At 66.6% G+C, this 57,671-nt stretch carries 44 protein-coding genes (1 of these 44 cut by a window edge); 33 read left to right on the top strand and 11 right to left on the bottom strand.

The window, feature by feature from the left end; genetic code table 11:
* Positions 1 to 1,975: 1,975 nt before the first annotated feature.
* From KHZ24_06205 to KHZ24_06195, 3 genes are all read left to right on the top strand, one after another.
* Entirely contained in the window at positions 1,976 to 4,219 is a 2,244-nt protein-coding gene (locus KHZ24_06205; protein MBS5450791.1) for a hypothetical protein, read from the top strand.
* A 166-nt stretch (positions 4,220 to 4,385) separates the two neighbouring features.
* Positions 4,386 to 5,078 (top strand): TetR/AcrR family transcriptional regulator, encoded by a 693-nt coding sequence (locus KHZ24_06200; GenBank protein ID MBS5450790.1) that lies wholly within the window; start codon positions 4,386 to 4,388, stop codon positions 5,076 to 5,078.
* A 53-nt stretch (positions 5,079 to 5,131) separates the two neighbouring features.
* Complete coding sequence (locus KHZ24_06195; protein MBS5450789.1) at positions 5,132 to 9,781, top strand: 2-hydroxyacyl-CoA dehydratase; 4,650 nt, start codon at positions 5,132 to 5,134, stop codon at positions 9,779 to 9,781.
* A gap of 142 nt (positions 9,782 to 9,923) precedes the next feature.
* Here KHZ24_06195 and KHZ24_06190 read toward each other — a convergent pair whose 3' ends face one another.
* Entirely contained in the window at positions 9,924 to 12,236 is a 2,313-nt protein-coding gene (locus KHZ24_06190; protein MBS5450788.1) for an LPXTG cell wall anchor domain-containing protein, read from the bottom strand.
* Positions 12,237 to 12,728: 492 nt separating this feature from the next.
* On the opposite strand from KHZ24_06190, the gene pckA reads away from it, so the two are divergent.
* Positions 12,729 to 14,522, top strand: a complete 1,794-nt coding sequence (gene pckA, locus KHZ24_06185; protein ID MBS5450787.1) for a phosphoenolpyruvate carboxykinase (ATP) — start codon at positions 12,729 to 12,731, stop codon at positions 14,520 to 14,522.
* A 204-nt stretch (positions 14,523 to 14,726) separates the two neighbouring features.
* Here the strand turns inward: pckA and KHZ24_06180 are convergent, their stop codons facing one another.
* The 3 genes from KHZ24_06180 to KHZ24_06170 all read right to left on the bottom strand — a co-directional run bounded on the left by KHZ24_06180 (position 14,727) and on the right by KHZ24_06170 (position 18,821).
* Positions 14,727 to 16,544, bottom strand: coding sequence for a hypothetical protein (locus KHZ24_06180; GenBank protein MBS5450786.1), 1,818 nt, complete (start codon positions 16,542 to 16,544; stop codon positions 14,727 to 14,729).
* Positions 16,545 to 16,611: 67 nt separating this feature from the next.
* Entirely contained in the window at positions 16,612 to 18,018 is a 1,407-nt protein-coding gene (locus KHZ24_06175) for a protein phosphatase 2C domain-containing protein (protein MBS5450785.1), read from the bottom strand.
* A 77-nt stretch (positions 18,019 to 18,095) separates the two neighbouring features.
* Entirely contained in the window at positions 18,096 to 18,821 is a 726-nt protein-coding gene (locus tag KHZ24_06170) for a VWA domain-containing protein (protein MBS5450784.1), read from the bottom strand.
* A gap of 424 nt (positions 18,822 to 19,245) precedes the next feature.
* Here KHZ24_06170 and KHZ24_06165 point away from each other — a divergent pair, with 424 nt between their 5' ends.
* The 6 genes from KHZ24_06165 (at position 19,246) to KHZ24_06140 (ending at position 25,392) form a co-directional block, all read left to right on the top strand.
* Positions 19,246 to 20,391 carry an iron ABC transporter permease gene (locus tag KHZ24_06165; GenBank protein ID MBS5450783.1) on the top strand — a complete coding sequence of 382 codons (1,146 nt, stop codon included), beginning with the start codon at positions 19,246 to 19,248 and terminating at the stop codon, positions 20,389 to 20,391.
* Positions 20,388 to 21,218: an ABC transporter ATP-binding protein gene (locus KHZ24_06160; protein ID MBS5450782.1), complete on the top strand. Its 831-nt coding sequence runs from the start codon at positions 20,388 to 20,390 to the stop codon at positions 21,216 to 21,218. Before KHZ24_06165 ends, KHZ24_06160 begins: the two co-directional genes overlap by 4 nt.
* On the top strand, positions 21,218 to 22,141 hold the full coding sequence (locus KHZ24_06155) for a hypothetical protein (protein MBS5450781.1): 924 nt from the start codon (positions 21,218 to 21,220) through the stop codon (positions 22,139 to 22,141). Before KHZ24_06160 ends, KHZ24_06155 begins: the two co-directional genes overlap by 1 nt.
* A gap of 185 nt (positions 22,142 to 22,326) precedes the next feature.
* Positions 22,327 to 23,421, top strand: a complete 1,095-nt coding sequence (locus KHZ24_06150; protein MBS5450780.1) for an ABC transporter substrate-binding protein — start codon at positions 22,327 to 22,329, stop codon at positions 23,419 to 23,421.
* Positions 23,422 to 23,498: 77 nt separating this feature from the next.
* Positions 23,499 to 24,632: an ABC transporter substrate-binding protein gene (locus KHZ24_06145; protein MBS5450779.1), complete on the top strand. Its 1,134-nt coding sequence runs from the start codon at positions 23,499 to 23,501 to the stop codon at positions 24,630 to 24,632.
* Between the two features lie 61 nt (positions 24,633 to 24,693).
* Entirely contained in the window at positions 24,694 to 25,392 is a 699-nt protein-coding gene (locus KHZ24_06140; protein MBS5450778.1) for a Crp/Fnr family transcriptional regulator, read from the top strand.
* A 4-nt stretch (positions 25,393 to 25,396) separates the two neighbouring features.
* Here the strand turns inward: KHZ24_06140 and KHZ24_06135 are convergent, their stop codons facing one another.
* The 3 genes from KHZ24_06135 to KHZ24_06125 are packed head-to-tail and all read right to left on the bottom strand — an operon-like array spanning position 25,397 to position 27,596.
* Positions 25,397 to 26,578, bottom strand: a complete 1,182-nt coding sequence (locus KHZ24_06135) for an AAA family ATPase (protein ID MBS5450777.1) — start codon at positions 26,576 to 26,578, stop codon at positions 25,397 to 25,399.
* Between the two features lie 9 nt (positions 26,579 to 26,587).
* Complete coding sequence (locus tag KHZ24_06130) at positions 26,588 to 27,046, bottom strand: hypothetical protein (protein ID MBS5450776.1); 459 nt, start codon at positions 27,044 to 27,046, stop codon at positions 26,588 to 26,590.
* Between the two features lie 46 nt (positions 27,047 to 27,092).
* Positions 27,093 to 27,596, bottom strand: coding sequence for a hypothetical protein (locus KHZ24_06125; protein MBS5450775.1), 504 nt, complete (start codon positions 27,594 to 27,596; stop codon positions 27,093 to 27,095).
* Positions 27,597 to 27,805: 209 nt separating this feature from the next.
* Here KHZ24_06125 and KHZ24_06120 point away from each other — a divergent pair, with 209 nt between their 5' ends.
* The 4 genes from KHZ24_06120 (at position 27,806) to KHZ24_06105 (ending at position 32,660) form a co-directional block, all read left to right on the top strand.
* Complete coding sequence (locus KHZ24_06120) at positions 27,806 to 28,942, top strand: hypothetical protein (protein ID MBS5450774.1); 1,137 nt, start codon at positions 27,806 to 27,808, stop codon at positions 28,940 to 28,942.
* Between the two features lie 65 nt (positions 28,943 to 29,007).
* Positions 29,008 to 30,021, top strand: a complete 1,014-nt coding sequence (locus tag KHZ24_06115) for a hypothetical protein (protein ID MBS5450773.1) — start codon at positions 29,008 to 29,010, stop codon at positions 30,019 to 30,021.
* A 282-nt stretch (positions 30,022 to 30,303) separates the two neighbouring features.
* Positions 30,304 to 31,944, top strand: a complete 1,641-nt coding sequence (locus KHZ24_06110; GenBank protein ID MBS5450772.1) for an FAD-binding protein — start codon at positions 30,304 to 30,306, stop codon at positions 31,942 to 31,944.
* 41 nt (positions 31,945 to 31,985) lie between these two features.
* On the top strand, positions 31,986 to 32,660 hold the full coding sequence (locus KHZ24_06105; protein MBS5450771.1) for an FMN-binding protein: 675 nt from the start codon (positions 31,986 to 31,988) through the stop codon (positions 32,658 to 32,660).
* Positions 32,661 to 32,726: 66 nt separating this feature from the next.
* Here the strand turns inward: KHZ24_06105 and KHZ24_06100 are convergent, their stop codons facing one another.
* Complete coding sequence (locus tag KHZ24_06100; GenBank protein ID MBS5450770.1) at positions 32,727 to 34,361, bottom strand: hypothetical protein; 1,635 nt, start codon at positions 34,359 to 34,361, stop codon at positions 32,727 to 32,729.
* 77 nt (positions 34,362 to 34,438) lie between these two features.
* Positions 34,439 to 35,572 (bottom strand): serine hydrolase, encoded by a 1,134-nt coding sequence (locus KHZ24_06095; protein ID MBS5450769.1) that lies wholly within the window; start codon positions 35,570 to 35,572, stop codon positions 34,439 to 34,441.
* Positions 35,573 to 35,864: 292 nt separating this feature from the next.
* Here KHZ24_06095 and KHZ24_06090 point away from each other — a divergent pair, with 292 nt between their 5' ends.
* Positions 35,865 to 36,767, top strand: coding sequence for a LysR family transcriptional regulator (locus tag KHZ24_06090; protein ID MBS5450768.1), 903 nt, complete (start codon positions 35,865 to 35,867; stop codon positions 36,765 to 36,767).
* Positions 36,768 to 36,993: 226 nt separating this feature from the next.
* The gene (locus tag KHZ24_06085; GenBank protein ID MBS5450767.1) at positions 36,994 to 38,727 is read left to right on the top strand and encodes an ABC transporter substrate-binding protein; all 1,734 of its coding nucleotides are present in this window, start codon (positions 36,994 to 36,996) and stop codon (positions 38,725 to 38,727) included.
* Positions 38,728 to 38,868: 141 nt separating this feature from the next.
* On the opposite strand, the gene KHZ24_06080 is transcribed toward KHZ24_06085, so the two are convergent.
* Positions 38,869 to 39,513: a hypothetical protein gene (locus KHZ24_06080; GenBank protein MBS5450766.1), complete on the bottom strand. Its 645-nt coding sequence runs from the start codon at positions 39,511 to 39,513 to the stop codon at positions 38,869 to 38,871.
* 44 nt (positions 39,514 to 39,557) lie between these two features.
* Entirely contained in the window at positions 39,558 to 39,806 is a 249-nt protein-coding gene (locus KHZ24_06075) for a hypothetical protein (protein ID MBS5450765.1), read from the bottom strand.
* Positions 39,807 to 40,055: 249 nt separating this feature from the next.
* Here KHZ24_06075 and KHZ24_06070 point away from each other — a divergent pair, with 249 nt between their 5' ends.
* From KHZ24_06070 to KHZ24_05990, 17 genes are all read left to right on the top strand, one after another.
* Positions 40,056 to 41,381, top strand: coding sequence for an aminotransferase (locus KHZ24_06070; protein ID MBS5450764.1), 1,326 nt, complete (start codon positions 40,056 to 40,058; stop codon positions 41,379 to 41,381).
* 4 nt (positions 41,382 to 41,385) lie between these two features.
* Positions 41,386 to 42,135, top strand: a complete 750-nt coding sequence (locus KHZ24_06065; protein ID MBS5450763.1) for a ubiquinone/menaquinone biosynthesis methyltransferase — start codon at positions 41,386 to 41,388, stop codon at positions 42,133 to 42,135.
* Positions 42,136 to 42,193: 58 nt separating this feature from the next.
* The gene (locus KHZ24_06060; GenBank protein ID MBS5450762.1) at positions 42,194 to 43,594 is read left to right on the top strand and encodes an amidohydrolase family protein; all 1,401 of its coding nucleotides are present in this window, start codon (positions 42,194 to 42,196) and stop codon (positions 43,592 to 43,594) included.
* Between the two features lie 76 nt (positions 43,595 to 43,670).
* Entirely contained in the window at positions 43,671 to 44,147 is a 477-nt protein-coding gene (locus KHZ24_06055) for a hypothetical protein (GenBank protein MBS5450761.1), read from the top strand.
* Positions 44,148 to 44,308: 161 nt separating this feature from the next.
* Entirely contained in the window at positions 44,309 to 45,142 is an 834-nt protein-coding gene (locus KHZ24_06050; GenBank protein ID MBS5450760.1) for a tetratricopeptide repeat protein, read from the top strand.
* A gap of 54 nt (positions 45,143 to 45,196) precedes the next feature.
* Complete coding sequence (locus tag KHZ24_06045; protein ID MBS5450759.1) at positions 45,197 to 45,502, top strand: STAS domain-containing protein; 306 nt, start codon at positions 45,197 to 45,199, stop codon at positions 45,500 to 45,502.
* 195 nt (positions 45,503 to 45,697) lie between these two features.
* Positions 45,698 to 46,360 (top strand): twin-arginine translocase TatA/TatE family subunit, encoded by a 663-nt coding sequence (locus tag KHZ24_06040; GenBank protein MBS5450758.1) that lies wholly within the window; start codon positions 45,698 to 45,700, stop codon positions 46,358 to 46,360.
* A gap of 34 nt (positions 46,361 to 46,394) precedes the next feature.
* Positions 46,395 to 47,240 (top strand): twin-arginine translocase subunit TatC, encoded by an 846-nt coding sequence (gene tatC, locus KHZ24_06035; protein MBS5450757.1) that lies wholly within the window; start codon positions 46,395 to 46,397, stop codon positions 47,238 to 47,240.
* 37 nt (positions 47,241 to 47,277) lie between these two features.
* Complete coding sequence (locus tag KHZ24_06030; GenBank protein MBS5450756.1) at positions 47,278 to 47,691, top strand: hydrogenase maturation nickel metallochaperone HypA; 414 nt, start codon at positions 47,278 to 47,280, stop codon at positions 47,689 to 47,691.
* A gap of 68 nt (positions 47,692 to 47,759) precedes the next feature.
* Positions 47,760 to 48,437 carry a hydrogenase nickel incorporation protein HypB gene (gene hypB, locus KHZ24_06025; GenBank protein MBS5450755.1) on the top strand — a complete coding sequence of 226 codons (678 nt, stop codon included), beginning with the start codon at positions 47,760 to 47,762 and terminating at the stop codon, positions 48,435 to 48,437.
* A gap of 3 nt (positions 48,438 to 48,440) precedes the next feature.
* Positions 48,441 to 51,059 carry a DNA topoisomerase I gene (locus KHZ24_06020; protein ID MBS5450754.1) on the top strand — a complete coding sequence of 873 codons (2,619 nt, stop codon included), beginning with the start codon at positions 48,441 to 48,443 and terminating at the stop codon, positions 51,057 to 51,059.
* 373 nt (positions 51,060 to 51,432) lie between these two features.
* Complete coding sequence (locus KHZ24_06015) at positions 51,433 to 52,827, top strand: hypothetical protein (protein ID MBS5450753.1); 1,395 nt, start codon at positions 51,433 to 51,435, stop codon at positions 52,825 to 52,827.
* Between the two features lie 53 nt (positions 52,828 to 52,880).
* Complete coding sequence (locus KHZ24_06010) at positions 52,881 to 53,843, top strand: ABC transporter permease (protein MBS5450752.1); 963 nt, start codon at positions 52,881 to 52,883, stop codon at positions 53,841 to 53,843.
* Positions 53,840 to 54,673, top strand: a complete 834-nt coding sequence (locus tag KHZ24_06005; GenBank protein MBS5450751.1) for an ABC transporter permease — start codon at positions 53,840 to 53,842, stop codon at positions 54,671 to 54,673. The genes KHZ24_06010 and KHZ24_06005 overlap by 4 nt, the downstream gene beginning before the upstream one ends.
* On the top strand, positions 54,670 to 56,316 hold the full coding sequence (locus KHZ24_06000; protein MBS5450750.1) for an ABC transporter ATP-binding protein: 1,647 nt from the start codon (positions 54,670 to 54,672) through the stop codon (positions 56,314 to 56,316). The genes KHZ24_06005 and KHZ24_06000 overlap by 4 nt, the downstream gene beginning before the upstream one ends.
* Positions 56,313 to 57,137, top strand: coding sequence for an MBL fold metallo-hydrolase (locus KHZ24_05995; protein ID MBS5450749.1), 825 nt, complete (start codon positions 56,313 to 56,315; stop codon positions 57,135 to 57,137). Before KHZ24_06000 ends, KHZ24_05995 begins: the two co-directional genes overlap by 4 nt.
* Before the next feature lie 6 nt (positions 57,138 to 57,143).
* On the top strand, positions 57,144 to 57,671 hold the 5' portion of the coding sequence (locus tag KHZ24_05990) for a histidine phosphatase family protein (protein ID MBS5450748.1). Its footprint extends 261 nt past the window's final position; 528 of the gene's 789 nt are visible here — the first part of the coding sequence; it begins with the start codon at positions 57,144 to 57,146; the stop codon falls past the right edge of the window.

The raw sequence follows: 57,671 nt of genomic DNA, 5'->3' as shown, positions 1-57,671 counted from the left end.
TTCCTATCTAGGCAGCTTTCTACTCGGAACGTACATGGTGACGGTGCTTGACGCTTCTCCTGATCCGTCGGGGGGGGCGTTTCTCCTCGTTGCGCCCCAAACGGGCGCCTTATCCATTCTGCTGTGGCATGTATTTTGGCGAGAGGTATTTGGGACACCACATCAACTGACCTTCTGCACTAGCTTTCTTTTGCTCTCGCATGCCCACCAGTGGAAGGCAATCTTTCCCTCCACCGGCTTTCTCGCTAATCGTTCTCGGATGGGTGCTGGAATTTGTGGCCTATTCTGGGCTCTGGTAAGCCATATGCCGCTCTTTGGCTGCCGTGTGCGATGTTGTACCGCGTCGCTTTTGTCTGCCGTTTCTCGCCATCATGCGCGGTGCCGTGTGTTTTTCGTTGCAACGTAGCTCCCTTTTCCTGTCGCCTATGTGTCATTTGTGAGCAACTTGTGGGACAGGCTCCCTGTGGCATGCACTTTTGTTCTCAGTAATGAGCCTTGAATCGTCCCTCACCCATTTTCGGTCTTTCCCGAGGTGTCGCAGGTCACCTGTGTCTTGTGCGCGGTCGGCCGAGCTTTGTCGTGGTTTCTGTAGCGCTCGCGAGAGAATTTATCCAGTTTGGCGTGCTCTCTCAATACTGAGAGCCTTCTCTTGCCTCATATCGACAGACACACCGCGGCGTTCCTATGCTCCCGACATGTGTCGCGGGCTGGCAGGGGGCCAGCCTTTTGCGCATCGGTGACACATTCTGACCAAGGGGGTAGCGAAATGGATGTCGCTTCAAAAAATAGGCGTGCGCTTGGGCATAGCCACGTAGAACGTACGTCTCTCTTAATGCAAATGAGCGAAGCGGTAACTCGCCAGGGCATGGTGCTGCTTTCGGGGCCGTATGGATACGGTAAAAGCTCTCTTCTTGCTGACTTTGGGGCATTTTGGCACTCGGAGCATTCTTCGAAGCCGTCTTGTCCCGTTCTCGAGCTTTCTCACGGGGCATTCCAGAAGTTCGCACTGACATATCGTGAGGCCCGCCGGGCTAATCATCCAGTGCTTGAGGCGCTGCGGCGTGCATGCAGGTCATACGATGCCTCTCGCTGGGCGGGAGGTTCCAGGGGGCGGCGTGTCCTTTCTACGGTTCGCTTGTTTGAGCAATTGCCTGACGCTTGGGGTGCTCTTCCTCGTGTTATCCGCCCCGACGACGCAACTACGCTGTATCTGTTTATTCACATGGCGCACCTGATTGGCTTGGAACGTATTTCCCAGACCGGCGAAAGTGCTGGCGAGCAAATCGCTTTGTCTGACTCTCTGCTTTTAATGGATGACGTTCCTCTGCTCGAAGCTGGGTGCGGTTGTCCTGCTTTGTATGAGGCGTTGCGCTGGTGGATGGAGCATGGTGTGCGGTGCGCATGCACAGCCTCGGGCAACGCGCGCTCGTTCATGGCGGCATTCCCTGATGCGATATGTATCCCAGCGCGTGACCTCCTCGTTTCTGAAGGTGAATACGATCTCTGGGTCCACGATCTCTGTCTGCACCGGAGTGGCTCTTCGCTGCAGACCGCGCACGGCGTGCCCTTGCTTCTCGATGCTGCCCGTCTCGTCCGAGGGGATGAGGCGCTTGAGGATACCGAGGTCTTTCAGACGCGCGCATCGCGCATTCTCATGCAATGCCTTTCCGATGCTTTGCCTCGGGAAGAGCGTTCGGTGCGTGACGCGCTCGTGTTGTTTGGCTCGGGGACGCTCGAGGATATAGAGAGCGTTTGCGGGGAGAGCGGTGAGCGCGCTGTCCTACGTCTAGCGGATGCGTATCCACATCTCGGCATTTCTGCAGCCGGGTCAACATTTCGCTGCGTTGCTGTGAAGATGAGAGGTGCACAGGGACTTTTTTATCGCATAGTAGAGGAAGGCCGGGGTTTGGCAGCGCGCGTGGTTCGCCGCCTGCTCGAGACAGGCCGTTCGGAACGTGCCGGTGAAATAGCTCGCATGCTTCCTGCGACGGAGCTTGTTGCGGTGATGGCCGATTACCCGCTCGTCTTTGCGGATCTGGGCCTGGGGGAGCTGATGGCGCGAGGTCTGCGATCCGTCGTGCGCCGAGACGAAGGCGGGGCCGTCGCCTCTTCCAAGCTGGAGCGTCTTGACAAGGCGCGCGTGGCTATCTTCGGAGGAGACCGCCTTTTGCCTCGGGCTTGTCGTACTGGTGGGGAAGCGAAGGCCGAGGAAGATTGCATCCTAGATGACTTTGACGTTTGCAGAATGGTGCGGCGCGTGTGGGATCGCGTTGGAGGCGGGGAGGGTGCGGGAGGGGCCCGTCCCTCGCGTGGACGCGGCGAGATGGGCCGCGCCAGAAGGAAGGCTCTGGCGTTAGAGGACTCGTGCGAGCTCCTGGCCCGCGGTGCCGTGCACGGGGACATGCCGTCGCGCCTGCGGGTGCGCGGTGCCATCCTGGAGGGCGCGCACGCGCTCGGCGGACTCGCTGAGCGGGCGCTTCTCCACCACATAGCACTCTGCGACATGTTGTTGGGAGAGTTCGGAGATGCCATCGTCGTGCTGACACCTCATGTCTGCGGCGCGCGTGAAGGGGCGGGGCCAGGCGGCATAAGCGACGACATTCTCACGGCGGATCGCGCACTTGCGCAGATCTTGGCGGAGCGCCCTGAGGCTCTGCTTGGACAGGGCGCTTCCAATGCCGGAGACGCACGTGAGGCCCTCTCTGGCGCGCGAGCTCGCATGGAGCAGCGATCCGCCGCGGCTTTCATTCCCCTTGCGCTGTTGGTGGAGGCGATCGCCCTTGTCGCAGACGGGAGGGAAGGGCAGGCGTGGGGCGCTCTCGAGCGGTGCTTGGCGATGTTCGGGACGCGTGGGAGCGCGCTGGGCCAGATGGGCAGCGCCATCTGCCTCGCGCTGTGCTGTCTGGTGCAGGGAAGATGCGGCCAGGCGCAGGCGTTCGTCTCTCTCGCACGCCAGCTTGCCCGCCGCCTAGAGGCTCGACGTATGCGGGAGCTTTGCGACCTTCTGGGGACGCTTGCCGGGCTCGCCGAAGATTCTCCGCGCGATCAGGACGCGCGCCTTCTCACGGTGACGCTGCTCGAGAATGCGCTGCGACCGCGCGTGTCTGCGCCTCTTATGGTGGAGCATGCCGTGCTGGAGGCGATCTGCGGGGACGCGCAGGAAGCGCGGGATATCTTTGAGGGCATAGCACGGACATCGCGACCGCACGTCATGAGGCTGGCGTGGCTTGCCGCCCGCTGCGCCGGTGCGAAGCGCGAGGCCATTGCGAGCCTTCTGCCAGCCGGGCTTTCCCGGGGGCTCGCCACGGGCAGCCCCGCCGTTGCCGAGACGGCGACGGTGGGCGGTGCGGGCGTGTCGTTCGCGTCGCATGGGGACGGCGCCCCGCTTGTCGTGAGGCTCTTTGGCGGCATGCGCGTGATGCGCAACGGCCATTGCATCGGAGACGAGGAGTGGGGGCGCCAGAAGGCGCGCTGGCTGCTTGCGCACCTGGCGCTCTTTCCCGAGCGGGCACTGACGCGCGAGCGCATCGCGCGCATGCTGTGGCCAGGCATGGGATACGAGACGTCGCGACAGGGCCTCTATGCTGCTCTTACGACGCTGCGCGGCGCGTTGGGCCAAAAGCACGGCGGTCCTGCCTTCATCTTGACTGTCGGAGATGCCGTGCGCCTGAACCTTGAGCTCATCGATGTGGACGTGCTCGCATTTGAGCGGGCGGCGCGCAGCGTGCTCGCGCGGCGTGACGCGATGCCTGCCCATGACGCTCTTGAGGCGTGTTCGCATATCGAGGAGCTCTACGGTGCGGGACTTGACCTTACGGTGGACTGCCTCGGAGAGGAGGGGCGCCTGCGATCCAGTGCACTCGCGCAACTGTACGTCGACTGCATGGCGTACGCGTCCGGCGTCGCGTACAAGGCGGGCAACGCCCAGCTGGCTCTGTGGTTTGCTCGGGCGGGCAAGCGTGCCGATCCTTATCGGGAGGATGTTGGCCTGGCGACGATGCGGGCGCTTGAGGCGCTGTCGTGTCGAGGAGCGGCTGCGGACGAGTACCTGAGGCTGGCAGAGCATCTGCGGGGCGAGCAGGGCATCGAGCCGTCGGAAGAGCTAAACAGCGCCTATCGGCGGATCGTCGGGAAGAACGGTCGCGAGGTCTTTGCTTCGCATGACAAGGATGAGGTTGCTGCGGTGGAGCCTTCGGACGCGCTGGTGCCGTGGGCATGAGCGGTTATTGCGCGCTGCGAGCAAAACTTCTCATTGTGTATAGAAATGTGGGTCGAAGCGGGTAACATATCGCCGACATCAGGTTCGACATATCGGGCGAAGGGAACGGTTGGTGATACAGAACAACACGGTGTGCGCTGTCTCGGGCGCTCGCGCGCAGCATGGGATGGCGCCACGCGAAGACCGTCGCACGGCCCGCACGAGGCGTGCGCTGCGCGACGCGCTTGCTGCGGAGATCCGGGCGTGCGGCGGCCTGGATCGCGTCGCTGTGACGGCCATCGCTGAGCGCGCTGATGTGACGCGGCGCACGTTTTACTCGCACTATCGCGACATAGCTGATCTCGTTGAGCGCAGCGAGGCGGAGCTGTTGGAAGGTTTGGCCGACCACATATTTCGCATCGCGCAGGCAAACTTGGACGATCTGCGTGACAGCCTGTCCCGCCTGGGCCCGTGTCCGGGCTCCGTTGAGCTGCTGGAGTTTGTGCGCGACAACGGTGACTACATGGGTGCCATGCTCGGTCCGGGCGGCGACCCCGCGCTTGTCGAGAAGATAAAGGACATCGCGCGGGAAACGGTGACGGATCGCGCGCTTGACGGCCTGGACGCGCGGGCGCTCGGCCCGTTCTTCGACTACTACCTAACGTTTGTCGTATCGGCCGAGGTCGGCGTCGTGCAACGCTGGCTCGAGGGCGGCATGCGGGAGGGCGTCGACGTCATGGCGCGCATGATGACTGTGCTGGCGTTTGTGCGCCCCGGCGATTTGTATGGGCGCTCCATGGACGTCGATCTGCCGATGTATGGCCAGCTGTTGATGGGGATGCGTCTGAGCGGCGCAGGCGAGAGGGAGAGCAAGCGATGAGCGCTGAGTCCAACGATAAGCAGGCACGCGCCAAGGTCGTGGCGGGCGGCGCCATGGGTGACGCCGAGCGCGCGAGCATTCTCGATGCCTTCGCCGACGCCGTGGTGGGCGCTGGCTGCGGCACGAGCGGTGCGTCTGCCTGCGCGACCGACCCGGAGCTTGCCAGCATGCGCGATCAGGCCCAGAGCGAAAGCGACGCCGAGGCGCAGGCCCAGGCGCGCACGTCCGTCGAGGTGACGCCTGGCGTGGGGCTCGACTGGAGCGGCAAGCACCTGCGCCTGGGCATCGACGTGGGCTCGACGACGGTGAAGCTCGCCGTGCTCGATGACGACGACGCGCTCGTCTACGCCAGTTACCAGCGCCACCACACCGACGTACGTGCGACGGCCAAGGCGCTGTTCCGCGAGGCGCAGCGCGTGTTCGGCGACGCGCCCCTCACGGTGGCCATCACGGGTTCGGGCGGCCTGCTGCTCTCGACGTGGCTCGGCCTGGAGTTCGTCCAGGAGGTCATCGCCTCCAAGACGGCCGTCAAGAAGTTCGCGCCGCAGACGGACGTCGCCATCGAGCTCGGCGGCGAGGACGCGAAGATCATCTACTTCGACAACGGCATCGAGCAGCGCATGAACGGTACGTGCGCCGGCGGCACGGGCGCGTTCATCGACCAGATGGCGAGCCTGCTGCACACGGACGCCTCCGGCCTCAACGACCTCGCGCGCAAGGCGACGACGATCTACCCCATCGCGAGCCGCTGCGGCGTGTTCGCCAAGACCGACGTCCAGCCGCTGCTCAACGAGGGCGCCCAACCCGCTGACGTTGCGGCTTCCATCTTCCAGTCCGTCGTGACGCAGACGATCTCCGGCCTGGCGTGCGGCCGTCCCATCCGCGGCTACGTCGCCTTCCTCGGTGGCCCGCTGCAGTACCTCTCCGAGCTGCGCAAGCGCTTCCGCATCACGCTCGAGCTCGACGACGAGCACATGATCTGCCCCACGAACGCCCACCTCTTCGTGGCGAGCGGCGCCGCCATGGCGTCGGTCAGCGGCAAGCAGGTGACGTTCGCGCAGGTCATCGACGAGCTCGAGAACCTGGGTGACATCCAGGGCTCCGAGGTGCAGCGCCTTGCTCCGCTGTTCCCGACGCCGGCCGACCGCGCCGAGTTCGACGAGCGCCACGACGCGCAGGTCGTGCCTCGCGGCGACCTGGCCCATTACCGCGGCCGCGTGTTCATCGGCATCGACGCCGGCTCCACGACGATGAAGGGCGCCGTCATCGGCGAGGACGGCGAGCTGCTGCGCACGTGGTACGGCAATAACCGCGGCGACGTGCTCGGCTGTGCCCGCTCCCTCATGGACGACTTCTACCACGCCATTCCCGAGGGCTGCACCATCGGCCACGTCACGTGCACGGGTTACGGCGAGGGCCTGCTCATCGAGGCTCTGCACGCCGACTCCGGCGAGATCGAGACCGTCGCTCACCTGCGCAGCGCCAACGAGGTACTGCCGGGCGTGGAGTTCATTCTCGACGTCGGCGGCCAGGACATGAAGTGCCTGCGCGTCAAGGACGGCGTCATCGAGCACATCATGCTCAACGAGGCTTGCTCGTCGGGCTGCGGCTCGTTCATCTCGAGCTTCGCAGACTCCATGGGCATGACGGTACAGGAGTTCGCCGGGGCAGCGCTCACGGCGAAGCATCCCGTCGACCTGGGCAGCCGCTGCACGGTGTTCATGAACTCGCGCGTGAAGCAGGCGCAGAAGGAGGGCGCGACCGTCGGCGACATCTCGGCCGGTCTGAGCTACTCCGTCATGAAGAACGCCCTGTTCAAGGTCATCAAGATCCGCGACCCCAAGGAGATCGGCGACAAGGTCATCGTCCAAGGCGGCACGTTCCTGAACGACGCCGTGCTGCGTGCATTCGAGAACCTCACGGGCAAGCATGCCTACCGTCCGGACATCGCCGGCTGCATGGGCTGCTACGGCGCGGCCCTGCTCGCGCGCGACAGGGCGGGCGCCGAGGGGACCTCGACGGTGCTCTCGCGCGAGGAGATCGACAACCTGCAGGTCAAGCAGCACAGCGCGCGCTGCGGCATCTGCTCGAACAACTGCCTGCTCACGATCAGCGACTTCGGCGGCGGGCGGCGCTTCGTGACGGGCAACCGCTGCGAGCGCGGCGCGGGCAAGCGCAAGGCCGGCGCCACCGAGGCTCCCAACCTGTTCAAGTACAAGAACGAGCGTTTGTTTGGCTACGAGCCGCTGGCTGCCGACAAGGCGACGCGCGGCACGGTGGGCATCCCGCGCGCGCTCAACATGTACGAGGACTACCCGTTCTGGTTCACGCTCTTCACGAAGCTCGGCTTCCGTGTGGAGCTGTCGGCCCCTTCGACGAAGAAGACGTACGAGGCCGGTATCGAGTCTATGCCCTCCGAGAGCGTGTGCTACCCGGCGAAGCTGAGCCACGGCCACGTCATGGACCTCATCGAGCGCGACGTCGACTTCATCTGGATGCCGAGCGTGCGCTGGGAGCGCAAGGAGGACCCGTCGGCTGGCAACGCCTACAACTGTCCTATCGTCATGAGCTACCCGACGGCGCTCAAGCTCAACATCGACGAGCTCGCGCAAAAGCACATCGAGTTCATGAACCCGTTCGTGCCCTACCACGACGCCAAGGAGCTCAAGCGCCGTATGTTTGAGCTGCTCGACCGTGATCGCTTTGCCGATGCGGCGAAGGGTATTGGCCGCTTCACGGGTCCGCGCCTGACGCAGGCCGAGATTGACGCCGCTGTCGACGCCGCCTGGGCCGAGTCCGAGGCGTTCCGGGCCGATATGCAGCGTGCCGGTGAAGAGGCCTTGGCGTGGATCGAGCAGAACCACGCTCACGGCATCGTGCTGGCGGGCCGTCCGTACCACAACGACCGCGAGATCAATCACGCCATTCCTGAGCTCGTGAACTCGTTCGGCTTTGCGGTGCTCACCGAGGACAGCGTGAGCCACCTCATGCGTCCCGAGCGCCCCATCCGCGTTGTCGACCAGTGGATGTACCACTCGCGACTCTACGCGGCGGCGCGCTACGTCACGACGCGCAACGACCTCGACCTCATCCAGCTCAACTCGTTCGGCTGCGGCCTGGACGCGCTGACGACGGACCAGGTGCAGGAGATTCTCGAGGCGAGCGGCAAGATTTACACGGTGCTTAAGATCGACGAGGTGTCGAACCTCGGAGCGGCGCGCATCCGCATCCGCTCGCTTATCGCGGCGCTCAAGGATAAGCGGGCTGAGCTCGAGCGTCAGGCGCGTGCGGAGGCCGAGGCGGCGGGGAAGGATCCCGCGACGGCTGTCGTGCCCGTGCGCCGTGCGTCCGTGTCGGCGGCGTTCCCCAAGGTGGAGTTCACCAAGGAGATGTTCGACGCCGGCTATACGATCCTCTGCCCGCAGATGGCGCCCATCCACTTTGACCTCGTGGCGCCGGTGCTGCGCGCGGCCGGTTACAACCTCGTGCTGCTGCCGAGCGTTGACCACGGCGCCGTTGAGGCGGGCCTCAAGTACGTCAACAACGACATCTGCTACCCGTCCATTCTCGTGACCGGTCAGATCATGGAGGCGGTTGAGTCAGGCAAGTACGACCTGTCCAAGACGGCCGTCATCATCACGCAGACGGGTGGCGGTTGCCGTGCGACGAACTACATCGCGCTCATCCGCAAGGCGCTGCGCGACGCCGGGCACCCCGAGATCCCCGTCATCAGCCTGGCCGTCGCCAAGCTCGACGAGAGCAACTCCGGCTTCAACATCGCGCCGAAGACGCTGCTGAGCGCGTTCTATGCCCTGATTTTCGGCGATGCCATCATGCAGATGCTCTATCGCACGCGCCCCTATGAGGCCAAGCCGGGCTCAGCTAACGCGCTGTTCGAGAAGTGGATGGCGAAGGCGCGCGTCGAGGCGCCGAGCTTCACGCGTGGCTCCATGACGAGACTGGCAAAGCAGTGCGTGCGCGAGTTTGACGAGCTGCCGCTCAAAAACGACCGCTCCAAGCCGCGCGTCGGCGTCGTGGGCGAAATCCTCGTTAAGTTCCACCCGACGGCGAACAACCAGGTCGTCAATGTCATCGAGAACGAAGGCTGCGAGGCCGTCGTCCCGGGGCTCGTCGACTTCTTCCAGTTCGGCTTTGCAGGCAAGCACCTACAGCGCGAGGAACTCGGCGCCCCGCTGTCCAAGGTGCTCGGCCACGACGCGGGCATCAAGCTCATCGACTGGATGCGCGCGCCCATCGACCGGCTGTTCGCGAAATCGAAGCGCTTCACGCCGTCGACGCCGATCTTCGAGCTGGCCGAGAAAGCGAGCACCATCCTGTCGCTGTGCAACAACATGGGTGAGGGCTGGTTGCTCACGGCTGAGATGGTCGAGCTCATCGAGGCCGGCGCACCCAACATCGTGTGCGCTCAGCCGTTCGCGTGCCTGCCGAACCACGTCGTGGGCAAGGCGACGATCAAGGAACTGCGTCGCCAGCACCCAGGCAGCAACATCGTGGCCGTGGACTACGACCCGGGTGCCTCTGAGGTTAACCAGCTCAACCGCATCAAGCTGATGATCAGCGTCGCCAAAGAGAACTTCGCCCGCGAGCACCCCGAGTGGGCGGCGCTCAACGGCGTGAACATCGAGCGCCTGCGCGCGGAGGACGCGGCGAGCCAGCGCACCGCCATCGGCGCCACGGCGTAGCGAGCCGGAGCAGACACAGGGCGGCCCCGACCGGCGTGGATGCCGATCGGGGCCGCTTTGCATTCTCGTACGTGCGCCCGTATGGCGTGGGGTGTCGTCGGACTCGGGAACGCGCTCCCGGGCCCTGGACGGCCGATAGACTTTAGGCCTCGCTGTCCTTTCTGCGGGAGCGCGCGATGAGAGCGGCGCCGGCGCCGGCGAGGGCCACGCCGCCTGCGGCGATGCCGATCGCGACAGCGGGACTTAGCGACTCGTCGCCGGTCTTGGGGAGCTGCTCCTTCTTGGGCTCATCCTTCTTGTTATCGCCCGGTGTGGGCCTGTCGGGCTGGGGTTCCTTGTCGCCCTCGTCGGGTTTGGCTGGCTGCTCCGGGGCGGCCTTGACCGCTGCCGTCACCGTGGCGTCGCCGCCTGCTGCGTAGTTAGTCGCGCCGTCAAGGACGCGGGCCGTCGCCGTCAGCGTTGCGCCCGCTGCGTCGTTGCCGGCTGTGAACGTGGCGACGTACGTGTGGCCTTCCTTTGTGATAACGCCGTCGCCCGTGGCGCCGTCAACCGCGATGGACATCTGCTCGGGGGTGGGCAGGCCCATGCCGTCGGGGTCGCTTGCGGGCGCGCCCATCGTGACACCGACCTGGAACGCTTCCCCTGCCGTGACCTGCGAGGGCATGCTGATGGAGAGCCTGGGCTCGGCCTTCTCGATCGTAAAGCTCACGTCGCTTGCGCGAATGAGCCCATCCTCGTCGGTGATGGCGTCGAGCTCTTCCCACAGCTGGTCGGCATTGTCTCCGGAGACGGCCAGCTCGGAGCGCGGGATGACGACTTCGGCGTACGTGCCGGCGTCGGCCGAGCTGACCTGTGCGACGCCGGAGATGCGCCCGGCGTCCCCGAGCGTGGTGCCGGGGATGCCTGCGAGCACGACGTCGGAGAACGTCGCCGTGCCGTCGTAGACCTTTGCCTGCGGCGCGATGATGACGCCCGTGTCGAACACCAGGCTGTTCATTGCGCTGTGGAGATCCTTGACGATGAGGTCGATTTTCGGCTGGAATGCGCCGCTGAGCCTGGCGAGCCCTGCGTTGATGGCGTCGACGTCCTCGGGCGCTTCGGGCATGACGAAAAGCCCCTCGCTAAGCCCGGACAGCATGTCCAGATTCGTGAGATACACATCCCTCAGGGCTTCGCGCGACTCGGCGGTGAAATCTGTGCCGTCCTGGCCGTAGATGAGCTCGACGGCTTGCGCGACGGCCTCCTGCAGCGCAGAGACGTCCGCTACGGCGACAGGCACAGAGGCGGTGACGATGCCGTCTGAGGTGTGGGCGTCGCCGAGCATGGTGGCCTCGATCTCGATCGCCGAGCCTAAGGGCGCGTCGTCGGGCACGTTGAACGATACGAGGTAGCCGACCTCGCCGGTATTGGGGTCGGCGATACGAATCGGACCGTCGGAGTCGTCCGCGTAGGGCAGGGGATTTTCTTCGTCGATGGCGGCGAGGATGACGATATTGTCCTTGGCGAGAGGTAGCTCCTCGTCGTCACCGAGGCCCCTCACCTTGACGTAGACGTCGAGGACGCCACCGGGGGCGACGCCGCCCGGCCGCGTCACGATGTCCAACGTGACGTGGGTTTTCGGCACGAGCTCGTCGATGAGGTGCTGGAGCGTCCAGGTGTAGAGGTCGACGATGTCCTGGTCCTCGGCGGGAAGATTGAGGAACATCTCGTCGCCGTCGAGGCCGGCAATGTACTCGAGCAGCTCGTCGGCGCCGGGCGACTGGTAGTCAAGCAGGAGCTGATCCTCGTCGATGGAGTTACGCACCTCGAAGTAGGCCGTGTAGTCCGCCAGCTGGGCCCGGTGCAGTGTCGTGATGTCGAGTGCGGTGCTCTCGGCGTGGGTGTCCGTCTCACTGATGAGGACGGAAATTTCGAGGTATGAGCCGACGGGGACACCGTCCGTCACGAGGAACTCGCGGGAGAACGTGGCGCCGTCCTGTGCTACGGGGCCGATCGGTTCGAGGCCGGCGCTTCCGGGTAGGGAGACGTCGGCGAGGCCGGGCAGCTCGTCGGGGTTGTCGGCGTCGAGCGTCACGCTGACGGTGACGGTCTGCCCTGCGAACACGGCGCCGCCCTCCTCGGTGGGACTGGCGGTTATGTGCAGATTCTCACCCTGCAGCCAGGCCGGCTTCTCGGCTGTGTCCGCAGTGGGCGCGGCGGGTTCGCTGTTCACCTCCGGGCTGGAGGTTTCAGGCGCAATTGGGGCGTCGTCGGCCGCGTGCTCGACCGCGGGCTGTCCCGGCACCACGGTCTGGGTGGCGGTGGCTGGGGCGGCCAAATCCCCGGTGACGGGTTCGCTGGCTAGCGCAGGCGTGAGCGCGACCGTCAACGCCAGCGCGCCGCCCAGCGCGGCCCCGCACACCAGCCGGCGGTGTAGCTGCCCGAGGCCGTCGTACGTGCTCTTCGTGCGAGTCATGAGGACCCTCCTTTGTCGGTGCACGCACATGCGAGATGCCCAGGTGCGGCCGAGAGAGGAGGCACCGGGGCCTGAATCTCAACTTCAATTGTATAGAGATTCGATGAAACTAAGCATATCGGACTATCAAATACGCCTGAAATTGTTCTTCAGAGGAACGAATGCCTTTCCCTGCGGAACGCACGCCGCGACCCGTTGGGCGCCTGGGCGCCATGCCATGCCTTTTGGCCTCTTCGTTTTGTCCTCCGAATGAGAGCGAACCTTCGTGTGACGATGGCGCGGCGAGGGTGGCGGAACGTGCCGCTCACCTGGAAATCGCGGGCGGATACGAAACTTTCTGGAAACGTAGGACCTTCGCTTCGATGGCGCTGCGGTAAGCTGGGCTCGATCGATTCCGAGAGGGGCGCTGCCGCGTGGCTTTGGCGAGCGTGGCCCTCCTCCTTGACTCTGCTTGCGATCGGCCGCTGGCATGCGGCCAGGAAAGGTGTGGCGATGTCCGACGCGAAGTGCGGCACGTGCTCGACGACGACCGCGTGCGAAGCGGCTACCTGCGGCGACTCCACAAATGACGGCGCTTCGACCTCTTCCCAGCCCGGGGCGGTCGCCTTCATCGAGGCCTGCGGCGTTGTATGCGCTCCGGAACGGGCCCACCTTGACCTCTCGTCGGCCCGTCTCGTCGAGGCATCCGTCGAGTGCCACGACGGCACGCTGACGTCCACCGGCTCGCTTGCCGTTACGACGGGCACGTACACCGGTCGCGCTCCGCAGAACCGCTTCATCGTCGATACGCCCACCGTTCACGAGCGCATCGCCTGGGGCAAGGTCAACGCCCCCATCTCGTCCGAGCATTACGAGCGCATCCTCGCAGGCGTGCGTTCCTACCTGGGCGAGCGCGACGTCTACGCCGTGCGTGCCATGGCTGGTGCCGATCGCGCCCACGCGCGCCGTTTCGCCGTGCTGGCCGAGATGCCCCACCAAGCCCTGTTCGCACGCCAGATGCTCGTGCGCCCCACTGCCGAGGAGCTTGAGACCTACGAGCCGGACTTCGTTGTCTACGCCGTGCCAGGCTATGCGTGCGACCCCACGACGGATGGCACGAACACGGCGTCGGCCGTCGTCATCAACCTGGAAGAGCACGTCATCATCGTGGCCGGCACCGGCTATTCCGGCGAGATTAAGAAGTCCATCTTCTCTACGATGAACTACCTGCTGCCCGTCGAGGACAACGTGCTGTCCATGCACTGCTCGGCCAATATGGATCCCGAGACCGGCGACACGGCCGTGTTCTTTGGCCTGTCGGGCACGGGCAAGACGACGCTGTCGGCCGATCCTACGCGCCGACTCATCGGTGACGACGAGCATGGCTGGTCCGACGAGGGCGTCTTCAACATCGAGGGCGGCTGCTACGCCAAGTGCATCAACCTCTCGGCCGAGCGCGAGCCCGACATCTTCCGAGCCATCCGCTTCGGCAGCGTGACGGAGAACGTCATCCTCGACGCCGAGTCGCGCGTGGCCGACTACGACGACACGCGCATTACGGAGAACACGCGCGTCGCCTACCCCATCGAGCACATCGACAACTGCGTGCCGGCCGGCACGGGCGGCCTGCCGCGCGTCGTTGTCTTCCTGACGGCCGACGCGTTCGGCGTGCTGCCTCCCATCTCGCGCCTGTCCGAGACGGCGGCCATGTATCACTTCATGACGGGATTCACCTCGAAGGTCGCCGGCACGGAGCAGGGCATCGTCGAGCCGGTTCCGACGTTCTCCGCCCTGTTCGGAGAGCCGTTCATGCCGCTTGATCCGCTGACGTACGCCGAGATGCTCAAGGAGCGCATCGCGCGCGACGACGCCCGCGTCTACCTCGTGAACACGGGCTGGACAGGCGGCGGCTACGGCGTTGGGCACCGCATGGCGCTGTCTGCGACCCGCGCCATGGTGCGTGCGGCGCTTTCTGGCGAGCTCGAGCAGGCGCAGTTTGTGCGCGACGAGCGCTTCGGCGTCGACGTGCCGACGAGCTGCCCGGGTGTCGACGCCTCCGTGCTCGACGCGCGCGGCACGTGGGCGTCGGCGAGGGCCTATGACGAAGCCGCCGACAAGCTGGCCCGCATGTTCGAGGGCAACTTTGCACGCCGCTACCCGCATGCGCCTGTTGAGGTCGCCGCGGCTGGCCCGCACCCGCTCGCCGGCGAGCCCGAGCAGGGCGACGCAGTGACAAGTGCGAGCGTCGAGCCGATGTGTGACGTCCACTCCGAGGCTGGCGCACGCCCGAAGAGCCCGGCCATCTAGCGGGATGAGGCTCCCGGGTCGCCTGGGCGCGTGCACATCCGCGTCGAATGCGGGCTGACGGAGGCCTCCTCGCGACAGGTTGAAGGCTTTGGCCTGCAAACCCCCAGGTTACTTGAGGGTTTGCAGGCCTTCTTTTTGCGGAGACATCCGAGTCGGCCCACACTCGACGCAGTGGGGGCCGGAAGCTCGTCCGCTCGCGGTGCCTCACGGCCGGTTGCGCCGAGAGAGCTGGACGCTCCCGACGAGGCCGTAGATGAGGGCCGTCAGGGCGTAGAGGGGTAGGTTGACTATCGTCGCGATGCGCGTTGCCGTCTTGGCGAACTCGATCCACGATGCGGGACCGCTGCCGCTTGCGAGGTACGTGTCGACAAACAGGACAACGCCGATGCAGGCCAAGCCCCACAGATACGCCTTGACCGTGCCCGCGAAGAACCTCTGTCCGTCGTGGCCGTCGCCCTGCGGAGACTGAACGTTTGCGAGCAGCGTTCCTGTGCAGATGGCAAGCGTGACCCAGGGGCGCCAGTCGGAGTTGAGGGCGTCCCTCGTTCCCGTGATGTACTCGGGCGGCATGTACGGGATGCTCCAGACGAGAACGGCGAGAACTAGAAGACCGAGCAGGGCGGTGAGGTTGCACCCGCGTGCCGGCTTGGCCATCCAGTTGTGGACGACGTGGGCGACTGGGCGGAACTTTCGTCTCGCGGCGACTTGCACTTGCCGCGCCGCTGAGCGCGCTCCGGCGATCTGCTGCGCAAAGGGGCCGGCGGCGGAGCCTCTTGCGGCCTGCCTCCTCGTCCGACAGGTGCTTGCGGAGGGGGCCGAGGATGAGCCGAGCCTGCCCTGGGGTGTCATTCTGGGCGCAGTGGGGTTAGGGATGGCGAACTGGCTTCCCGTGTGCCCGCTCGCGTTCGAGCCCGTTGGCCTGATCTTTCCCATGCCCTGCGCGACGTCGCACCGGGGGCACATGCAGCCGATTGGGTGCTCGGCGCCGCAAGCGGGGCACGGCTCGAGCGTCTGGAGCGCCGTGCGTAGCTCGGCTGCCCAGGCGCGGGCGGACGGGCGCTCGCTGGGGTGGGCATGGCCGCGTACGAACGCCCGCTTGAACAGGGCGCGGATCGCGGGCGGCAGGCAGGCGACGTCCGGCGCATACACGGGCGTCGTGAGTCCCGAGCGGCGCGAGAAGAATGGGCTGAAGCCGCTCTTGATGTTGTCGACGGGTTGGGGACAGCTGCGCGCTGCCGAGCTCCCGAACATGCTGTTCGCTGCGGCACAAGCGAATGGGTGACAGCCGTTCTCGAGCAGGGCGAACACGTGCACGGCCAGCGCAAACAGGTCAGTTTGCTGGCTGTAGGGCGAGGGATTCAGCGTCTCGAGCGACGCGCCTGCCGGGGCGTGCGCCAGGGCGGCGTGCACTTCGGGCGCCAGGTAGTCGGGCTTTCCGACGCCACAGCGATAAACGGTGCCCGACGTGTCCGTGATGTGGAACGAGTCGCAGTCGATGAGCGTGACCGTCCACGTCTTCTCGTCCACGAGGGCGTTATCGGGATTGAAGTCGCCGATGACCTGGCCGAGGTCGTGCACGCAGGCGACGGCCGCGGCCAGGTTGTATGCGAGCGTCAGCTGTCGGGCGTACGTCGCCGAGGCGCCGCCGGGCCCGCCGATGCCCGTCGGACTGGCGACGTAGTACTCGTTGAGGTGGTGCGAGGCCACGACCTGGGGCATGACGTATCCGGTGAAGTGCCCGTCGCGCTGGGCGATGTCGAGGGGCCAGGCGAGCTGGGCGCGTGCCGCCGCCGGAGGCCGGCGTGCGACCATGGCGCTGAGCTTGGCACGGCGCTGGGCGTCGGCACGCCCTGCGGCGAACTCCTTGACGACGAGGCGCGTGTCTCCGGGGCGTGGGCGGTTGAGCGTCGCTGAGCCGGCGCGCATGACGCCCTCCACCGCGTAGACGCTGCCTTCGCCGCCGCGTCCGAGCGGCTTGTCCTGCGTCTGGTACGTGATGCCGCTCACGCCGGTGAACTTCATGGACGCGCCTCCTCGACGGTGTCGCTCGTGGGATCTGATAGCGGGCGGGCATCCCACCCTGTGCGGACTACGGCCGGGGGAGATGCGAAAGTGGGGTCTTCTGTGATGGGGCCGAGGGCCGGGCGCCGGGCGTGGCGTGCGTCTCTCTTTGAGCGGCTCCAAGCGAGGGGTAGAGTGCCGTCTGCCAGGCAACGGTCAGCGCGTCCCAGTCTGGCTCGCGATAGGGGTGCGCCGAGGTGGCGAGCGGCACGTCGGGGTTGGCGATGACGGCGATCGTGCGGTCGTCGCGCACGGCGCGCACGAAGCGCTCGCCGACGCCGGCAGCGCGCATGCGGGCGAGCTCGCGGGCGGTGTCGGCGTCGCCTTCGGTGCCGAGGAGGGCCGAGACTCGGTCGTAGTAGACGTCGACGGGCGACCCCGTCTCGCCGGCAACGAAGCGCGCGAACGCCTCGAAGGCTGCGGGGTCGACGCCGTACGACGTGAGCGTGCTGTCGTCCTCGGGTTCGGATGCCCCACTCGGGACGTCTGGAGTCGCGGGGGCCTCTGAGAAGGCGGCTGCGTCGCCGGCCTGTGCCGCATCGAGGGGAGCTTGCGTGGCTTCGCGCGCTGGCATCGCGGGGGTGGCCGCGTCGCCCGGGCGCGTTTCCTCGACGGATGTTTGCGGGGCGCAGGGGCTCGCCTCGACGAGGGCATGCCCTGCATCGGCGCGCGCCTCGAGCCCTCGCGGGTCGGCGAAGAAGCGCACGAGCGGCGTATAGATGGTCGGGTCGTCGACGTCTTCGCCCGCGTGCGTGCCGCCTCCCGGCTGCAGCCTTCCTGCGAGCGCGCCGAGCCCTGCGCTCACCTTGGCGCCCACTCCCGCCCTGGCGTGCACCTGGCGCTGGGAGCCGGCAAACGCTAGCAGGCTCGGCTTGAGCGCTGCGCGCATGCCGTCGGTCGCGAACAGCAGGGCGGCGACGTCGTGTGGGTACGTCCCTATCTCCCAGCCCGTGTAGCCACCGCTCAGCGGGATGACCGTTTCGCCGTCGGGGCCGTGCTGGGGCGTCGTGACCTCGACGATGCCCCCATCGCAGCGCAGCGCGAACAGGCCACCATCGCCGGCGTGCCCGTAGATGACGCGCGCCCCGTCGTAGATGGCCAGCGTCAACGTCGTGTCGTAGCGCTCCGCGGGCTCATCGTCGGCGAGGGCGCGGCGCAGCACCTGCTTGAGGGCGTAGTTCATGGCGGTGCGCACCATGGAGTACGTGCTCGTGAGATCGCGATCGGGCGGCAGGCAGCGCGCGCAGAACAGCGCGGCCTCGCGAGCGGCGATGTGTGCGCCGATCTCGGCGTGGGCGGCGCTTCCCACGCCGTCGGCGCCGGCGAGGATCCACGTGCCCTCCTCCTGGGCAGGCAGGATGTAGTGACTGTCCTGACAGGGCAGGCCGCGCTCGATGTGGGAGCGCCCCGCCTGGGAGATGCCGTATGCGATCATGAGAGGTCCTTTCTCGGAACAGGGACACGGGGTGTGGAGGGCGCCGAACCAGCTGGGGGCTGGTGCCCAGGAAGGACCTACCAGCTGCTCGGAGGCAGCGTCGCGTTCGCGGGCAGGGCGGGGAGCTGCGGGTTTGCGCCAGGCATGCTCGACGACATCACGGACATGGACTCAGAGAGCCAGTGGAAGATGCCGGTGAAGTCGGTGTTGGACAGCTGCATGTAGCGCTTCTCGACCTTCGTGAGCCGGCGCAGCGTCGCCTCGTCGTGGCCGGGCGTGCCCAACGCGAAGAACTTGAGGTGCGTGTGCAAACCGCGGCCCTCTTCTTCGGCGATGCGCCGCTCGGCGTCCGCGATGTCGTCGGTGGGGCAGCCGTCGGTCATCATCATGATCCAGGGGCGGTGGCTGGGCGTGCCGAGGCTGCGATAGAGCTCCGTGCGCTGCTCGACGAGGTCGATGGCGCGGTTGATGCCGGCGCCCATCGCGGTGAGGCCGCTCGCCTGCAGAGTCGGCGGCTGGAAGTGAGGCAGCGGGACGAAGTCTTGCACGACGTCGACGTCCGAGCCGAATGTGACGACGGCCACGTCGACGCTGCGCTGTGCCTGCGCGTCGCTGGCGAGGTCCTTCTTGAAGCGAACGAGGGCGCGGTTCAGGTTGTCGAGCGGATCGCCTGCCATGCTGCCGGACACGTCGAGAAGCAGCACGAGGGCGAGGTGCGCCTCGTTGATGGCTTCGGGCATGCGGTCGCGCTGGATCTGCTCGAGCGGCGTCGTCTCGTAGATGGCGTCTTCATATGCGCTCATGGGGGAACTCCCTTCGCTGGTGGACGTTGTGGCCACTATCGGGTCTTTCCCGTCCGCCGGCGAGTGCGCAGGGGATGCGCCTCTGGTGCATCGAGGGTGCGCGCGAGGTTCAACATCATGTCTGAGCTGCGGAATCGATAGTGTCGCTCTTTGGGGAGGACCTCGTTGCGAGCCCCGTCGCCCACGTCACGGCAGGGCTTGAGTGGGACTTAGATTGCCTGCGTGTATACAAGTGCCGCCCGTCTGTCCGTTGCAAATGCAACGGACAGACGAATCGGGGAGCCATAGAGTGGGCTATGTAACAGACTAGAAACAAGCTGACTTTTTTCCTAGGTAATAGTGTCCACAGGGACACGGTGCTCGCGTGCAGGGGGCGTTGCGGGCCACACCGGAGTCAGCGGGAGGCGTGGGGGAGACATCGCGCATGGCAGAAACTATACAGCCCGAGGTGGAAACACCTCCAGACTCCGAGGCGCCTTCGCCCTCGAGGCACAGTTCCGTGCCGCGCCGGGGACATGCCCAGCCGGGGCTGCCGGGATCGGACCGCGCGCCTTCTCCGGCTAAGCTGCACGCCGCCATTGGCATCGCGGCCGTCCTCCTCGTCGTGCTGTTCTTCGGCTCGTTCATGATCGGCCAGTATCCGATCGAGCCCGCCGGCGTGCTCAATATCATCGGCTCGCGCATATTCGGCTTCGAGTGCTCCGAGCCCGCCATGGCGCAGACGATCATGTGGAAGGTGCGCCTGCCGCGCATTTGCGCCGCCATCGGCATCGGCGCGGCGCTCGCGGTGGCTGGCGCCGTCTACCAGGGGCTCTTCCGCAACCCGATGGTGTCTCCCGACATCCTGGGCGCAAGCTCGGGCGCGGGCTTTGGCGCGGCGCTCGCGCTGCTGTTCTCGCTGCCCTACGCCATGGTGCAGCTCAACGCCTTCGTGTTCGGCATCCTGGCCGTTGCCGTGGCCTACCTCATCTGCCAGCGCGTGAGTCGCGGCAAGGACGCCGTGCTCATGCTCATCCTGGCGGGCATGGTCGTCTCGACGCTGTTCTCGTCGTTCATCACGCTCATCAAGTACGTGGCCGACCCGGAGTCCAAGCTGCCCGAGATCACGTACTGGCTCATGGGCAGCCTGGCCAACGTCAACAAGAACGACGTCCTGTTCCTCATCGTGCCGCTGCTCATCGGCGTCGTCCCCACGTTCCTGCTGCGCTGGCGCCTCAACGTCATGGTGTTCGGCGACGAGGAGGCCCAGTCGCTCGGGCTGAACGTCAAGCGCATCCGCGGCGGCCTCATCCTGTGCGCGACGCTGCTGACGGCGACGTCGGTGGCCGTGGCGGGCATGATCGGCTGGATCGGCCTCATCATCCCGCACATGTGCCGCTTCATCGTGGGGCCCAACTACAAGAACCTCGTGCCGATGTCCCTGCTCGTGGGCGGCATCTTCCTGCTCGTCGTCGACTGCCTGGCGCGCACGCTGTTCACGGCCGAGATCCCGCTGGGCATTCTCACGTCGCTCATCGGCGCTCCCTTCTTCGTCTACCTGCTGTTCAAGCGCAAGAAGGAGTCGGCATGATCATCGAGGCAAAGGGCGTCTGCGCGGGTTACGGCGGCGCCGACATCGTGCATGACGTCAGTTTCGAGCTCGAGAGCGGCGGGGTGCTCTGTCTGCTCGGCCCCAACGGCGTGGGCAAGACGACGCTGTTCAAGGCCCTGCTCGGCTTCATCCCGTTCACGGGGGGCGGCCTGTACGTCGACGGCCAGCGCGTGAACCACAACGATCGCAAGCAGGTGGCGTCGCTCATCGGCTACGTGCCGCAGGTCCACGAGCCGCCGTTCCCGTTCAGCGTGCTTGACGTTGTCGTCATGGGTTCCGTCGTGCGCGAGAACCTGTTTACCGGCCCCTCGAAGCGGGCCTATCGCGACGCCGAGGCCGTGCTCGAGCGCCTTGGCGTGTCGTACCTGCGCGACAAGGTGTACACGGAGGTGTCGGGCGGCGAGCGGCAGATGGTGCTCATCGCTCGCGCTCTCATGCAGCACCCGGCGTTCCTCATGATGGACGAGCCGACGTCGAGCCTGGACTACGGCAACCAGATGCGCGTGCTCGGGCAGGTGAGGAGTCTGTCTCAGGAGGGCGTCGGCGTCATCATGACGTCGCACTTCCCCGACCACGCCTACCTGGCCTGCACGAAGGCTGTCGTCATGTCGCGCACGAAGCCGTTCACGGTGGGGCCCGTTGAGGAGATCGTGACGGAAAAGACGCTCAACGAGGCGTATGGCATCAAGGTCAAGGTGACGAACCTGCACTTCGACGACGTGCCGGGTGGCGAGCTCACGGCGTGTATTCCCGTGCTGCCCGACCCGCGCGAGACCGAGGCACACGGACGAGGGGAGGACGCGTGATGGCCGAGGGAAACGGGTGGGCCGCAGCGCCGGCTCTGGCTCCTGAGCGGTTGGCGCTGGGCCTGCCCGGCCTGTGGGAGCGTGCGGCTCAGGCGGATCCCGCGACGGCGGCGCTGCCGATTCGAGACATCGCGTTCGGCGGCATGTGGCTCGTCGTGCGCCTCGAGGGGAACCACGTCGGTCGCGCCTTCATGTTCACGGGCGCGCACGAGGTGTACGGCCCGTTTGACTTCGGAGCGCTCGAGCGCATGCAGCCACTCATTGGCCAGCCGGTGAGCGCTGCGTTTGCCTGGGCGACGAGCCCGGATGCCGGGACGGAACTCGGGGCCATCGTCGCCGACGGTTTGGCGCTGGCCTGCCTCAACGCTGCCAGCGCCCCCGGCAACGAGCCCGCAGCGCTCGAGACTTCCGGCCTTGAGCTGCTCGACGACTGCGTGGGGAGCCTCGTGCGCCCGAGTGACCGCGTTGCCGTTGTGGGCGCCGGCATGTTCATGCGCGAGCTGCGGCAGAGCGGGGCGACCGTCGACGTCATCGACATGCGACCGGCCTGCGATCTCATGTGCGCGCACGTCACGGCTGCGGGCGTCGAGACGGCCCCGCAGGGCCTGCGCTTCCACGGCGTCGAGGACACGGAGGCGCTCTTCGCGCAGGCTGACGTGCTGTTCCTCACGGGCTGCACGCTCGTGAACGGGACGTTCTTCGAGCTCATGGCGCTGCCGAGACGCGCCCGTGACGTCGTGATGTTCGGCCCGTCCTCCGGGGCGCCCTTCGAGGCGCTTGCGGAGCTCGGTGTGACGTGCGTGGCGAGCAGCGCCGTCGTGGACGCCGACGGGCTTATTGACGCGACGCTGCGTGGTGCGGCGGCGCGCCAGGTGCCGCAGGAGATCACGCGGCCCTATGTGGTGACATTCCCCCGCTCGTAGAGGGTGTGCATACAGGTTGCCCGTCTCGTGCCGAGTGGTCGGGGCGGGCGGCAGATGGAAGCGAGGGCGGCCGGTACCGCGCAGGCGGGCATGTTGCCGAGGACGGCGACGTGCCCGGGGGTGTGCGGCGAGGCCACCGGAGACAGGGTGCGAGACATCGCGCCGACGAAAGGGGATCTGGGACTATGGAGAAAGACATGCTTTCCCGCCGCGGCTTCGTGCGGGCGACGGCTGGCCTGGGCGCGGCGCTTGCCGCCTGCGGCCTGGCTGGTACGGCGCTTGCCTCCGACAAGGCTGCCGACGCGAAGGCGAGCGGTGCTGCTGACAAGGCCGCCTCTGCCGCCAAAGACGGCGTCGTCATCGACTACAAGGGCCGCGAGGTCGCCATTCCCGAGAAGATCGAGCGCATCGCCGTCACGTGCATGGGTGGCGCGACGCAGACCGTGTGCGTATTCGGCGGCGCCGACCGCCTTGTCGTGAGCCCGTCGATGGCTAAGAGCTCTCCGCTCGTGCTGAAGCTGTTCCCGCAGATCGAGGACGCCGTGGACGCCGGCACGTTCGACGACGTCAACATCGAGACGATCGCCGCCGCCGAGCCTGACTTCGCGTTCGTGTCGAGCACGTCTGACAAGGGCAACGCCGCCATTGAGGAGCTGGGCATCCCCACGTACACGCTCGGCACGGCCAACTCCACGATTGAGTCCATGCGCAACGACTATATGAACGCCGGCAAGCTGCTCGGCACGACCGACACGGCCGACGAGCTCATGAAGTTCTGGGATGACGTGCTGGGTTACGTCTCCGATACGCTGGCGACCATCCCCGAGGAGGATCGCCTGACGGTTTACCGCTGCGGCGCAGAGCTCACGGCCGCGAGCCACACCCCGTGGGCGACGTCGTGGATCAAGGGCGCGGGCGGCATCCCTGCTGTCGAGAAGGACGGCATGACGAGCGACGTCAGCATCGAGCAGGTTGCCGAGTGGGATCCCGACGTCATCAGCACGTCGGGCGACGTGAACGCCATCCTGACGAACGAGGCGTATGCCGACCTGAAGGCCGTGAAGAACGGCGCGGTCTACAAGACGCCGAAGGGCACGATGAGCTGGGACGTTCCCTCGCCTGAGGTGCCGCTCGGCTTCGCGTGGCTCGCTAAGACGCTCTATCCCGAGGCGTTTGCCGACTTCGACGTCGAGGCGAAGTGCAAGGAGTTCTACGCCCAGTTCTTCAACTATGACCTGACGGACGAGGACCTCGACGGCATTTTCCTGCGTACGAAGTAGAGCGCGCTTTTCTGACAAAAACGTCCGGGCTGCCAGTGCGGCCCGGACCTACGTTTTCTGACACGAAAAGGAGCACCATGGAACGCGTGAACACCCCTCTTTCCCGCCGCAGCTTCGTGGCGGCCGCTGCCGCCCTGGGTGCTGCGACAGTCCTGACGGGCACAGCGTACGCAGCTGACGGCGCCTCTGCTGGGAAGGATGCCGGAAAGGGCTCGGGCAAGGGTGGCGGCAAGGGCAAGCAGGTCGCGATCGCCGCTTCCGACGACCCGTCCATCGTCATTGACGCCCAGGGCAACGAGGTTGCCGTGCCCGAGAAGATCGAGCGCGTCGCCATCACGTGCAACGGCGGCGCGACGCACGAGGCCGTCATTTTCGGCGGTCCCGACAAGATCGTTGCCGAGCCCTCCATGGAGGCGTTCCCCCAGCTGCTCAAGATGTTTCCGGTGCTCAACGACGTCGTGAACGGTGGCTCGTTCGACGACGTGAACGTCGAGACGATTGCGGCCCAGGCGCCTGACATCGTGCTGTGCGGCGTGAGCTCGGAGAAGGGCAACGCCCAGATCCGCGAGGTCGGCATGAGCACGTACGTCATGCTCATCGGCTGGGCGGCCGTCGACACGCTCAAGCAGGAGTTCCTCAACGTCGGTCACCTCTTCGGTAACGATGAGCGCGCCGAGGAGCTCGTGGCGTACTGGGACGACATGATGAGCAAGATCGCCGAGCGCGTGGCGAAGCTCACGGACGAGCAGCGCGCCCGCAAGGTGTACTACCTGGGCTCGCCTGTCATCACGAAGGCGAACACCGGCGACTGGGGTCGCGTGTGGGTCGACACGATCGGTGCAACGTTCGCCGTGCCCGACGAGGACCTCAACGGCGACGTCACGATCGAGAAGGCGCTGGGCTGGAACCCCGACGTCATCGTCGTCCAGGGCGGCAAGGACCTCACCGAGCTCACGAGCGACCCTGCCGTGCAGGACATCGCCGCCATCCAGAACGGTGAGGTCTACTCCTGCCCCATCGGCGCGTTCTGGTGGGATCGTCCCTCGCCCGAGGCGCCGCTTGGCTTCCTGTGGCTGGCCCAGACGGTGTTTCCCGGCGTGTTCGATGACATTGACCTGCACCAGGAGACCGTCGACTTCTTCAAGCGTTTCTACAACTACGACCTGCCGCAGGACGAGTACGACGCGTTCTTCGGCGGCGCGGCGAAGTAAGTAATGCTACCCTGGGGCGGTATCGATGGGTACCGCCCCAGGGGAGGGCACGTTGCATCGCATGCTTTCGCGGGACGAGATCCCGCGTGACTTGCCGCTCTTCGATGGCGTGAAGGCCTCGAAGATCGACCATCTGCTCGAGTGCTATAACGCACGCCTCGCCGAGCTTGACGCGGGCGAGGTCATTGCGACGGCGGACGGCACGCCGGGGTTTGTTGCGTACCTGATGACGGGCCGTGCTCTGGCCTGCACCTACGATGAGCAGGGCAACCGTACAATCATGCACGAGCTTATGCCGGGGCAGGCCCTTTTCTGTCGGGAGTCGAGCCGTATGGCGCTGCTGCGCGAGATCGTCGTCACGACGTGCGAGCAGAGCCGGGTGCTCTACTTCAGCGTGCCCGACGCCGAGCTACGTGGCGACAATTGCGTCCTGTGCGCGAAGATGGTGCTTGGCAACCTCGCCCTGTCGCTGGGCTCGCTCAACGCGGAGCTTATGGCGGCCATGGACATCCGACGCCGGCGCACGACGCGCGGCAAGCTCATCGCCTACTTGCAATACGAGGCGCACCGGCATGGGGCGAGCGCGTTCGACGTGACGCTCAATCGTCAGGAGTTGGCAGACTTTCTGTGCATCGACCGCGCCGCCCTGTCGCGCGAGCTGTCGGGGCTGCGCGACGAGGGTCAGATCGAGTACGACCGCAGCCACTTCGAGCTGCACCTGCGCCCGCCCGTGCGCCGTGGCGTCCAAGCGGGGGTATAGGCCGCTACGCCGTGAAGCCGATGCGGGCGGATCGGGCGTCGCCCCCCAGATCGGGCTCAGCGTAGGCCGCCTCGACGTCCGGCGCGCAGATGAGCGCCTCGTCGCGGGCCTGGGCGGCTTCGAGCAGACAGCGCTCCATGAGGCGGCGCGCCGTGCGGGCGTTGGCAAAGCCTCTCGTGCCCCGGAGCTGCCCGAGCAGACGCTTCGCCGCCTTGAGTGCGCCATCGTCGACCGAGAATCCCCGCGCCTGTGCCAGCAGGCGGAATATCTGGGCGAGCTCGGCGGGTGTGTAGTCGTCGAACGCCACGCGGAAGGCGAAGCGGTCGCGCAGGCCCGGGTTGCGCGCGAAGAGCTGCTCCATCTCGTCGGGATAGCCGGCAAAGACGCAGACGAGCTCGTCTCGCCTATCCTCCAGGCCGTCGACGAGCGTGTCGATGGCCTCCTGGCCGTAGCTGCTCGAGTCCATGAGCGCATACGCCTCGTCGACGAACAGCAGTCCACCGCGGGCCCGGTCAAGCGCTGAGCGGGTGCGCGCCGCGCTCGTGCCGACGTAGCGCCCCACGAGGTCGGCGGCACTCACCTTGACGAACGAGCCGCCGCCCGTGACGCCGAGCGCCTCGTAGTAGGAGAGCAGGCGCCGTGCCAGCTCCGTCTTGCCGGTGCCCGGGGCGCCGAGGAACGCCATGTGCAGGCATCCCACGGCTTCGCGCCCGTGTTTGGCGGCCAGCGTGCCCACTTTGCGTAGGACGGCCTGCTGGCGGTCGAGCCCCACGAGGCCTTCGAAGACGCGCTCGAGGTCTCGGCAAGGCTCGGGGCGAGGTCGCAGGTCGGCTGGGCGCACGTTTCCCTCCCGGTCGGAGGACTCACGCTCGAGGCGCACGAGGGCGTCCAGCGTGTCGGCGCCCGCCTTGCGCGGGTCGACGTTGGCGTAGGCGTCGAGGTGCCAGCGAGACAGACGCTCGATGTCGCCGCGCGGGTCGCGCAGCTCGTTGTCGAGCGGGGAGGGCACCGTCCGCCCCTTTGCGAGAAACGGCAGCTTCGTCGTCCCGTCGCGCACGACCGCTGGCAGGGGCTCCACCGGCACGCCACTGGCACGCATCAGGTCGATGGTGCGGGCGACCTGCTCGTAGTCGGGTTGCTCGCCCAGGTTGAGTACCCCGGCGAAGTACCGGGCAGTTGCTGCCATAGTCACTCCTTACTCGAAGGCGAGGGGCCACTCGTCGTCGGTGCCCTTGCGCGGGCGCTTCCTGTGGGCTCGCGCGATGACCGAGCGCAGGGCGGGGTAGGCCACGTCGTCAAGGAACTCCAGACAGCCGGACAGCTCTCGCTCCGCCGTCTCGAGGGTGCGGTCGGCCAGCGTACGGCGCATGACGATCTCTCCGTCATCCTTGTCGATCGTCACGTCGCCGAAACGGTCGTCTTCGTGGGTGTACAGGAGCTTCTTCGTGTCTTCGCGAGCGAATTCGGGAATCTGGATGGCCGGGAGCATGCGCAGGTAGGGGGGATGGCTGTCGCCGATCTCATACGAGACGCAGACCGTGATGTTGGAGCAGGGGTAGCAGGCAAAGAGCGAGGAGTCGTCGTTGGGGACGAGGGTTTGCCCGCACAGCTGGGAGCCCTTGTGAGGGAGGCAGGAGCTCGTGACGATGCTCATGAGACGTCCTTTCGGAGAATGTGGTGCGTCCGGATTGCGGGAGGGGCTAGTCGAGCTTCCACGCGGGAATGCCCGCGTCGATGGCGGTGAAGCGCCAAGCGTTTTCGTGGATGGTCGACAGGCCGCGGTTGATGGCTAGCGCGATGTCCCCGCCCCCTCGTATGTCTATAGGCTCGTCGGGGATGAAGTGCACGGTGCCGTCTCCGATCGAAAGACCGGTCTGGATGAGCGCGCTGTTGATCGAACGCATCATCCTCTTGACGGGACGGACGTTCTCGGGGCTGACGCGCAAGTGCGTGTCAATGTTGAACATGCACGTGCCGGACTCTTCGTCGACGAGGGCCTCCACAGTCGCAAAGCCGCAGCCCCGACGCTCTCCGTTGGTCGTGAAGAGCCCGTTCGGGTGCTCGACAACGGGGAGGCGGGCCTCCTCGAACTGGTGGCGCACCGTTTCGAGCGTCGTCAGGGCGGGGACGGTGGCGCCGCCGTCCTCCTCGGGCGAATCGGGGTCGTCGCTGAACAGTGCTTTCAAGTCGTCTAGGTAGCTCACGGGTGCTCCTTTCGATGGCGCGTCGTGACCCGTCGCACTCGGGTTTCGGTGTGGCCATAACAATGCGGGCGGACGGCCGGTCTGGCGAGTGCGCATGAGGGCCGTGTGCGGTGCGCGAACGGTTCGCGTGAGGATGAAACGCCTGGTGCGGGCCGTCGCGATGCGGTACTGTGCTTGCCAGCGGGCCGTCTGTGACGAGGGGAGCGGCGATGGCGGAGTGCGAGATGACATGCCGTGCGGGTATGCGCGTGCTGTACGAGCTGGCTGGGGCGAGCCGGAAGCGCTGGTCGGGTCTCGACGAGGACCTGAGGGCGACTCCGGGCACCGCCAAGCGCGTGTTTGCGCGCAACGACAACTGGCCCCAGCAGTTTGGGGCCGTTAACTACAAGGACCTCGTCACGCGCTACGCCCTGGACGAATATTCGACGCTGTATGGCGCGCTCGTGACGATCAAGGAGACGCTGCGCTCGTTTGACGCCTACACGCCGGAGGTCGACGCCATCGTGTCGGGCATCGACGCCGACACGGACGAGGCGACCATCGAGGCGTGCATCGAGCGCCTGAGCGACGTCATCTATGCCACGGCTCGCCCCGCCTCCCGCGCCGCGGGCGTGCGCGACGCTGCCGAAAACGTCCGGGCCGACGCCAAGCCCGGTCTGGACGACAGGCTGAACGTGCGCCTCGAGAAGAAGGCGGAACCCGACGCGGATGCCGATCGCGCGGAGGCGCCGGCGTATGGGATGCCGGCTGCTATGGCGGGTGTGGGGGAGGCGGGGCACGGTTCGGACTCCGCGTCGTCCGTCGCCGATGCTTCGCGGGAGCTATCTTTTGCCGACGTGCGGGAGCTGCTGTGCGGCGGGCCTCGACGTGTGCTGCTGCGGACGTATGTGGACGATGAAGCGCTCCTTGCCGAGCTGCTGCCGCCTGACGTCATGACGGACGTACGGGGTGCGCACCCCGGCGAGTCGGCGGAAACCCTGCCGCAGGCCGTGCGCGACGAGCTCGCGCTGCGCCTGTGTACCGACGGTGGCATGGCCTGCCGCGAGCTGCTGCGCCGTTGCGAGCGCCTGATGCGCGCGGCCGATCGCGACGCGTTTGTGACGGGTGTCGCCGCGCTCGAGGAGCGCCGTGGCCTGCGTGCCGATATCGGCGGGGCTCGCGCGACCGGTGTCACAGAGCCGGACTATCTCGCTGAGCCGTTCGGCTATCTCGCGACGCGCTTCTCCGCCGACCCGCCGCGCCGCCTGTTCGTGCTGGCGTTGCTCGCCCTGCTCGGGCGCGACGGCACGGCTACCGTCCTGCGCCGCTTGCATGATGAGCCTGGCTTGCTGGCAGGCAACCTGTAAGGGGAGGACGTCGCCGCCCTATACTGGATGCTCGGCCCTCTGACTGCGGAAAGGATTTTCTCCTCATGAATATGAGCGACTATCTCGATGCGCTCCCGAACGGCCCGCGCTCTGAGGAGCTGTGCTTCATGTCCGTGGACGAGGCCAACTCCGCCCTGCGCGGCCCGCGCGGCGAGCTGGGCGGCGGCGCCTACTATCGCCGCGTCGCCGCCGCGGTGCTTGGCTCGGCCGGCGAGGTCGTCGGGTCTGCGCCGGACTTCTTCAACTTCGCGATGGCGTATGACGACGCGGGCGACTACGTGACGGAACTCGCGGTGTGCAAGCGCGCGCTCGAGCTGTATCCCGGCGACGTTGACCTGCTCGCTCGCGCCATCGACGCCGCGGGCGAGTGCGGTCGCTTTGACGAGGGTCTGCGGCTCATCGAGCGCCTCGAGCAGACGCCGAAGCGCTACTGGAACCACCACTACCCGTTCTTCGACACGACGCGCTTCTACCAGGCCTATGTCACGGCCTGTCCGCGCGACCAGATCGACGATATCGTGGGCAAGGCCATGGACATGGCGCTGGCGTACCAGAAGTACCTGCCCATCGACGAGCGCGGCTACAACCTCGAGGCCGAGCTGCACCTGTACGCCGGGCGTGTAACGGAGGCGCGCCGCGTGCTACAGCGCGCCATCTTCGAGGACGTGCAGGGGCCAGACGGGACGTATGGCAGCCTTGTCGCAGCTCAGTGCTGTCTGACGATGCTCATGCAGATCCTGGGCGACAGCACGGACTATGACCTCATCATCAAGGTGGCGCAGCGTGGCATCCGCAACACGGCGCGCAGCCAGCCTGCGGCGAGCGTGGGGTACTTCGTCTACCGGCAGGCGCTGGCGCTCGACGCCATCATCTGTGACGCCCGCGAGCGCGACGGGTACGGTAACCCCGAGAAGGTGCGCGAGGCCCTCATGACGTACCGTTGCGCCTACGGACGCGTTACGAACGAGAAGTACCGCTCGAACATCCGAGACCGCTACTCCATCCTGTGTCACAAGAGCGGCATCCTCGATCTGCCGCTCGAGGAGAAGGAGGACTAGGCACACTTCTCGAGGCCGTACGCCTGTGTCTCCGTTTTGTGCGCACGGGGCGCCACTCCGGAGCCGCACGTTGCCAGAGAATCTTATATCCGCAGGTAAATGGCCTCATCAACGCCGCCTCATTACAAATAATGAGGCGGCGTTTTCGTGCCGAGTGAGCCGGCATCATCACTTCTGAGGACGCGCTTTTTGACGCTGCCGGGTAGTGTGCGGAGCTGTCGTTCGAAAACGGCGCGTCCCGCTTGGATGCGAGACGCGCCCTACCCGAAAGGAAGCGCGTCCATGGAGTCAGAGATCAGCAGGAGGAACTTCGTCGCCGGTGCCGCTGCTGCGGCCAGCGTTGCCGCCGTTGCCGGCGCTGCCATGGCCAAGGCCGACGAGGCCGCCCAGAGCGCCTGGTGGCTGCCCGAGGCCTGGGACGAGGAGACGGACGTCGTCATCGTCGGCTACGGCGCCGCTGGCGTCTCGGCTGCCCTCACAGCTGCCGAGCAGGGCGTCCCCGCTATCACGCTCGAGAAGAGCCCCATCGAGGACGGCGGCAACTTCGGCTCGGCCTCCGGCATGCTGCACGATGCCTTCAAGGTGAAGGACGACGACTGGGAGGCGTTCAAGAACAAGATCAAGACGCTCTCGTTCAACTGCCTGCCTGATCCCTCCATCGTTGACGACCTCGTTGACAACGAGTCACACATGCTCGACTGGATGACGAACGACCTGGGCCTCTCGTTCTTTGAGTTCGAGAAGAACAACGCCACGACGTACATCTACAAGGACGAGAACGGCAAGCCCGGCTCGGGCCAGATCCTGTTCCGCGCCATGTCGAAGATGGCGAAGGAGAAGGGCGCCGACATCCGTCTGAACTCCCGACTGACCGACCTCATCCAGGATCCCCAGACGAAGGAGATCCTCGGCGTCGAGTACACCGCCACGGACGGCGACGGCTCCGAGAAGCACTACATCAAGGCCAACAAGGCCGTCATCCTGTGCATGGGTGGCTATGAGGGCAACGCCTACCTGCAGGCCACGTACAACCACCCCGGCATCTGGGTGCGCCCGAACGGCACGCCGTACAACACGGGCGACGGCATCACCATCTGCCAGAAGCACGGCGCTGCCATGTGGCACTTCCCCGGCTTCGAGTGGTCGACGCCCGACCTGCGCCTGCTGTCCGACGCGTACGGCGTCGGCGCGCCGCTGCCCTGCTACCCCGATGACACGCACGGCGAGTACATCTGGGTCAACGAGGCGGGCAAGCGCTTCATCTCCGAGGAGCACCAGGTCACGCACGATATGAGCAACAAGGTGTGGCTCGAGTGGGACCGCAAGGCTTCCAAGTACACGAACATGCCTTACTGGATCGTCTTCGACCAGACGTTCTTTGACAACGTGAGCCTGTTCCAGGGCTCCGTGCTCCACGGCTTCTTCGAGAGCTACGCCGAGACGCAGAGCGCCATCCCCCACTTCACGAACCAGGAGCTGCTCGACCAGGGCTTCATGTTCAAGGGCGACACGATCGAGGACCTTGCTGCCGTTGCTGCGGGCACGAGGACCGATGGCACGGCGGTCACGATTGACCCGGCTGGCCTTGCGGCGACGGTCAAGGCGTGGAACGCCTACTGCGACGGGGACAAGGACCAGTTCGACTCCAGCTTCAACCGCTCCTTTAGCCTCGGCAAGATCGAGACGGCGCCGTTCTACGCCATCGAGCTGACGCCCGGCGCGCTCAACACGCAGGGCGGCCCGCAGCACGATGGTTGGGGCCGCACGGTTGACGTTGACGGCAACGTCATCCCGCGCCTCTACAACTGCGGCGAGTTCGGCTCCATCAGCGACACGATTTACATCCAGGGCAATATCTGCGAGGCCCTGACGACCGGCCGCTACGCTGTCATCGACGCTGCCAAGCTCGACCCGCAAGCCTAGCCGCGAACGCCGACAAGAGATAACAGTGAGGAGGTAGCGACATGGCGAACTATATTGACGGTCTGTATATCGGGCGCGGCCGCGGCATCGGCCCCTACGTCCAGGCGCAGGCGACGATCGACGGCGGGCAGCTGAGCGACTTCAAGGTCACCTGGTCGGCGGAGACGACGTGCATCGGCGGCGACGCCAACACGATACTCGCGCAGCAGATTCTCAAGTCGGGCGGTGACATCGAGGGCGTGAGCACCATCTCCGGCGCCACGTACTCCACCCAGGCTCTGCTCGATGCGAGCGCGCAGATTTTCGCCGAGGCTCAGGCGGGCTACAACGACGGGACCTACTTTGGCGTGGGCCGCGGCATCGGCCCGTATGTCAAGGTGAAGGTGACGATTGCCAACGGACTTCCCGTGGACGGCAAGGTTGTCTGGTCTGCAGAGACCGGCGGCATTGGTGCCGTGGCTGGACCTGCGATGATGCAGAGCCTGCTTGATCGTGGAACGCTTGATGGCGACGTCGACGTCATCTCTGGCGCGACGGTGACGAGCAACGCGTTCAACGAGGCGATCAACGACATCCGCACGCAGGCGTCGGGTGCGACGGCTCTGGTCAAGTACGAGGCCGAGCAGGAGGCCAAGGCCAAGGCGAAGGCCGAGAAGGAAGCTTCTGCCAAGGCTGCGAGCGCGGGCGCCGCGAGCAGCGCGAAGGATAAGAAGTAAGTAAGGCGGTGCGGGGCGGGGGCCGAAGCGCAATGGTCCCCGCCCCACCGTTGTTTCCCGGCGACCCTATTGCCGAACGGCGCGTGAGAGCTCCTTGTAGGAGTGGACGTCGAACTTGGCGTAGATGTGCTGGGTGTGCGTGTTGACCGTCGTGCGCGAGATGCCGAGCTTTGTCGCTATGCCCTGTGCGTCGAGGCCTTCCATCAGCAGCGAGAACACCTCGGACTCGCGCGCCGTCAGGCCGTGCGTCGCGATAGCGTCGGCCCAGGAGGGCGCGCTGCTCGAGGGCGTCTCTGGGCTCACCGGATCGCTCGTACCGCTCTCGAGAACCTGCGAGCTTGTCGTCCTTGGGGTACCTGCGACGTCGCTGAGGCTCGCCCGTATGGGCACACCCGCCGAGAGGTCGAGATCGTCAAGGGTCGCCTGTTGGGCGAGATACCCGGGTCGCGAGAAGCAGAACGTCACGACGCACAGGGCGATGGCAAGCAGACCGATGCCGATCTTGAGCTTGACGTAGAGGTCGAAGTTCATCCCGTACACGATGTCGGCTGCCAGCAGCGCCCCGCATAGCGTAACGCGTTGCAGCACGAACAGCCGCTCCGACGCCAGGCCAGCCCCGCGCATACGGGCCAAGTCGACGCACCAGGCGGTCATGTCGCTCAGAAGCAGCGCGGCAAGCGCGAGGGCGGAGGCAAGTGTCTCGAAGTAACGCGTGGGGCCGGCGCCGCTCGGCAGGTAGATCAGCAACGTGCACAGTCCGAGCACCGGCAGCGAGATGCGGCAGAGCAGCGCGTAGCTCACGGCATGGCGACGGCCCAGGGTGAGCCAGCAGCCGATCGCGAACGCTGTCAGCGCCAGCGGGGCAAAGACGGGCACCATCAGATAGCCGTTGTCGCCGGCCTTGTGAGAGCCAGAGAACTCAAGCGCCCACAGGCCGAGCAGGAAGAGCGTGCCGAACAGGGCGCAGTAGCGCAGGGTGTCGGCACGTGTGGGGATGCCGGAGCGGACGTGCGGCGTTGCTCCCGCGATGGTCGAGAGGTCGCTGTAGGGCACGTTGGCGTCTGCGGCGCGCAGCAGGACATAGGCAAGCGCGGGCACGAAGGCGTAGAGAACCGGTGAGACAGGGCCCGTTGTGTGGGCGCTGATGGTTGTGAGCACGGCAAGCACGGTAAACGACCCCACGCAGGCAATTGTGGCGCGCTCGGGCTCGAGTCGGCGCAGCAGGCGGTAGGAGCTCAACAGCGCGCAGGCGGCGACAAAGGCCGACAGCGCCGCCCCGGCCCAGCGCAGGGGGTCGACCCAGTCGGGTACGATGAGCTGCCCCGCAGGCTGGCCTGCTGCGACCCATGTGTCGTGGATGGTGTTGAGCACGATGCGCCCTGCGACGAGCAGGGCACAGCCGAGCGTGCCGACGAGCGCCTGTACCGGCCCGAACGTGAGCGCGCGGGGTACGCGGCCTCGATGGATGCCGAACAGATAAACTCCCATCGTGAGCGCGTAGGCCACGAAGTACGCAAACGTGACATAGTGCTGGGGGAACAGGTTGTTGGCCAAGCCGGCTCTCAGGGGCGCCAGGAATAGCGGCACGGCTGTGAGCAACATGGCGAGCCCCACGCCGCCCGAGAACAGCCATATCCAGCGCCGCAGGCCGTACTCGCGTATGATGCCTGTGGCCTGCGCGTTCTCTTGGTCGCTGCACATATCGGCATCTCTCCCTGATGTCGTGCGTGCCTTTGCTCGTTGAGAAATACCCTATGGGCACTAGTATTGCAGAAAACCTATGCCATATCCTCGACGGCAGCGTACACGGTACTCGATACGTGCTCGATGAGGCTGGTTGCCTCGGCGTAGTCCAGCCCCTGCGTCATGATGGAGAGCACGTACGTTTGCCCGGACGCGTACACGATGCCTCCGTCATGGATGGCACCTTCGATCGTGCCGGTCTTGTGCGCGACGACCACGCCGTCAGGCACGCCGGCGTCCAGCCCCATGTCGACGGTCTGCGCTTCGAGAAAGTCCTGGGCGAGCGCGCTGCTGTCGGCGTTGACGAGCAGGCCGGTTGCGACCATGGCGAGTATGCGGGCTACGTCATCGGCTGACGTGCAGTTGTTCTCGGGATCCGTGCCGGTCGTGTCCATCATCGTGTGGTGCAGCTCTGTATGCGAGAGCCCGAGGCGGGCGGCCTCGGCGTTGATAGCGTCCTTGCCGAGCACGCCGATGATCATGTTCGTCGCCACGTTGTCGCTCTCGGCGATCATGCGGTAGGCGAGCTCTTCGAGCGTATACGTCGTGCCGGGCTCCGCATGCTGTAGCGTGCCGCTTCCCCCGACGACGTCATCGGGCGTGAGCTCGAGCGTCGTGTCCAGGTCGACGTGCCCCTGCGCCGACTCGTCGAGTAGGCACGCGAGGATCGCGAGCTTGATCATGCTCGCTGAAGGGATCGCCACGTCACCGTTGAGGCTGACGGAGCCGGTGGGCAGCGCCTCGTTGCCGTCGACGAGCCCGGAGGCCGTGTCGGCGTTCAGCGCGACAAAGCTCACGCTCAGCTGGTCGCCCCACTGCTGAGCGAGCGGCTCGAGGGCGTCACGCACGGCGTAGGAGAGCCGCAGCGACGAGACGCCCGACAGGTCGAGCACCGACGTGTCTGAGCCGCCCTCGCGCACGACGGTGCCGGCGGCGTCGCCCCAGGCCGAGGCGCCCTGCGAGGCGTCTCCCCGCAGGCTTGCCGACAGCGGGTCGCCTATGCCGCAGCTTGCGAGCGCCGTTACGCCGCCGAACAGCGTGAGCGAGCCTGCGGTCGCGGCGCAGAGCAGCGGCGCGACGACGTGCGTGAGCCAGCGCGGGACGGCTCGGTGTCTCTGCGGGGAGGCGGACGCGTCGACGTTGTGTGAGGGGGGCGGCGTGTCGCTCACGGAAGACCTCGTTGACGGTGGTTGGCGGACGGATGCGCGATGTTGCACCAGGGTGCGCATTCTCTCGCAGCGCTGTGAAGATATGGCGCATGGTGTGCGGCCCGTGCGTTGCTCTCCTTGGCGGAGGCCGTGGCCTGTCCGTGATGTCAGCTCAACCCCGGGTTGACCTTGTCTGATTTACGTCGCGCATGCGAATCATTCCGTACAATCCAAGACATATGCATGCTCGGCCACTGTGTTGACATGCTGGGAGGTACGTGGTGGCCGGGGATGTGGGAGGCGGCGGGCGCTTATGAATATTGGGCAGATCAGGTTCTTCGTGAGCGCCGTCGAGCTGGGAAGCTTCTCTCGCGTTGCCAAGCAGCAGAGCGTGACGGTGCAGGCCGTCTCCAAGGCCATCATCGGTCTGGAAACGCAGCTGGGCAACGAGCTGTTCTCGCGCGGCGCCCGCGGCGGCGTCACCCCGACGGAGTTTGGCCTTGCCTTCTACGAGCAGGCGGTCGAGGCACTGGGGCGCTTCGACGGGCTCGAGAACTTCTCGCGCAGCTACACGGCGTCCCATCGCGGACCTAGCCTGCGCCTCGGTCTGCTCACGCCGCTGTTTCGCGACTACGGCAAGATCTGTGCCGGCATCGCCGCGGGGCTGGGGAGCCGCCTCGGTATGAAGACGGAGCTCATCCCCTCTATCGACGCTGATGTCATGCGCATGCTGGGCACGGGCGAGATCGACGGTGTTATCTCGCTGGGCAAGCGCGACCAGCCCGTGCTTGATTGCCTGCAGGTTGGCTCTGTGCCCGTCGGCGTTGTCATGTCGACCGACCACGAACTCGCTGGCTCTCACTCTGTCGCACTTGCGGATGCTGCCCGCTTTCCTCTGGCCTACGCGCGGGACCTTGACGCCTTCACCAAAGAGGTACTCGCCAGCTTCGCAGGCCAGGGCTTGTGTCCCGAAGCCATACCCATCGAGGGCTTTGATCACTATGTCGACCTCGTTACTCGGCGCCAGGCTCTTGTGCTGTGCGTCGCGGCGAAAAGCGTCGTCGACACGACTTCCGAGCCGCGGATCTGCCTGCGTTCCCTTGTGACGCCCGACGGCCCCATGACGGTGCCTCTCTATGTCGACACGCTCTCGTCGTTTAAGTCCCCGCAGTTCCTCCAGTACGTCTCTCACTTGCGAGGCCTGCGTATCTTCTAATTGCTGGCGATGCCACGTGGGATCTGAAGCCTGACTTTGTTTCCATTCCCTTTCCGCTCGGTGAGGGAATCGTGCCGCCGACGGACTTTATTTCGCTAAAGTACGCTCGGAATCACGTTGGAAACAATCCGCCCATATCGTCGTGCCACGGTGCGTTTGCCGAGAGGGAACGCCCACGTGGGCATCCCCGTGCGCGCCGCTGAGCCGATGAGAAGGGACCCACACTATGGAGAACGTGACGAATAGGGCGATGAGCCGTCGTTCCTTCGTTGGCGGTGCACTGGCCACCGGTGCGATGCTCGCTATGGCTGCCAACAGCCGTGCTGCTTTTGCCTCTGAGAGCGCTGCGGGCGACGCCGAGGACATTCCCGAGGTTGACGAGCCGAACCTGGCCAATGGTGTCCAGGGTGGCACGATGACGTACTACCTGACGAACCCCGTTGGCATCGAGCCGTTCACGACGGAGGAGGACCAGGGCGTCGAGGTTGCCTCCAACCTGTTTGATACACTCGTGACGTGGGACTGGGGCAACCAGAAGGTCGCCCCCCTTGCCGCCGAGAGCTGGGAAGTGAACGACGACGCGACCGTCTACACGTTCCACCTGCGCAAGGACGCCAAGTTCCACAACGGCCAGCCCGTGACCGCCCAGGACTTCAAGTATTCGTGGGAGCGCATCTGCCGCGTTGACTACAAGCCGGCTCCCTCCTCGCAGGGCACGAAGATCGGCCAGGTCAAGGGCGCTGACGAGATGATGGCCGGCGAGGCCACCGAGATGGAAGGCGTCGAGTGCCCTGACGACTACACGCTCGTCGTGACGCTGAAGGCCCCCTACGGTGACTTCCTGCTCGACGTCACCGACATCTCGACGGCTCCTATCCCCAACGGCATGGCCGCAACTGAGGCGGACTACCAGACGTTCCGCCTGGCGCCTATCGGCAACGGCCCGTTCATGATGGACGGCGAGTGGGTCGACGGCCAGAACATCGCCATCAAGCGCTTCGATGACTACTGGGGAGAGAAGCCGTTCATCGACGGCTGCGTCTTCCAGATCTACGCCAACGACCAGACGGCGTGGACGGAGTTCCAGGCCGGCAACCTCGACTTCACGTCGGTGCCTTCCGGCCAGTTTACGCTCGCCCGCGACACGTACGGCGAGGCTGACGGCGACGGCTTCCTGGCCAACCCCGGCCACCAGTACTACACCGGCGACGAGCTGTCGATCTTCTACCTCCTCATCAACAACGAGGACGACGTCATGAGCAACGTCGACGTGCGCCGCGCCATCTCGTGCGCCGTTGACCGCCAGGCCATCTGCGACACGGTCTTCCAGGGCACGCGCTCGCCTGCGGACAACATCCTCATGCCGGGCATCGTGGCCTACGAGTCCGGCGCGTGGGCTGACTGCCCCGCCACGAAGGACGCTGCAAAGGCGGGCGAGTACCTCGACAAGGCTGGCTACCCGGCCGGTGCCGACGGCAAGCGCGGCCTGTCCATCACGCTGTCCACGAACTCCAGCTCCACGAACGAGACCGTCATGACGATGGTTCAGGCCGACCTGGCCGCCGTGGGCATCGACGCCACGATCGACGTTCAGGAGTGGGCTGCCTACCTGGACAACTGCCAGAACGGCAACTTCCAGATGGGTCGCATGGGCTGGGTCCTCACGGCCCCGAACGCCTTCAGCGTCCTGAGCGACCTGTTCGAGACCGGCTTCCCGAACAACTACTCGCGCTATGCGAGCGCGGAGTTCGACGAGGCCATCGAGTCCGCTTGCCAGATCGCTGACGATGACGAGCGCAACGAGGCGTACAAGAAGGCCAACGCCATCGTGGCCGAGGGCTTCCCCGTCATCCCGCTCATGTACTACACGCACTACTATGTGGCCTCTGCCCGCATGAACAACCTGTTCCTCAACCCGGGCACCGTGTCGCGTCTCAACCGCTGCTGGCTCTCCGCGTAAGGCTGCGAACCGAGCAACACGCCGCGTGACGCGCTGACGAAAGGGGCCCGGTGGGCAGGGAGCGATCCCAGCCCGCCGGGCCCTTGCTTTGTGTCGCGGGGCAACAGGGTATGACCGCCTCGCCCCGATAGGCCCGCGATGCTAGAGCTTGACCTTGAGGACGTTGCCCGCCATGGGCTTGACGCTCTTGGCCGGTGCCATGCGCAGGATGCCCTGGGCGTCGACGTGCCAGACGGCGTGGGCCGGCAGACCGAACGACGAGGCACGCATGTGGTCGATGAGCTGCGCGAGCGCCTGGAGGCCGGGCAGCTCCGTCGGGTCGCGGTCCTCGCCGTCGGCCGTGCGCTCCGTCAGGTAGCTGCGCGCCGCCTGGGCCGTCGTCGTGCCGACGACGACGCGGATGGGCTCGTCGAGCGCGACGGGCTCGTAGGGGAGCGCCGGCTTCTCATCGGCTCCACTCTCGGGCGCGTCGTCCTCTTGCGCGGGGGCGTCGCCGTCTTCCGAGTCCTCCTCGCTCGCTTGCGCCTCCGCCTGAGCGCGGGCCTTTTCGAGCGCGCCTTCCAGGTCGAAGTCCTGCGGCACGACGGATGTCACGTCGAGGTAGACGCTCACCTCGGCGTTTGCCTTCTTGGCGCCGGCGAGCTCGTCCTCGTCAACGGCGAGGCGCCCGGCGTCGAAGCGCTGCTGCTGGATGGCGTCGCAGAGCTCGTCGAGCGTGGGGCGGGCGGTGAAGAACAGCCAGGCAGCCTGGTGCGGGTCGGCGCCCTTGTTCATAAGGACGGGCATGGGGCAGTTCCTTTCTCGCTGATGTGGAGGACGTGGCCTCTGGCCTAGGAGACGGTGCCGTACGTCGATCCCCAGCCGTGGGCCGTGATGATGGAGTTGAGCTGGTCGGCCATTTGCGTGCGGGTGTAGGAGCCCGGCGGCAGCAGGTTTACGACCTCGAGCACGCCGGCGTCGACATCACAGATCTCGGCCTGCGTGATGAGCTGTAGGCTGTCGGCCCTGGTGGCGTGTGCGAACAGGGCGTCGACGAGCCCCTGGAGCTCGCCGTAGCCCGTTTCGCTCGGTACGTTGATGGCGCCCGTAAAGCGCGCGATTGCGTCGTCGTAGCTGGACAAGGAGGCTCCCGTCTCGCGTGGTGTGCGGCCAACTTTATCGCATGCGGCGCGCGGGTATGTGTGCGACCCGCGCCGAAACGTCCGCTTGCCCGGCGCGTGGGGGCCAGCCTGTCGCGCCATCGGGCATACTATGGCGTGGATGTGACACGAGGCCTGCGGCCGGCTACGCCCGAGCGTGCCGGCCCTGAGCATGAGGAGGACACCGCCATGCCGTCGCACTACGCACAGCTTTCGGTCGAGGAGCTCGACGCTGAGATCTCTCAGCTCGAGGCCGCTGTCGATGAGATCCGCGCCCGTGGTCTCAAGCTGAACATGGCCCGTGGCAAGCCCTCGCCCGAGCAGCTCGGCCTGTCGCTGCCGATGCTCGACGTGCTGGACTCGTCGTCGGACCTCACGGCGTCGGACGGCACGGACTGCCGCAACTACGGTTGCCTCATGGGTATTCCCGAGTGCCGCGCGCTGTTCGGCGACATCCTCGGCGTGCCGGCCGACCAGGTATTTGTTGGCGGGGAGAGCAGCCTCACCGTCATGTACGACACGATGAGCCACGCCATGACGCACGGTGTGTGCGGCGGCGAGCCCTGGCTGCTGCAGATGGCGCGCGCCAAGGAGCGGGGCGGCTCGCTCAAGTGGCTGTGCTTCGTGCCCGGCTACGATCGCCACTTCTCCATCACGCAGAGCTTCGGTTTCGAACTCATAGCTGTGCCACTGGGCCCCGACGGCCCCGACATGGACGCCGTCGAGCGTCTCGTGACTGACCCGAGCGTCAAGGGTATGTGGTGCGTCCCGCAGTTCTCCAACCCGTCGGGCGTCACGTACTCTGACGAGGTCGTCGACCGCATCGCCGCGCTCAGCCCGGCTGCGCCCGACTTCCGCGTGTTCTGGGACAACGCGTACTGCGAGCACTCGTTGGCCGCCGACTTCTCCGATGACGAGCGCGTCGCCAACGTGTTCAAGGCGTGCGAGCGCGCCGGCCACCCCGATCTCGTCTACGCGTTCTGCTCGACGTCCAAGATAACGCTGCCCGGCTCGGGCGTGTCGGCGCTCGGCACGTCGCCGGCCAACCTCGCCGACCTGCAGAAGACGCTTGCGGTGCAGATGATCGGCCACGACAAGATCAACCAGCTGCGCCACGTGCGCTTCCTGCGCGACATGGACGGCCTTCGCGAGCACATGCGCGCCCAAGCGGCCGTGCTGCGCCCGCGCTTCGAGCTCGTGGAGAAGCGCCTCTCCGAGGGCCTTGGCGAGCTAGGCATCGCGTCGTGGAGCCACCCACGCGGCGGCTACTTCGTGAGCTTCGACGGACCGCAGGGCTCGGCCAAGGCCATCGTCGCGCTGGCGGACTCCTGTGGCGTCAAGCTGACGGGTGCCGGCTCCACGTGGCCGTACGGGCTCGACCCACACGACGCCAACATCCGCATCGCCCCGAGCTTCCCGACGCTCGAAGAGCTCGGCGCGGCGCTCGACGTGTTCGTGACGTGTGTCAAGCTCGTGAGCGCGCGTCTCGAGCGCTCCGCTCGGACGGAGGCCTAAGCGCATGACAGAGCAGCAGGGGCAGAACGCGGCGTCGCCGCAGCTCGACGAACACGGCGAGCGTGTGAAGGGCATATTCTCGAACATCGCGACGCGCTACGAGGCGTTCAATGCGCTGTCGAGCATGGGCGTCTATCGCTACTGGCTGCGCGTCATGGCGCGCACGGCCGCCTGCAAGCCGACAGACCTCGTGCTTGACGTCGCGGGCGGTGCGGGCGACGTGTCGTTCGAGCTGTGCCGCGTCTGCCCGCCGGCCGCCATCGAGCTCACGGACTTCTGTCCGGAGATGCTCGACGTGGCTCGAGAGCGCATCGCCTCCGGCGAGAACCGCGGCGTGCCGGTGACGTGCGACGTGGCCGACGCCATGGCGCTGCCGTTCCCCGACGAGGGCTTCGACGTGCTCACCGTCGCCTACGGCCTGCGCAACTTCTCCGACCGCGTCGCCTCCATGCGCGAGGCCCTGCGCGTGCTGCGCCCCGGCGGCACGTATGTCGCGCTCGAGTTCTCCACGCCGTCGAACCCCGCCTGGCGCGGGCTGTACGGCTGGTATCGCGACCACATGCTGCCACTCATCGGCGGCGCCGTGACGCGCGACCGCGCGGGCTTCGACTACCTGGCCCGCTCTATTCGTGAGTTCCCTTCGCAGGACGTCATCTGCGGCGAGCTGAGGGCCGTGGGCTTTACCGACGTTGGCTATCATGACTGCACGGGCGGCATCGCGACCGTGTACCGGGCGACGCGCCCGCGGGCGTAGCCGGCCCCCGCTCCACCTCTCTGCCCGTGCGACGACTACCTACTAGGAGGTGCGTTCCATGCTTCTGATGGCCCGCTACGTGCTCCCCGTGTCGAGCACGTTCATCGAGAACGGCGCCGTCCTCGTGCGCGACGACCGCATCGTGGAGGTGGGGCACGCCATCGAGCTGCGCCGCCGCTATCCCACGGAGGAGATACGTGACTTCGGCCTCGCCGCGCTCATGCCCGGCTTCGTCGACTGCCACACGCACCTCGAGTACGCCATCATGCGCGGCATCCTCAACGACGCGCCCTATGCGCTGTGGAAGGCGTTCGTCACGCAGAAGGAGGCGCTGCTCACGCCGCAGGACTGGCTTGAGTCGGCTGTCCTCGGCGCCTACGAGGCAATCTCGACGGGCATCACGACGGTTGCCGACGTCACACCGACGGGCGCCAGCCTGCAGGCCGCTCAGCGCCTGGGCCTTCGCGGCATCATCTATCGCGAGGTGGGCGCCGCCCGCCGCGAGGACGTTGAGCCCACGATGGAGCAAGCCGTCGCCGACATCGAGGCGTGGAAGGCCGCAGACACGACGGGCCGCTTCCGCTTCGGTATCGGCCCGGAGAGCCTCTACGTCTGCCACCCGCAGATCCTCGGTGAGATCGCGCGCTACGCGACGCAGACGCACACGCCCGTCGCCATCCACGTCGCCGGCTCCGCGGAGGAGTGCGACTTCATCCGCTACGGCAGCTCGCCGTTCGCCGTCGACAACGACGACGAGGCGTACGACTCCATCGAGCGCCACCAGTCCGTCTCGCTGCTGCCTGCGGGCTGCTCGCCGGTGCGCTACGCCCTGAACTGGGACATCCTCGACGCGCCGGAGGTCCTCGCCATCCACTGTGTCAAGGTGGACGACGCCGACATCCAGGCGCTGGCCGAGCGCGACGTGCGCGTGTGCGCGTGCCCGCGAGCCAACGCCAAGCTCGGCATGGGCGTCGCGCCGATCCTCGCCATGCGCAAGGCCGGCATCAAGGTCGGCCTGGGCACGGACTCTCCTGCTGCGGCCGACAGCATCGATCCCATCGAGGAGATGCGCTTCACGATGCTGGTGCAGCGTGCGATGAACGGCAAGGAGGGCTTCATCACGGGCCCCGACATGGTGAAGATGGCCACGCTCGACTCCGCAGCCGCGCTGGGCATGGACGACCAGGTCGGCTCGCTCGAGCCGGGCAAGCTGGCTGACATCATCGCCATCGACCTGTCCAACTCGCGCCAGGTGCCCACGCACTTCCCGTACTCGGCTGTCATGCACACGGCCGACCGCGACAACGTGCTCATGACGATGGTCGGCGGCAGCATCGTGTTCGACCGCCAGGACCCGTTCTCGCGCGTCATCACGGCCGACGTCCAGAGCATCCGCACGATCCTCAGCCACGTCGAGCAGGTGCGCTCGCGCCTGCGCGCTCAGGGCTGGCACAACTAACTAGCACTGCACCGCAATGCGCGCGTCGCCCGCACTGAGCCGGCGGCGCCGCTTGACACGAAAGGGTTTTCCGCACATGGCATCAGGTACCGACCAGTTCTTCGAGGACGAGGAGTCGCTCACGGGCAAGGCGTCCGCGTCCGCAGCTTCGCCCCGCCCGGCAAAGAAGGCCCACCCGTCCGCCTCCACTGCGCCCGTGCAGGCGGGCAAGAAGCGTCCCCCGTCGTTTTTCATGGTCGTGATCATCGCGATCGTGGCGCTCATCCTCGGCTTCGCACTGGGGTACTTCACGGCGCTCAACACGTGGAGCTCCAAGCTCGAGGCCGACCACGCGGTGACGGCGGCGCAGACGAGCGCCTCGTCGGACGGCACGTCCTCTGACGGCACGTCCTCTGACGGCACGTCGACGGTCAACGAGGAGGCGGGGCTGCCCGAGGGCCACCCCGATCTCGCTTCGCTCATGAACGCGGACGGCACGCTCAACGAGGAGAAGCTCGCCGAGTACAAGGCCCAGCTCGAGGCTGCGCAGGGCTCTGCCAACGGAGACGAGTAAGAGCGCCAACGCGCCGCTTTGGGGGATCGGACCTGTCGAACACCTCGTGGAGCGCCCGCGTGCCGTCTCGCGCGGACGCGGGCGTTTGATGTAGGATGCACGGAGCCCGGTTGTTGATGGCCGGGCACAATGCCTCACGCACAGATTGAAAGGTACGCCAGATGGCTCAGGACAACCAGAAGATGTCGACGGGCAAGACCGTCGTCATCGTCATATTCGCCGTCGTGCTCGTCGCTTCGCTCTGCCTGCCGTTCTTCAGCAGCTGCAGCGCCACTCCGACGACGGCCGGTGACGACAGCGCGAGCTCCGACGCCTCGTCGTCGAGCGACACCAAGACGGTCTCCCAGGTTGATGCGGACTACCAACAGAAGATCGACACGCTGACGAGCAGGCTCTCCGCCAACTCGACGGGTTCCGCCGGTCTTGCGGCCATCGCGAACCTCGGCAACGCCTACATGGACTGGGGCGAGGCGCTGACGCAGGCCAGTGACGCCGACGACAACGACGAGCACGTCAAGGCGACGTTCGCCCAGGCCGTCGAGTACTACGACCAGTATCTCGAGCAGGAGCCCGACTCGAACGCCGTGCGCGTCGACCGCGCCATCTGCGCCTACTACGCCGGCGACGAGGACGGCGCCGTTTCCGCGCTCGAGTCGTTCGTGGGCGACAACCCCGACTTCTCGCCGGCCTGGATGAACCTGGGCATGTTCTACGAGCAGAGCTCGCGCTACGACGAGGCGCTCTCCGCTTACAGCGCCGCCATTTCCGCCGATGCGAAGGACCCGTACAACATGTCGTCCTACGCCCAGCTGCGCGCGCTCATCGTCAACTCCATCAAGGCGCAGGCAAGCGCGTCGAGCGGCGCGGACGGCTCTGCGGCCAGCGATGGCTCGCGTGCCGACGGCGCTGCGGCGAGCTCACTGTCGCGCGACGCCTCCAGCTCCTCTGACGCCGCGGCCGACGAGGACGGCATCGCCAAGCCCATCGTCGGGTAGAATCGCTAGCGCACAAGACGGCGGCCGCCTCCAGGCCGCAGGAAGGGGACCCGCATGAACGTGAACGTGATCACGGCGGTCAACGGTGACATCGGCACGGTCAGCGTTGAGGGGGAGGTCGACGTCAGCAACGCCGACACCCTGCGTGAGGGCGTGCTCGGCCTCATCGCCGACGAGGCGGTCAAGACGGTCGAGGTCGACCTGGCCGGCGTGCCCTACATCGACTCGACGGGCATTGGCGTGCTTGTCGGCGCCGCGCACCGTGCGGAGGATGCGGGCAAGGCGCTGCGCGTGCTGCGCGCCCAGGACAACGTGTCGCGCATCTTCGGCATGCTCGGCGTCGATGAGATCATCGGCTAGAATCAAAAACCGCGCTGTCGGGGCGGCGCTGCCCGGCCACATTGGCCCGCGACGCCGCCCTTTGCTCTCGATCTGGCGTCGCAGAGCGCGAAAAGAGGCGCATCGTAAGAAAATCCCGTCCGTTCGAGAGCGTATATCCCGGACCCGTTGGGTAAGAGGTGTACGTCTGTACGGAGCGACAGAAGGGCCCCAGCCGTGTTTGGAATCGGTGGTACCGAGCTCGTCATCATCTTAGTGTTCGGCTTTCTCATCTTTGGTCCCGATAAGCTGCCCTCCATGGGCCGCACGATCGGCCGTGCGCTACGCCAGTTCCGCCAGGCGCAGGAGCAGATGAACAAGATGGTTCAGACCGAGATCTACGACCCGCTGAACGCGGCGGCGAAGGAGCCCGAGAAGAAGCAGGGCCCCAAGAAGAAGACGACGGCCGGTTCCACGGCCAAGCCCGAGACGTTCGCCGAGAAGAAGGCCCGTCTTGCCGCCGAGGCTTCGGCCGAGGCCGAGCGCAAGATGGCGCCCGCGTCGGACGCCGCTTCCGAGGACGCCGTCGTCGTGCCGGAGAAGCCCGTCGGCCGCTCCGAGACGTTCGCCGAGAAGAAGGCGCGCATGGAGGCTGAGAAGAAGGCCGCGGAGGCCAAGGAGAAGGCCGACAAGGCCGCCCCGAAGCCCGCCATCAAGACGCGCGCCGCCGCGACGGGCAGCAAGAAGACGGGCCCCTCGAAGGCTGCCAAGCTCTACAGTCTCGACGGCGCCGCCGCAAAGCCCGCTGTCAAGAAGGACGAGCCTGCCAAGAAGGCTGCGCCTGCGGCCGACGCCCAGGACGACACGACCACCGGGAAGGGGGATCAGGCGGACGCCTAGCCCCTCCGGGTAAGGCCCACCTGTACTAACGACCATGCCTATCGGACCCGCACGTATGCCCCTGATGGATCACCTCGGCGAGCTTCGCCGCAGGTTGACCATCATCATCGTTTCCCTCTTCTCGACGGCCATCGTCCTGTACTTCGCCACGCCGACGATCATCGCGTTTCTGACGGCGCCGGTTGCCGAGTACTTCCCGACGACGCTGAGCAGCATCCTGGGTGACCCGAACGCCTCGGGCCTCATCGTGACGACGCCGCTCGGAGGCTTCTCCATTCGCTTCCGCGTCGCCATCTTCTGCGCGTTCTGCGTGTGCTCTCCGCTCGTGCTCTGGGAGGTGCTGGCGTTCTTCCTGCCGGCCCTGAAGCCCAACGAGCGCAAGTGGGTCATCCCGACGCTCGCTGCCGGCGTGTTCCTGTTCATCTTCGGCATCGTCTTCTGCTACAACTGGACGCTCGGCGCTGCCTTTGGCTGGCTGACGGGCGAGTCCGACGCTATCGGCTCCGTGTTGCCTGACGCCGAGTACTACATCAAGACGATCCTCGGCCTGCTCATGGCGTTCGGCCTGGCGTTCGAGCTGCCGCTTGTCGTGTTCTACCTCTCGGTGTTCAACCTCGTGCCGTATAAGACGTTTCGCTCGAACTGGCGCACGGTCTATGTCGTGCTGCTCGTGCTGTGCGCCATGGTGACGCCTGACGCCAGCCCCATCACGATGGGCTTCATGTTCGCCGCCCTCGTCATGCTCTATGAGGCGTCTCTGTTCGTCTCGGCGTTCGTCATCCGTAAGCGCATCGCAAAGCAGAAGGCCGAGGGCACGTACTTCGAGGACGACGACGATGACGATGACGACGAGGACGAGGAGTCCGAGGACGACCGCTAGCCGTCCCGCTGCGGCCTGGTAGGGGAGGCGAAGCATCGTGCACGAGTACTCCATCGTTGCCGGTGTCATGGACACGATCATCCCGCTGGCGCGCAAGGCCGGGGCGACGCACATCGCGTGCGTGCGGCTGCGCATCGGCGTCATGACCGAGGTCGTCAAGGAGTCGCTCGACTTCATGTGGGACATCGTGTGCGACGAGCGCGGCGACATGACGCGCGGGGCCAAGCTCGAGGTCGAGTTCGTGCAGCCCCGCTCGTCGTGCATGGTGTGCGGCGAGGAATTCGACCACGATCAGCTCCACGTGCGCTGCCCGAAGTGCGGCTCCGCTTCGACGCTGCTGCTACAGGGCCGCGAGCTCGACATCGCGTCGTTCGACGTCGACACGCCCGACGCCTCCGATGAAGAGCCTTCGCCGTCACCCGATGGCGGGGGCACGGCACCGTCTAACTGAGCTACTATCGAGGGGCCGCATCACAGCGACCCCTTTTCTTTCTCGACTGCATGGGGAGGCACGCGAACATGTCAGAGTCCACGATTGAGGTGGCCAAGCCCATCCTCGACAAGAACGACCGCCTTGCCGCCGATCTGCGCCGGCGCTACGCGGAGCACAAGGTGTGTGTCGTCAACCTGCTGTCCGGCCCCGGCTCGGGCAAGACGTCGACGATCCTCGCGACGATCGCGGCGCTGTCCGACCGCTATAACATCGCCGTCATCGAGGGCGACATCGCCAGCGACGTCGACGCGCAGAAGGTCAAGGCCCACGGCGCCGCCGCCGTCCAGATCAACACGGGCGGCCTGTGCCACCTGGAGGGCGCGATGATCGAGCGCGCGCTCGACGTGCTCGACCTCGACAAGACGGACCTCATCATCATCGAGAACGTCGGCAACCTCGTCTGCACCGTCGAGTTCGACCTCGGCGAGAGCCTGCGTGCCATGATCCTGTCCGTGCCGGAAGGCCACGACAAGCCGCTCAAGTACCCTGGCATCTTCCAGAGCTGCGAGGCCATCATCGTCAACAAGATCGACACGCTGCCGGTGTTCGACTTTGACGAGGCGGCATTCGCGGCGGAGATCGACCAGCTCAACCCCCATGCGCGCACGTTCAAGATCTCGGCCACGAAAGGCACGGGCGTACAGGAGTGGGCGGACTTCCTCGCCCAGCGCATCGAGGCCGTCAAGGCCGGAAAGTCGGAGTAGTCCATGAGGCTCGTCGTCGCAGAGAAGAGCAACGCCGCGGAGAACATCGCCAAGGAGCTCGGCCACGGCGTCAAGAAGGACAAGGTCTATAACACGCCCGTCATGCGCTTCACCCGCGACGGCGAGGAGTGGGTCGCCATGGGTTTGCGCGGCCACATTCTGGCGGTCGACTTCCCACGTGAGCTGCGCTACACGGCGCAGGATGGCTGGTTCGGCGTCGACGACGACGGCGTCATCACGCCTGCGGCTGTCCCGGACAGCCTGGCGAAGCCGCCGTACGAGAAGCCGCGCAAGCCGTTCACAAAGGAGGGCGTCGACATCAAGGGCTGGAAGGTTCCGAGCCTGCCCTACCTCGTGTGGGCGCCCGTCGAGAAGCAGCCGGCCGAGAAGGAGATCATCCGCTCGCTCAAGAACCTCGCGAAGAAGGCCGACTCCATCATCATCGCAACGGACTTCGACCGCGAGGGCGAGCTCATCGGCAGCGATGCCGTCGACATGGTGCGCGAGGTCAACGCCGACGCGCCCATCACGCGCGCCCGCTACTCGTCATTCACGAAGCCCGAGCTCGAGCACGCCTTCGCGCCCGAGAACCTCGTGGCCGTCGACGACGACCTGGCGGCGGCAGGCGAGTCGCGCCAGTTCATCGACCTCATCTGGGGTGCCGTGCTCACACGCTACCTGACGATGGCAAAGTTCGGCGGCCTGGGCAACGTGCGCAGCGCCGGCCGCGTCCAGACGCCGACGCTTGCTCTCGTTGCTCAGCGCGAGAAAGAGCGCCAGGCGTTCGTGCCCGAGGACTACTGGGTCATCCGCTCGCAGATGGCCACGTCCGACGGTACGGAGTTCAAGGCGTCTCACGCCACGGCCCGCTTCAAGGACGAGGGCGAGGCTCATGCCGCGTATCAGGCCGCTAAGGCTGCCGGCACGGGTCGCGTGACCGATGTTACGAAGAAGTCGCGCAAGGGCGTCATCCAGACGCCGTTCAACACGACGAGCCTCCAGGCCGCCGCCGCAGCCGAGGGCCTGTCTCCGGCACGTACGATGCGCATCGCCGAGTCGCTGTACATGAGCGGCCTCATCTCGTACCCCCGCGTCGACAACACGGTCTACCCCGCGACGCTGGATCTCGCCGAGACGGTCAAGACGCTGGCGGGCGTGCCCCAGTACGCGCCGTACTGCCGCAAGCTGCTGGCCGGCGGCCCGCTCAAGGCGACGCGCGGCAAGCAGGAGACGACAGACCACCCGCCCATCTACCCCACGGGCGTCGGCAACCCCGACAAGCTCAAGGCCGAGGAGTGGAAGCTCTACAACCTCATTGCGCGGCGCTTCCTCGCCACGCTGTCAGAGCAACCGGTCATCGAGGGCACGAAGGTGTCTATCGACGTCGGAGGCCAGCCGTTCGTGGCCTCGGGCGACGTGCTCGTCAAGGCCGGCTACCGCGAGATCTACCCCTACGGCTCCAAGAAGGACGAGGAGCTGCCTTCGCTCGCTGTCGGCGACACGGTCGACGTGCGCGACATGGCGCTCGACGCCAAGCAGACCGAGCCGCCGGCGCGCTACAGCCAGGGCAAGCTCGTGCAGGAGATGGAGCGCCTCGGCCTGGGCACGAAGTCGACGCGCGCGAGCATCATCGAGCGCCTGTACGAGGTGAAGTACCTCAAGAACGACCCCATCGAGCCGAGCCAGCTCGGCATGGCCATCATCTCGGCGCTCGAAGAGTACGCCTATCACATCACGACGCCCGAGATGACGAGCGAGCTCGAGGGTGACATGACGAGCGTGGCCGAGGGCAACAAGACACAGGACGACGTCGTGACGCACTCGCGCGAGCTGCTCGCCGGCCTGCTCGAGGGGCTCATCGAGCATAAGGAGGACCTCGGCGAGGCCATCTCCGATGCCGTGACTGCCGACGCAAAGATCGGCGTGTGCCCCAAGTGCGGACACGACCTGCTCGTTAAGCAGTCTGCTAAGACGCGCTCGAGCTTCATCGGGTGCTCGGCCTGGCCCGAGTGCGACGTCACATACCCGCTGCCCAAGGGCAAGATCGAGCCGGTTGAGGAGCCGTGCCCCACGTGCGGCTGCCCCCAGATCAAGGTAAAGCCGTTCCGCTCGAAGCCCTACACTGTGTGCGTCGACCCGGCCTGCCCGACAAACGCCGAGCCTGACGTCGACGTGGGCGAGTGCCCGGCGTGCAAGGCGGCGGGACGGGTGGGACGCCTCGTGGCGCACCGCAGCGACCGCACGCTCAAGCGCTTCATCCGCTGCACGAACTACGACGACTGCGGCACGAGCTACCCGCTGCCGCAGCGTGGCAAGCTCACGTCGACAGGCGAGGTCTGCCCCGACTGCGGCGCGCCCATCGTCGAGATTCAAACGGCGCGCGGCCCGTGGCGTCTGTGCGTCAACATGGACTGCCCTGCCAAGGCGAGGGCAGAGGAGGAAAAGGCGGCCAAGAAGGCCAAGGCAGACGCAGGGGAAGCGGCTGACGCCGGCGCGAAGAAGGCGCCCGCCAAAAAGAAGGCGGGAAGCACGGCGAAGAAGAAGGCCGCGGCCGGCACCGCGAAGAAGGCGGCGTCTGGAACGCGCGCAAAAAAGGCTGCCGCGAAGGAGACTGAAGCGTAGGTTGACGGTACGCCTTTTCGGGCCCCGTGCCTGAGAGGCGCGGGGCCTGTGAAGTTTGACGCCTGATTGCGGTGCCTGACGCCGCCCATACGAAGCCTTGACGTGCGCCCTCTACAATGAGGACGCACGTGGTAAGGGTGCCCGGCCTTATCGTCCGCCGTCACCGCGGTGGCCTTGCGGCACATGACGAAGGGACTTCCCTATGGCAGCACATCGTTTCGATACCCCGCATCTCGTCGCCGGTATGACGCGCCGGCAGGCCCTTGGGCTCATGGCTGCCGGCCTCATCGCGGGCTCCGGCATGCTGGGTGCTCGCATGGCGCGCCCAGCGCTGGCGGAGGACGCCCCGGGCACGCCGTCCGGCACGCTGACCATGGCGATCTCCGTCGACCCCGACGGTCTCGACCCGCAGCGCACGGCTGCGGCGAGCACGTTCCAGGTCACGAACAACCTCTACGACCCACTGCTCACGGTGACGCCTGATGGCGAGCTCTGCCCCTGCCTCGCCCAGAGCTGGGACGTCTCCGACGACGGTCTCACGATCACGTTCACGCTGCGCGAGGGCGTGCAGTTCTCCAACGGTAACCCCTGCGATGCGCCGGCTGTCGTCGCTTCGATGCAACGCCTGCAGGCAGACGAGTCCCCGCGCAAGGATGACTACGCGGAGTTCTCGTTCGAGGCTCAGGGTGCCAACGTGGTCGTCGTCACGATGGAGAAGCTCAACGTCGCGGCGCTGACGAACTTCGCCTACCCGTGGGCGGCGATCGTCGACGTGAGCGCTGCCGATACGCTGCGCAACGCCCCCGTGGGCACGGGCGCGTTCACGCTGGACTCATGGACACCCCAGCAGGGGCTTGAGCTCTCTGCCAACGAGGCCTACTGGGGCGGCGCCCCCCACGTCGCCCACGTGACGATGCGCGTCATGCCCGACGCGACGTCGCAGGTCACGTCGCTGCGCGCCGGTGAGATTGACTTCGCCGTCGTCTCGGCTGACCAGGTGGCGCTGTTCCAGGGCGACCCGAACTTCTCCGTCGTCAACGAGCCCATGAACGGCGTGCAGCTCATGGCTATGAACCTGGCCAACGAGGCGCTGTCCGACGCGCGCGTGCGCCAGGCCATCAACCATGCCGTCGACAAGCAGGCGCTCATCGACACCGTGTGGTGGGGCCAGGGCTCCATGATCGGCTCGCACTATCCCGTGGGGCTCAAGGAGTACGTCGATACGAACGGCCTCTACCCCTACGACGTCGACAAAGCGAAGGCCCTGCTCAAGGAGGCGGGCTACGAGGGCGGCCTCACGCTTGGCATGAAGCTGCCCAAGAGCTATCCCGAGTACGTGAGCGCCGGGCAGGTCATCGCCGACTTCCTCTCCAAGGTGGGCATCACGTGCAACATCGAGGTCATCGAGTGGGCGACGTGGCTGCAGGACGTCTATACCGACCGCAACTATGACCTCACGGTCGTCGGCCACACGGGACGCCTTGACCCCTACGTGCTGCTTTCACGGTATGGATCACATGCCGAGACGAACTACTTCAACTACAGCAGCGCTGACGTCGACGCGATGATCGAGAGCTTCGAGGGCGAGCCCGACGAGGCGAAGCGTACGGACATCGTGCGTGACATCCAGCGCGCGCTTGCTACTGACGTACCGGCCCTCTACATCCAGGACCCCAACACGACATATGTCACGACGGCCAAGGTGAGCGGCTTCGCGGTCTATCCCATCGACATCTACATGCTCAAGGACGTCGCCGTCTCGGCGTAGTTGCGACATCTTAACGGCGGGCACGGGTTGGTTGGGACGAAACGGCAGGTGAGATGGGCATAGCGATACTCAAACGACTCGGCGCGGGCATCGTTGTGCTGTTCGTCGTAACACTCGTGACATTCGCCGTGCTGCACGTCATTCCCGGCGATGCGGCGACGCTTGCGTTGGGAACGGATGCCACGCCCGAGCGCCTGGCCGCGATGCGGGCAGCCCTGGGAACGGATCGTCCTCTGCCCGAGCAGTACGTCGACTGGATCGGGGGCGTGCTGAGCGGGGACTGGGGCACGAGCTCCCTGTACGGCGCCGACGTCTGGAGCGTCATCTCACCGACGCTTGGCGTCACGCTCGGTCTTGCCATATACGCGACGCTTGTTGCCGTCGTCGTGTCGCTCGTGCTTGGCTGCGCTGCCGCCCTGCGCCCCGGCTCGCTCATCGACGGCGTCGCCCGCGTTGTCATGCAGCTCGGTGGCGCCGTGCCGGGCTTTTGGCTCGGCATCTTGCTCATGTTGGCGTTCGCCGCACACCTGGGATGGTTTCCCGTGAGCGGCTACGTGCCGCTTTCGCAGGACTTCTGGGGCGGCGTTCGCAGCCTGACGCTGCCAGCACTCGCCTTGGCGGCAGGAGAGTGCGGCGTACTTGTGCGCATCGTGCGCTCGAGCGTGCTGTCGTCGCTCGGCCGCGACTACATGCTGGCGACGCGCGTCAAGGGGCTGCCGCGGGCGCGCGCCGTCGTCGCCTACGCGCTGCGCGGGGCGCTCGTGGCGCCGCTGACGATGGCTGGCATGCAGCTCGCCAAGCTCGTAGGCGGCACCGTCGTCGTCGAGAGCGTCTTTGCTCTGCCCGGCCTGGGCAGGCTGCTGCTGACGGCTGTCGAGCAGCGTGACGTGCTGCTGCTCCAGGGCATCGTCCTGTTCGTGACGGCGGCCGTCGTTGTCGTGAGCCTGCTCGTGGACGTCGCCGTCATGGCGGCTGACCCCGCCGTGCGCAAGGGCAGCACGGGAGGCGCGCAATGAGGGCGCGGGGGCAGAGAAAGCGCACGGGGCGGCTCACGCTCGTCGTGGGGGTCGCGCTCGTTGCGCTTGTCGTTCTGGCGGGGCTTGTCTCGCTCGTCTGGACGCCGTACGACCCCGACGCCATGGAGGTCACGAACCGCTTTGCCTTACCGAGCGCGACGCACGTCTTCGGGACGGATCAGTTCGGCCGCGACATCTGCTCGCGCGTCATGGTCGCCGCCCGCCCGGCCCTGCTCGTGGGCCTGGGCTCCGTTGGCTTGGGGGCGCTCGTCGGCACGGTCGTGGGCGCAGCCGGCGCCATGGCAGGGCGGGTCGTGCGCGCGGTCATCATGCGGCTCATCGACGGTCTCATGGCCTTTCCCGGCATCCTGCTCGCCATGATGCTCGTGCTCGTCGTGGGGCGCGGGCTGACAAGCGCGCTCATCGCCATCGCCGTGTTCATGGTGCCGACGTTTGCGCGGCTGGCGTATGGCCTGACGATGGAGGCGCGCGGCACGCTCTATGTCAAGGCGGCGCGCAGCTACGGCTCGTCGGGCGCGCGTATCGTGCTGCGCCAGGTGCTCCCCGTCATGCTGCCGCGTATCGTGACGACGTTCACGGCCCACGTCGGTGCGGCCATGCTGCTCGAGTCGTCGCTGTCCTTCCTTGGTCTGGGCATCCAGCCGCCGACGGCGAGCTGGGGCATGATGCTTTCCGAGGCGCTGCCCTATGTGACGAGCTACCCCGCCGTGGCTGTCGCACCGGGGCTGGCGCTCATGCTGGCGGCCCTGGGCTTCAACTTGCTGGGCGACGCGCTCAACGATCGCCTCGTGGAAGGAGGCGCGCGATGACGGCGGGAGCCTCTTCTCGGTCGGGCGGCGGCACCTCCCTCCTGCGTGCACGCGGGCTTGTCGTGCGTGACGCGAGCGGTCGGGTGCTTGTGGACGGCGTCGGGTTCGACGTGCGCCCCGGCGAGCGACTCGGCGTCGTGGGCGAGTCAGGCGCGGGCAAGACGTTGACGCTGCGAGCGTGCTTGGGCCTGCTGCCGGAGGGGCTGAGCTGCAAGGCGGACGAGCTCGTGCTCGCCGGCCACGACATGCGCGCCGCTCGTTCGCGCGAGCTGCGCGAGGTCTTGGGCACGCGCGTCGGCTTCATCCCGCAGAACACGATGGAGTACCTGCATCCGCTCATGCGCGTCCGCTCCCAGATGACGGACGGATATCGTACGTGGCATCGCGACGCGCCGCGCGACGCCGCCCAGGCACGGGCTCGCGAGCTGCTGACGGCCGTGGGCATCGACGACCCCGAGCGCGTTCTCGCCGCTCGGCCGGGTGAGCTGTCGGGAGGGATGCGCCAGCGTGTCAACGTCGCGTGCGCCCTGATGGGCGACCCCGGGCTGCTCGTTGCCGACGAGCCGACGGCCTCGCTCGACCCGCGCATCGCCCGCCAGGTCGTCGACCTCATCGCACGCGTGGCTGGCGAGCGCGGCATCGCCGTCGTCATGGTGTCGCACGACCTCGCGATGGTGCGGGCTTGCTGCGACCGGATCGTCGTGCTGCGTGACGGCCATGTCGTGGAGGAGGGGCCTGCCGCCCGGGTGTTCGACGCGCCGTCCGACCCCTACACGCGCACGCTCGTCGCGGCCATGCCGCGCCTGGGCGAGGCGCTGGCGGCGCGAGAGGCCGAGGACGAGGGCGGCCCGGCGGCGGCTTGCGTGCTCGAGGCGCGCGACGTGACGCGGCGCTTTCGCTTGGGGCGCGGGCGCGACCTCACGGCCGTCGACGGCGTAAGCTTGACGCTGCGCCGCGGACGCACGCTCGGCGTCGTGGGCGAGTCCGGCTCGGGCAAGTCGACGCTGGGCGAGGTGCTCGGTGGCCTGCAGGAAGGCGACGCTGGCAGCGTGCTGTTCAGTGGCACGGACGTGCACAGCCTCGACCGGGCGGGCCGCCGTGCCTATCGCCGTGGCGTGCAGTTCGTGTTCCAAGACCCCGTGGCCTCCGTCAACCCGAGCTTTACGGTCGAGCGTGCCCTCGCGGACCCCCAGCAGGTGCTCATGCCGGAGCTCTCCCGCTCGGAGATAGACGAGCGCTCCCGTGCCATGCTGCGCCGCGTGGGGCTCGACCCCGCTCGCGTCATGGGCGCCCGGGCTCGCGAGCTGTCGGGCGGCCAGTGCCAGCGCGTCGCCATCGCTCGGGCGCTCATCACGGAGCCGTCGGCCGTCATCTGCGACGAGTGCACGTCGGCGCTCGACGTCTCAGTGCAGGCGCAGATCCTCGACCTGTTGCGGGAGCTCCAGGCGGAGCTAGGCTGCGCCTACCTGTTCATCAGCCACGACATGGGGGCCGTCGCCCGGCTGGCCGATGACGTGCTCGTCATGCACGGCGGCCGTGTCGTGGAGAGCGGCCCGGTCGCGCAGGTGCTGCGCGAACCGCGCGACCCCTACACGCGAGCGCTCATCGCCGCGACGTTTACGGGGGAGGGCGGCGTCCGATGAGGCTAACCGTCGCTGGGTGCTGGGGTGGCTCGCCACGGCCGGGAGGCGCGTGCTCGGGCTATCTCGTGCAGCACGGCGGCACAAGTGTGCTGCTCGACTGCGGTGCGGGCGTTGCCGGGTCCGTGCAGCGCGCCTGTGCGCTCACGGATATCGACGACGTCATCGTGAGCCACTTCCACCACGATCACGTGAGCGACGCCGGCGTGCTCATGTTCGCCCGGCTCGTCGCTCGCCAGCTCGGCCAGACTGACCACACGCTGACGTTCTATGCGCCGGGCTTTGGGGGCATGTCTGCCTCGCTCGACACGCACACTGCCTTCGACCTCGCGCGCCTCGAGATGCCGGGCGCCTCGCACGCCGTGGCTCTCGACCCTACGTCCCGTTTGAGTATCGGGTCGCTTTCCTTTGACTTCCTGCAGACGAAGCACCCCGCCCCCTGCCTGGCGACGCGCGTCACGTGCGAGGAAGACGGCGCGAAGCTCGTCTACACTGCCGACGCTGCGCTCACGTCCGATCTGGCGGCGTTTTGTGCCGGGGCAGACGTGCTGCTATGCGAGTGCAGTCTGTACGCGGGCTATGATGGTCAGGCCATGGGGCACATGAGCTGCGAGGACGTCGTTGAGCTCGCGCGGGTTGCCCGCCCTGGGACGCTCGTGCTCACACACCTGCCCATCTACGGTGACGTCACGGATCTGCTGGCTTACGTGCGCTCGGGTCTCGCGCCCGACGAGGTGGCTGACGTGCTGCTCGCCGACCGGCCGCCGGCGGGGGCTCTGGCGGGGGATATGCTGTCGATACCGATTGCTCGAAGGAAGGGATAGCCAGCTATGGCCATGCTTAGGATGGTGCTTCTGCGCCACTCGTTTTCGATGGGCAACGCCCGTCGGCAGTTCAGCGGCATGGGTGACGTCGAGCTGGCGCCCGAGGGCATCCAGATGGTCTGTGACTATCGCGAGCAGGGCGTCTACGAGACGTATGCCTCGACGCAGCGCTATTACTCCTCGCCGCTGCGGCGGTGCCGTCAGACGTTCGAGCTTGCCTTCGATGGGCGCAAGCAGCTCGACGGCGTCGTGGGAAGCCTGCACGAACTCGACTTCGGGGAGGCGGAGGGCACGTCGCTGGAGGGCGACGACATGCGCGCATTCTTTGAGCGCTGGGCAAACGGCGAGCCTGAGCCTGCGGCGCCGCACCTCGAAAGCCTGCGGCACCTGTGCGATCGCGGGGCGATCGTCGCTCGTGCGCTGGCCCTGAGCTGCGTGCGCGATGGCGTCGAGAGCGTGACGCTTGTGGCGCACTCCGCTGTGTCGCGCGCCCTCATCGTGGGGCTGGCAGGCCTGCCGTTGCAGACGTTTCTC

This window comes from Coriobacteriia bacterium, from assembly GCA_018368455.1.
Classification (GTDB): domain Bacteria; phylum Actinomycetota; class Coriobacteriia; order Coriobacteriales; family UMGS124; genus JAGZEG01.
Note: the sequence above shows the minus strand (reverse complement) of the source record. Positions and strands in the feature narration are given on the sequence as shown.

Bases quoted from the DNA above. Each gene is read 5' to 3' on its own strand.
- KHZ24_06140 (MBS5450778.1), top strand. From the start codon at position 24,694: ATGCTTTCGCGGGACGAGATCCCGCGTGACTTGCCGCTCTTCGATGGC.
- KHZ24_06060 (MBS5450762.1), top strand. From the start codon at position 42,194: ATGCTTCTGATGGCCCGCTACGTGCTCCCCGTGTCGAGCACGTTCATC.
- KHZ24_06045 (MBS5450759.1), top strand. From the start codon at position 45,197: ATGAACGTGAACGTGATCACGGCGGTCAACGGTGACATCGGCACGGTC.
- KHZ24_06120 (MBS5450774.1), top strand. From the start codon at position 27,806: ATGGCGGAGTGCGAGATGACATGCCGTGCGGGTATGCGCGTGCTGTAC.
- KHZ24_06065 (MBS5450763.1), top strand. From the start codon at position 41,386: ATGACAGAGCAGCAGGGGCAGAACGCGGCGTCGCCGCAGCTCGACGAA.
- KHZ24_06160 (MBS5450782.1), top strand. From the start codon at position 20,388: ATGATCATCGAGGCAAAGGGCGTCTGCGCGGGTTACGGCGGCGCCGAC.
- KHZ24_06135 (MBS5450777.1), bottom strand. From the start codon at position 26,578: ATGGCAGCAACTGCCCGGTACTTCGCCGGGGTACTCAACCTGGGCGAG.
- pckA (MBS5450787.1), top strand. From the start codon at position 12,729: ATGTCCGACGCGAAGTGCGGCACGTGCTCGACGACGACCGCGTGCGAA.
- KHZ24_06145 (MBS5450779.1), top strand. From the start codon at position 23,499: ATGGAACGCGTGAACACCCCTCTTTCCCGCCGCAGCTTCGTGGCGGCC.
- KHZ24_06055 (MBS5450761.1), top strand. From the start codon at position 43,671: ATGGCATCAGGTACCGACCAGTTCTTCGAGGACGAGGAGTCGCTCACG.
- KHZ24_06205 (MBS5450791.1), top strand. From the start codon at position 1,976: ATGCTTCCTGCGACGGAGCTTGTTGCGGTGATGGCCGATTACCCGCTC.
- KHZ24_06015 (MBS5450753.1), top strand. From the start codon at position 51,433: ATGGCGATCTCCGTCGACCCCGACGGTCTCGACCCGCAGCGCACGGCT.
- tatC (MBS5450757.1), top strand. From the start codon at position 46,395: ATGCCTATCGGACCCGCACGTATGCCCCTGATGGATCACCTCGGCGAG.
- KHZ24_06070 (MBS5450764.1), top strand. From the start codon at position 40,056: ATGCCGTCGCACTACGCACAGCTTTCGGTCGAGGAGCTCGACGCTGAG.
- KHZ24_06105 (MBS5450771.1), top strand. From the start codon at position 31,986: ATGGCGAACTATATTGACGGTCTGTATATCGGGCGCGGCCGCGGCATC.
- KHZ24_06050 (MBS5450760.1), top strand. From the start codon at position 44,309: ATGGCTCAGGACAACCAGAAGATGTCGACGGGCAAGACCGTCGTCATC.
- hypB (MBS5450755.1), top strand. From the start codon at position 47,760: ATGTCAGAGTCCACGATTGAGGTGGCCAAGCCCATCCTCGACAAGAAC.
- KHZ24_06200 (MBS5450790.1), top strand. From the start codon at position 4,386: ATGGCGCCACGCGAAGACCGTCGCACGGCCCGCACGAGGCGTGCGCTG.
- KHZ24_06190 (MBS5450788.1), bottom strand. From the start codon at position 12,236: ATGACTCGCACGAAGAGCACGTACGACGGCCTCGGGCAGCTACACCGC.
- KHZ24_06130 (MBS5450776.1), bottom strand. From the start codon at position 27,046: ATGAGCATCGTCACGAGCTCCTGCCTCCCTCACAAGGGCTCCCAGCTG.
- KHZ24_06020 (MBS5450754.1), top strand. From the start codon at position 48,441: ATGAGGCTCGTCGTCGCAGAGAAGAGCAACGCCGCGGAGAACATCGCC.
- KHZ24_06155 (MBS5450781.1), top strand. From the start codon at position 21,218: ATGGCCGAGGGAAACGGGTGGGCCGCAGCGCCGGCTCTGGCTCCTGAG.
- KHZ24_06080 (MBS5450766.1), bottom strand. From the start codon at position 39,513: ATGCCCGTCCTTATGAACAAGGGCGCCGACCCGCACCAGGCTGCCTGG.
- KHZ24_06000 (MBS5450750.1), top strand. From the start codon at position 54,670: ATGACGGCGGGAGCCTCTTCTCGGTCGGGCGGCGGCACCTCCCTCCTG.
- KHZ24_06115 (MBS5450773.1), top strand. From the start codon at position 29,008: ATGAATATGAGCGACTATCTCGATGCGCTCCCGAACGGCCCGCGCTCT.
- KHZ24_06010 (MBS5450752.1), top strand. From the start codon at position 52,881: ATGGGCATAGCGATACTCAAACGACTCGGCGCGGGCATCGTTGTGCTG.
- KHZ24_05995 (MBS5450749.1), top strand. From the start codon at position 56,313: ATGAGGCTAACCGTCGCTGGGTGCTGGGGTGGCTCGCCACGGCCGGGA.
- KHZ24_06175 (MBS5450785.1), bottom strand. From the start codon at position 18,018: ATGATCGCATACGGCATCTCCCAGGCGGGGCGCTCCCACATCGAGCGC.
- KHZ24_06090 (MBS5450768.1), top strand. From the start codon at position 35,865: ATGAATATTGGGCAGATCAGGTTCTTCGTGAGCGCCGTCGAGCTGGGA.
- KHZ24_06085 (MBS5450767.1), top strand. From the start codon at position 36,994: ATGGAGAACGTGACGAATAGGGCGATGAGCCGTCGTTCCTTCGTTGGC.
- KHZ24_06100 (MBS5450770.1), bottom strand. From the start codon at position 34,361: ATGTGCAGCGACCAAGAGAACGCGCAGGCCACAGGCATCATACGCGAG.
- KHZ24_06005 (MBS5450751.1), top strand. From the start codon at position 53,840: ATGAGGGCGCGGGGGCAGAGAAAGCGCACGGGGCGGCTCACGCTCGTC.
- KHZ24_06110 (MBS5450772.1), top strand. From the start codon at position 30,304: ATGGAGTCAGAGATCAGCAGGAGGAACTTCGTCGCCGGTGCCGCTGCT.
- KHZ24_06150 (MBS5450780.1), top strand. From the start codon at position 22,327: ATGGAGAAAGACATGCTTTCCCGCCGCGGCTTCGTGCGGGCGACGGCT.
- KHZ24_06195 (MBS5450789.1), top strand. From the start codon at position 5,132: ATGGGTGACGCCGAGCGCGCGAGCATTCTCGATGCCTTCGCCGACGCC.
- KHZ24_06180 (MBS5450786.1), bottom strand. From the start codon at position 16,544: ATGAAGTTCACCGGCGTGAGCGGCATCACGTACCAGACGCAGGACAAG.
- KHZ24_06170 (MBS5450784.1), bottom strand. From the start codon at position 18,821: ATGAGCGCATATGAAGACGCCATCTACGAGACGACGCCGCTCGAGCAG.
- KHZ24_06165 (MBS5450783.1), top strand. From the start codon at position 19,246: ATGGCAGAAACTATACAGCCCGAGGTGGAAACACCTCCAGACTCCGAG.